This is a genomic window from Myxococcus sp. CA040A (genome assembly GCF_013336725.1).
Lineage (GTDB): Bacteria > Myxococcota > Myxococcia > Myxococcales > Myxococcaceae > Myxococcus > Myxococcus llanfairpwllgwyngyllgogerychwyrndrobwllllantysiliogogogochensis.
The window spans coordinates 1-53,409 of sequence record NZ_JABUMR010000022.1 but is presented as its reverse complement, the minus strand read 5'-3'; the positions used below and the strand labels follow the sequence as shown (position 1 = coordinate 53,409).

Genomic DNA, 53,409 nt, shown 5'->3' with positions numbered 1-53,409 from the left:
GCCCCATCCACCTCTCCAACTCCTGGCGCGACGTGAGGCGCCATGCGGCCGGGGTTTCGTGCGTGGAGTGCGTCCGCTCCAGGGGCCAGCCCTGGTCCAACAAGTCCTGCCCCGTGCGCTGGGCGGTGCGGACGGACACGCCCGTGCGCTCGGCCATCTCCTCGGTGGTGTGGGGGCGCTCCACCAGCGCCCTCAACCATTCCCCGCCGTGCGCGACACGGGGGAGTCCGCTGTCGTCGTCGCTCACAGCGAGTCACCGAGCGGCCACCGGAGGCCGGCCTCGAGGATGACGGCGCGGTGTCCCTCGCCGCGCAGTCGATAGAGCACCTCCTGGCGCCCCATCTCGGCCTCAATCACAGCCTGGATGGGACACTGTGCCTGGGTGAGCAGCTCGGACGCCTGCCCGTCCGGCTCGTCGAAGAGGCCCCACTGGGCCCCGTCCCACTCCAACCGCCCTTGGGGTTTCCCGTTGGCCTGGACTTCCGCCCAGCCCCACGCGTCGAGCAGCGCAAGGGCGGCCCGGTGCGCCTTGCTCCCGGGGCCGAATCGCTCGCTGGCGCTCATGCGCGCGCCACCGGCGTCTTGCGGAACCACTCGAACATGTAGAGCTTGCCGGCGGGCCATTTGTCCAAGTAATCGCCGAGCGAGCGGCACCCGTTCACGCCGCTGACGAGTTCGCGGAAGGCGCGGAACGCCCCGTCGTGGGGCTCGACGTACCACTTCCAATGGGAGTCTCGCGGGCTCTCCCAGTGGTATGCGAAGGCGGCTGCGTATGCATGTCCTTGGACGCGGGCCTCCCGGGCCTCGGCTTCGGTGCAGGGGACGTAGCCGGACTCCACCATCTGCTTCGACATCTGGTCCTTGGTCATTGCGGTTCTCCTCGCCCCTCGCGGGGGCGTTTGGGTGAATCGCCCGAAGGCATCGGCCACGGTGGGCCGCGAGTGCTGCTGGTGAGAGAGATGCCAACCCGCCGGGAATCCCTCGCACTGACGGCTCACATCTCAGGATTCCCGCGCTACCTCGACACGGAGGTGGTCAGCATGTGCCTGCCGCCGAGACGACCACCAATGCTCAGGGTGGTCGTCGAGCAATGCCGCGACGGCCACGGCCATCTGTTGGCGAGGTCCACCCCGTTGGTCCAGGAGGACAACCCACCACATCGCATCCATGGACTCGCCTTGCTCCAGAATCGTCTGCAGGTCCGCGATAGGCCCCAGGACGTCCTCGACTGAGAGGGAGCCACGCCGCGCCCCGGTCTCCGCCAGCGATGCGATGAAGGCCCGGAGGGCTACCACTCGGCAGCGGCGCGCCCAGGCGACCAGGTGACCGTCGTTCCCAGCCAGGTCAGGCGCACGCACGCCCGTCGCCGTGATGGTGAACCCCGCCGCAGTCACGACAAGGCGTCCATCGCGTTCCAACTCATCGGCGAGAACTGCCTCGCTCTCCCCAGGGTGCGCCATGGCTAGTTCCGCCACTCCACGCCCGCCGCCCCGTGGACGCACACACCCTCGCGCCAGTTCTGCTCGAGGCGGTCCGCGCGGAAGAGTTCGACCTTGCCCCCGCCAGCGCCGCGCTGGACGCCGTCCATCCGCTTCTCGGCCTCGGTTCGCGCTTCAGCTTCCGTCACCTGGCCCAATTCTTCGGACTGCGGACGGCTGGACTGCGACTCCCAGATTTTCAGCGTGTAGTGGTGCATGACTCCCCCGTGTCTGTGCTGCGTGGTGGCGGGAGCGTGAGCCCTCCCGCGAGTGACCTACTCGTCCGCGCGCGCTGCGAACTCCGCCTCCATCAACGCCACTCCCTCGGCGTAGCCCAACTCGCGGAGCGCCGCGATGCGCGCCTCGTCCTCGTGCAGCCGCTGGCCGTCGAAGTAGACATCGAGGCCGTGGAGGCTTGGCTCAATGGTCAGCCGCTCGCACGGCGGGATGAGGATGACGGGCACCGCCGTGAGCTGCGCCACCAGCGCCGCCGCGTGCCGGTGGCTCCCCGTCAGCGCAACGCCGTCTCCGTCGCCGTAGTCCACCACCAGGAGGGGGCGCCCAACCCACCCGTCGGCGCGCATGGACTCCACCAGCGCGGCCAGCTTTGCGGCGTCGCGCACCTCATGGAGAGGGGTGATGCGCCGGGGGCTGAGGTCGACGGCGTTGTCCGAGAAGTCCACGGCGCACCCGTCGGCTGGCGCGGCAGGAGCGCCGCGTTGATGGACGTACTATGTGTCTGGCCAAGTCGCTCGTCAATAGATGACGAGCGATATTCTGGTGAGGGGTGATTGTCACCCAGCCCGCTGCGGGCTGCCGTACCCCTCCGGGGGTATGGCGTCAGGGCTCCAGACCCAGCTTGCGGTTGCTCCGCGTGCGTGCTGTCGGGCGTGCGGCGAGTGACACGGGAGACAGCCTGCCGTTGGGCGCCAGGCGGTAGAGTCGGGGCGTCGGGTCCAGGCAGTCAAAGCCGTGGGCGAGACAGGCGAGGACGCCAGGGCGCGGGCTGCGGCCTGGGTCGCCTACGTCGGGCGTGAGTGGCAATCCACATCCTGGGCAGCGTGGCTGTGTCGTCATGCCCAGGAGACGCGGGGCGGGCTGGTTGTTACGTCGCCCTCACGCGCTCGCGGGCGGCACGCGGGGCGGGGTGGCCGCGTCCTCACTGGCCCGGACGAGGTAGCCGATGAGCATCAGCGAGGCCACGCGGTCGAGCACCGCCTCTTTGACGTCCTCGGGCAGCATGGGCGCCAGCTCCTTGAGGATGCTGCCCGTGTACTCCTCGAGGACTCGGGGCAGCGCGGCGCCCGCGAGGCGTTCCACGAGGGCGTCAGCGGCCTCCTCGGACATGGTTTGAAACTGGGCCAGGAACTCGTCGGCGTGGTGTACGCGCTCGGCGTCGGTCATGGCCCGGAGGCTACACGAGGGACGCTGGGTCGCCAGTCGTCAGCGCCCGTCGCGGCGGTACAGGTAGAGGCGCGCGCGGAATGCGAGGTTCGCGCTGGCGCGGAACATCTCCAGCGCCTCCTGGCTCGGCGCCTTCTTCAACTCTGCCCACCAGTAGCAACACGAATCCACGTGCTCCTGGTAGGCGTCGGTGGCGTGGTCGCGGCCGTTGTCGTGCTGGTGCCGCACGCCGTACTTCGTCGCCCCGTGGCTGTCGCGCGAGCGTCCGTCCTCCGCGAGGAGTGCCCAGGCGATTGATGCGTCGCCCGTCTTGTACGACGACTGCTCGTCCATCCACTGGGCGACGCCCTCCCAGGTGGGCTCGGCTGCGCCCGGCACAGGCGGCGACTGAGGAAGTGGCTCACGGCCTGAAGTCCTCCGGGCGGACGGGGCAGGGCGCGCCCGAGGTGGAGGGCGGAGCGAAGCTGCGGAGCGCGGCCACGCCCGCGAGCGCGAGGACGGCCCCGGCCAAGACGAGGAGGGTGGACCTCATGCGGCCCTCCTCTTGGCGTTGCGCGGCGCCAGCTCGCCCTTGAGCAGCCGCAGCGCCCACCCGTCACCCCGCGGCTCCAGGTCCCGGGCGATGCCATGCACGTGGACGTGGGGCGCCCGGCGCTGGGCCCGCCAGAGGGTGTTGGTGGGGTAGACGTCGACGGTGCCGGTGGGTGTGCCGTCGGGGAGCAACACCGTCACCTGCATAGGCTTCGCGCTCATGAGCGAGTGCCCTCCAGAGCCTGCGACAGCGTGGCGATGGCCTCGCCCACCCGGCCCGTGTGCCCGTTGCGCAGGTGGCCGAGAGCCAGGCGCATGGCATCCACGAGGCGGGGGTACTCGCGGAGCTCGGCCTCGGGAGTAGCCGACACTTCGCCCTCGGACTCCAGTGACACGGCACGGATGACCGACGCGAGGTTTCTGAGTCCCACGTTCGCGACGATGCGCGCCGCCCGCTCGCGCATGGACTCGGCGGCCCTGTCGCGCTCGACCACAACGCGCTCCATGTGGTTGATGCGCATCTTCCGGCGGATGTCTTCCTGCTCCCTCTTCGCCTCGGCCAGCGCGCGGGCGATGGGATTTGCGCGGTGCCCGCCGTGCGCGTTCGGCAGCCACTCGTTGACGGCCGGCGTCCAGGTCTCCCACGTTCCATCCGCAAGCACGCGCACCCCGTCTCCGGTCCACACCACCTCGGGCGCGGCGGGCTCGGGCTCGGGCTTGGGGCGCTCGGGGATGGCGTAGGCGCGCGAGTCCACGCGCATGCGGCGGGCGACGGCAGGGCAGCGCGAGCACTTCACCTCCAGCCGCCCATCGCCCGGCAGGTCCGCGCCGCGCCCGTCCCAGTCGTGCTCGTCCTCGCACCACTTGAGCGCCGGCACCTCCGGCACGGGCGTCGGCTGACGGGGAATCAGCCGGACGAAGGGAGAGCCGGGGAACGTCTCGACGAGCGTCCCGGTGGGGACCTCCGCGCCGTGAAGCGGGTTCGTCGAACTCTCCGGAGCGGCCGGAGGGTTGGACAGGCGGAGGAGCACCTCGCGGGCGCCCCGGACGAAGGAAGCGGGTGCTGGCGCGGTGCCCCCCGTCACTCCGTTGCAGTCCTCCGCGATGTCCTCCACCACGCGCTCGACGTCAGCGCGGGTGATGACTTCTGGCACGGGGCCAGCGAGGAGGCGCTCCTTAATCTCCTTCGCCGCCGCCCACCCGCCGGCTGCGATGTGCAGCTCTCCTTCCTGCTCCTGCGTGCGCGCTGCGATAGGGGAGAGCCTCGCCTTCGTCTCCTCCGCGTCGGCTTGAATGCTCGCCACGACGGCCGCGACGGTGTCAGCGGTGAGCACCACCTCAGACGGCTTCTCCTCGCCACCTCCCGGCCCGGACGGGGGCGTGTCGAGGGCGAGCACTTCGGTCAGGACCGCAGACAGCCCCGTCCAGAAGGTGTCGGTGCCGGCGCGAGTCACGTCGCAGAAGAGCTTGAGCAGGACGCCCTTGTCCTTCACCCGCTCCACCGCCGCGCGGTACTTCGCGGCGTCCAGTCGGTTCGCCTCGCGCGTTCCAGCATCGGGGTCCCGGCACACATCCCCGTGCGTGTCGCAGGCCCAGTGGTCGCCACAGGCACACGCGATGGAGCGCCCAGTAGAGCAGCACCGCCCGCCCTTCGCGGCGTCGTAGGCGGCGAGCAGGGCTCGAATGTGCCCGATGCTCACGTCTTCCACGTAGTTGTCGGTGAGGTGGGCTGGCGAGGAGCCCGCGAGAGATTGCGCTGCCTGCGCGCGCAGGAAAGGGACGAACGGCCCCACCGCTTCCACCAGCGCGGGCGGGGTGTGGGTGGAAGGGAGACGACGGATGCGCTCAGCGAGCGACAACTCAACTCTGGGCGGCATCTCGTCGTCTCCCGAGTCCCGAGGCACGCCGCGCTCGTCGAGCACCTCGTGCGCCGCTTCTGCCGCGTTCACCTCCTGATTGATGGCGAGGATTTGCGCCTTGATGGTGTCCGCCACCCCCTGCGCCGGGGCGGGCGCGGGCGGTGCCATCAGCGAGCGTTGAGCGAAAGCGCAGACGCGGTCCAGCGCCTCCTGTGCTCCGATTGTCCCAGTGACACGACTCTGGATGGCCTGGATATCCGCGCGCAGCGCCCTGTGGTCGTAGCCCAGCGCCGGGGCGGGCGGGGGCGGGGACTTGTCGCGCAAGGTGCGCTCAGCCCAGTCCACGAGCGGGTGCGGTCCCTCCGCGTCCTCACCGTAGCTGGCGAGGTAGTCGTCCGCCTTCGTGCGGATGGCCGCCTCCAGCTCCTTCACGCGCGCCTCGGCGGTGTTGGCCCGTGCCACCACTCGCTCAACCGCATCCTTCGGCGTGTCGTCTGCCTCTAACCCTACCGCACCACTCACGGCGCGCATCTGTCCGCTGAGCTTCGCGTTCTCCCGCTCCAGCGTGGCGACGCGGGTCTCCAGGAGCCCCGTCAACTGGCGGTTGGTCGTGAGGCTCTCCTCCAGCCCCGGCACCTTGGCGGCCTCGTCGAGCGCGGTCCGCAGGCGCGCGAGGACGGCCACCAGGTGGGGGCTCGGCTCCGGCGCGCCAGCAGGCAGAGGGAGGTGAGCGGTGCCCAGGTAGGGGCACGCCGCCACGTAGTCCGCCGAGGCCTGGGCATCGAGCTTGGCGGCGCGCTCAGCTCCGGTCCGGAGGCGAGTGAGTGCGTCCCGCGCCTCATTGCCAGGGCAGCGGTCTCCGTGTGCCCCACCTTCGTGCTCGCACAGGGTCTCCAGTGCATCCAGCACGGCGACGGTCCGCTTCGACACTTCGTTCGTCGTCTCACACGTCACGTTGCACCTCGAGTACAGCGAGAGAGGAGCGGGCGGTCCGTGCTGCACCGCCCGCGCGTGGTGCGGCTAGTAGCGGGGCCCGCCCGTGTCCGCGTCCCAGTCGTGGGAGCGGCGCCCGGCGTTGCCGAGCAATGCAGACAGCTCGTCGACCTCGGCGGCCATGCCGCGCCCCCGGTCGATGTCGTAGTCAGTGCCTTCCCCGCCCCGGGGCCGGCCACCGATGCCGATACAGACCTTGCGGTATCGGCGGTTCAGCAGCGCCTCATCGAGACGGCTATCGTTCAACTCCTCGGTGCCTCGTGGCGCGTACTCCTCCAGGAAGTCCTCCGACTTCGAGTCCTTCCTTCCCGTCGCGTACTTGGCCTTTGCGACGAACCAACCACCGCACTGGTGGAGGAGGTGAAGTCGGAGGCAGTCCACCTGGGGAACGGAGAGCGCCAGGACTCGCGGCTCGGACTTCATCAACTCGGCCACGTCCTTCCAGCACTGCTTCCAGACTTCTGCGTTGATGCCGTCTGGCACTGTCGCAGGGCACCTCTGTTCGAGCCTCAATTCGACGGCGCGGCGCTGGTCACCGTCTGAGGCCCAGATTCCTGGACGCGCCTCGGGAGGAAGGACGCGCCTGTCTCTGCCGCGCGGCAGTGACTTGGTGTTGGGAGTCTGTGCCCTGTCGCGGGCGGCGCCAGCGGGTGTGTATGTCGTGGGCGGTGGCCTGGCCGGAGCGTTGACTCCGCGCCGGTACGTCTCTCCGCCGGCACACGCGCTCAGCAGCACCACGAGCAGCAGGTAGCGCGTCACGGCGTGGCCGCCGCGACTTCGGGCTCGGACGCCGCGGGGGCGGACTCCACGGGCTCGGGCGCCCGAGGGGTGCAGGCCGCAGTGGTGGCGGGGCCCACTTCGCCCGGATGCGCGCAGAGGCTCGCGCACAACTGCTGGTCCTCCGGGAGCAGTCGGTCCTTGCAGTCGTTGCACGGTCGATTCGACTTTTCCAACTGCTCTTCGAGCGCACTACACCGGCGCTGGGCCAGCGTGGCGCAGCCGGTGGCGGTGGTCATCAACACCGTCAACAACAAGCACAGCAGCTTCATGGGGACCTCTGGGGTGCTACGGGGGAGTCCGCCGGGCCGGAGTCGAACCGCGCCCGTCCTGGTGCTCGCGCCTGGTGCCTTCGCGGGAAGACTCGCGGGTGCTGCGCGCGTCAGTAGTTGCTGCTGAAGCAGCAACCGGGGGCGGACATCTCCGCCGCCCACTCGGCCGCCGTCTTCGTGGACTTCACGCCGTCGTCGTTGACCGTCACGGCCTTGTCGTCGGGGATGGACCTCCAGTCACCAGCGTCCTCGATGGGCTGGCCCGTGTCGGCCACCCACAGGTCCTTCGCGTGGGCGAGGTCACGGGCCGCGTAGGTGTTTCCGTCGTCGTCCGTGAAGAGGTGCAGCGTCTCCGCCGGCACCACGTGCTCGCTCACATCGCCGATGTCGAACCACGTGGGCTTTACGGCGTGCTTCGTCGCCCAGCCCGTGAGGAGGACGTCCAACTCCGTGCGGGCCTCGTCCGAGATGTCGTAGCCGTCGCTCCCATCGGGAGCCTCATCGCTCGCGTGGTTGTCGAGCGCGTCCACCACGAGGGCGGCATTAAGGGCCGACGGCGCCTGGACTGCCACGCCAACCCAGAACGTCAGCCCCGGCCGCAACGCCAGCTCGACCGGAGCCCGCGCGATGGCGTCCTCCTTCGTGTCGAACGCGCTGGCGTCCATCCACTCCTCTTCATCCTTCGTGATGCACCACTGTCCTGCCTTCATGACGTCTCCTGTCTGGGGTACGGGTTGAGGGGTGGGTCAGGGGTCGCAGCGTCCGCCGGCACCGGGGACGCGCGGCGTGGCCTGCTCTCCGCCCAGCCGCTGGTAGGCCATGGCGGCCAAGTTGCCCACGTCGGCGAGGGCGGCGCCGACCTCAGCCGCGGATGCGCCGTCGACAACGAGAACGCGGGCCTTGGCCATCTTCCGGTCCAGCTCGGCGAACAGCTCGTAGCCACTCGCCTGCATCCACGTTTCACCGGGGCCGCGCTCGGCCACCTTCGCGTCGAGCCGCGCCTCCATGTGCTGCAGGAACGGCTTCAGGTGCTGCCACTTCGAGGGCTCGCTGACCGGCGCGAGGCTCACGCGCTCCAGCGCGTAGCAGCCGCTGATGCCGTCCAGCCAGATGACGGCGGAGTGTCCGCCGAGCAGCTCGGCCCCGCTGCGCGTCTTCGTCGTCAACTCCTGACCGTTGTCGCGCTTGACGACCACCGGCGTTCCGATGGGGTGCTTCCACGCGGCGACTGCCTTCTCCGCCTTCTCCTTCTGTGTCTGCAACGACATGGCTCCTCCTGTCTGGGGTTGGTGCTGCGGAAAGGCGAGCAGTCGGCAGGCACGGGGGGAAAACCTGCCGCTGCTCGTGGCGCGATGCTTGGCGCCGTGAAAGGCCCCGCCCGGAAAGGCACGGGGTGCCGCCTCACATGAGGCAGCTGGTGCGTGGGCGTTGGTGCTGGGGCCGCAGCCCCATCCCGGCGAAGTGCCGGCGCCCACTCACCGTGACTTCAAGCAGCGTCGGCGACCTGCGGCGTGTGCCGCTTCACCGGATGCGTGCGCCGCACGGCCACTCCGCCGGCCTTGCGCAGACCATCCAGCACCTCGGCCACGAGCTTCGTGAGGCGATGCCCAGGGTGCTCTCGCATCCAGGAGCGGAGCGCCTCGTTGAGGTCCGCCTTCGTGCAAGTCGCCTCGGTACGGACCGCGTGCCGGGCAACGTCAGCGCCGAATCGCTCCGTGAGGAGGATGGCCGCGCGCTGGGCGTCGAGCGTCTCACGGGTGACGGTGACGGGGCCGTAGACCTCGCCGCTGGGAAGCGGGACTGGCGTCGCCCGAGCGAAGTCCTCCAGGTTGGCGCGGACACGGCCAAGGACTTCCTCCGCTGCCTCAAGTCGCTCCAGCACGGAGGGGAACGTCTCCAGCGTGAGGGGCGCCAGCGTCAGAGGCTCACCGCCGCCGAGAGCACGGGCGAGGTTGGCCTTGGCAGGGCAGGATGCGAAGGCGGGACAGAACTGGCAGTGAGCCCCCTCGACGGTGCGCGGCGCATTCCCGGCGGCGACGCTCGCGGACTCTTCGTCGGCACGCACCAGGACGTCGCGGAACCGTGCCGCTGCGGCCTCCAGGTCCAACTCGTCCAGGTCCGCCTTGTCCCACCACACGTCCCCGTCATGGAGGCGGCAGATGGCGACGGTGGCCCGCGTCCGGTTGTAGGCCCGTGCGGCGGCGAGGGCGTAGGCAGCGAGTTGGACGTTGCTCGCGGCCGGCGCGACAGGGGCCCACCCCGTTTTGTAGTCGATGATGATGACGGAGTCCGCCGTGAGTCCGACGACGTCGGCCGTCCCTGGCACCTGCCACGCCTCGTGGGGCGGGTACGCGCGTCCCATGCCGCGCCCCAACTCGCGGGCGGTGTCTTCGCGAACGTCGTACAGGAACGCCACCTCGGCGGCGTATGCCTCGGGCTCGCACGCCGGGAGGCGAGACAGGTCGATGGACTCGCACGCGGGACGGAACTCCTCCGGCACCCGGGCCAGCGCCTCGGGCACCCCGAGAACGCTGACGTGGCACAGGTACTCGTGGACCGTGTGGCCGAGCGTGGACGCCTGAGTGACCTTGCGCGTGTGGGGCAGCACCAGGGAAGGGGGGCACGCGTCGGCCCTCTCCATGCCGGACATGGACAGCTTCATCAGCCCTGCTCCTTCAACTGCCGCCGACGGAGGTTGATGGCGTTGCCCAACTCGTTCCTGCGCGGGTGGTCCTTCGCGATGGCCGCCACCTGCTTCTGGTAGGCGTCCAACTCACGGGCATCCGCCAAGGGGATGCTGTCGGCCAGGACGTCGAGCGGGTCCACAGCGGACACGGGCGCAACCTCCGTGCTCGCCTCCACGGGGTCCGAGGGCTGGGCGCTGGCGGGCGAGGGGGCTGACGGGCCGTCGCCGGTGGAGTTGGGGGCGGTCGGCGCCGTGGCCTTCGTCTTGCCGGTCCGGGCCTCCAGCAACTCCGGCCAGCGCGCCTCGCCGTTCTTCACGCTGTTGTGGACGCTCCGGAGGCTCACCAGCTCGCTGGGCGTGAGCTGCTCGAACGGCTTCCCGACGTACAGCTTGAGCTCGTCGACGGGGACGCCCACCTGGCCGAAGGCGTCGATGATGCGCTTCCGCTCGGCGGCGGGGTCCTGCTGCGCACGCTTCTTCAGCGTCTCCAGGACCCGCTCCTCGGCCTCGTCCGCGATGTCCCCGGGCAGGACCCGGAGGACGTGGCCTCGAAGGGCCTTCGACTCCAGGGCGGACTGCTTGTTCAACACCTCGTCGTCGCCGGCTTGAATCAAGTACGTCTTCTTGCCGCGGCTGTTGGCGCGCTCGCTCAACACCACCTGGCCGTCGCGGACGTAGTTCCGCTCGACGGTCTTCTTGACGAGGATGTCCTTGGAGTACGTCAAATTCGCCTCCAAGTCGGTGAGGGAGACCCGGACAATCCGCTTCTCGTCGTCCTCGTAGATAATCATCGTCTCCGGGAGGCAGTTCGTCATGCAGCGGAGCGCCGCCTCCGCGAAGCGGATGGAGAGCCCGTCGATGGTGTTCTCGCCGCCGATGGGCTTGCTGTACCGGGCGACCTCCGCGAACCCGGGGCGGTCGCACTCCTTCATCAGCCGCTGACGGACGACGTCCCAGTCGCGCGGGTTGCGCAGAGCCATGACGTAGCGCGCCTGCACGGCGGCCTGGGCCTGGGCCGCGACGGCCGCGCTTGCCGTCTCGGCGCGAAGCTCCATCGACTGCGCTCCGAACTCCTGCCGCACGAGCGCACCTGCGCCTGCGGAAACTTCGCTCCCGTTTCGCATTAGACCTCCAAGATTGGTTGATGCTGATTGGACTATAGAGGTTGAGTCTGACGCTCAAACACATCCACGAGCGCTTCATCCACCACCTCGCGCAGCCGACGCTCCTCGTCGCGCGAGAGCGGCTCGACGTCACCGGGCGACAGCCCCGCGCGCACCATCCACTCCTCGCCCTGCAACCACACGGCACCGCTCGCCGTCACCGTGCGCTCGGCGTCCCGGGCCGTGCATGGCCGCCACGCCAGGGCGATGTCACACAGGCGAAGGCCCACCGTGACGGTGAGCTGCACAGGGACGGGGCACGTCATGGCGTGGGCGCCAGCGCCCGGCAGGCGTCGCTCAGCGCAGCCTGAAGGCGGGTGAAAATCCCCTCCGCTTCTCCGTACAGCCCACCGTCGGGCGGGCCCTGCCGGTCCCAGTCATGGAGAGCCATGGCCTCGGTGTTGAGGCGCTCCAGGGCAGAGCGCGCCCGAGCCAGCCGCTCCAGCAGCGCAGCGCCGGGGTGGGGCTGGGCGAGAAACGCATGGACGCCGCCAGTGCAGATGACGTCCCTGTCGTCGCACTCGTGCTCCAGGGTGGAGTCACCGCAGAGCGTGCAGGACGTCCGGCGGACGCCCCTGCCGCCACACATGGAGCACTGCTTGAGCATCTTCTCCAGAAGCACCGCGTTGTCGGCCGCGAGCGCGGCCACCTGCGTCTCCGCCTGGGCGAGCAGGGCGGCGAAGTCCGCGCGCTCGTCAGCCTGCGTGGGCTTGTCGGTGCTCATCGCGCGCCCTCCCTACATCCGCGCCGGCTGCCGTCGCAGTGCGAGAGGCGCCGCCCACAGGCACAGAAGGGCTCCATCCAGGTGACGTCACCCGACTCCAGCGAGGAGCGGTCCTGCGCGTCCGCCTCGATGGCGACGGCACGCGCAGCTGCACGGATGCGCTCGCGGCCTCGGCGCGCGAACTCGGCGGACACCGCGTCGCACTCCCGCGAGGGGTAGTCGCGCAGCGCCCTGGCGGCGCGCCGGACGAGGTCAACGTCGGACTCAGGGCAGACGGGTAACGTGGGCTGCACGGCAGCCTCCTTCACAGGTGAGAGTGGTTGGCCGGGATGTGCTCCCGGCGGTGGAGCTACTTCGGCGGGCTCGCGCGGATGCGCTGCACCTCGGCCTGCGCCGTCTCGTACGTGGTGCCCGCCGGGAACGCACAGCGGAGCGCGCCCTCCACGTAGATGGAGTACCGCGCCCTGGGGTCGCGCGGCCCGACGAGCGGCCCGGCCCCCGGCGCGGCGAAGATGCGGAGTTGCACAGAGGGGACGTACATGACGTGTCTCCAGGGAGAGGGGCCCACGTGTCGCGCGGGCGCTGAGTGCTACTGGCTGTCTTTCACCACCCCATCGAAGCTGGGGAGGTGCTCGACGGGGTCGACGCTCCAGCCGACAAGGTGCGCCGACGGCGCGTCCGGCCAGAGGGCCGCGCCCGCTGCGTCCCCATGCTCTTCGAGGAAGTCCTCGAACACGGCGCGGGCTGCTGCGTGTGACGGGGCGTCGATGGAGAAGAAACATGTCGTCGCGCCAGCACACGACTTGCGTCGGCAGTAACAGGCGACCGTGGCGTATCCGGCGAACAGAGCCATGGTGTTGTCTCCAGAGGAGAGGGGCCCGCCCCGAAGGACGGGCCCGGTGGCGCTACTTGGAGGCCAGGGACTGAACCTGCTCGAAGAAACCCTCCGGCCACTCCTCGGGCTCGCCGTGCTCCTCGACGGCGGCGAGGACCTCAATCAGCGCCTGCTTCACCGACGGCCCCGGCCTGCGCGGCTCGGGCGCGAACAACCGGTCCCTCATCTGCTCCGGCGTCAATCCCTCGTACTTCTTCGTCGACTTCGGCATTGCACACCCCCGTGTTGGTGCTGCTCTTCGTGCTGCCCTGCTCGACGCCCCAGGAGGCCGCCCTCCCGATTCCCGCCGCCCTCTCCCCACGCAATGGGGGCCCGCCGCCCAACAGTCGACCTACGACATGAATAGTACCTAGATTTTATATAAAATCAAGTCCATGATTATGGGGTATTCGATAGGGAGGACGGCGCGATGGTCCAGGGCAGACTTGCCGGCACACTGGCAACCACATATGGAAGGGGCCGCATGGGCGCAGTGGCGACCAAGGGAACGGGACTCATGGCGACATTCTCGAAGAGGGGTCCGCTCGACGTGCGGGTCCAGAAGCCAGCCATCCTCACGTTGGAGGACTGGCTCTACCTCGAGGAGGTGAAGAAGCAGCGACGCGCAGCGGGGGAGGTGTCGCCGTTCACAGGCCGCCGACCATCGCGGAACGACGCCCTCTGGCTGCTCGTCGCGCTGGGCCGCGAGAAGTACGACGAGAAGTACGGCAAGGTCGTCATCCCTGAGAGCGCGGCGCTCGATGATGACGAAGAGGACGAGGAGAAGCCCGCTCCGCGCGCCAAGAAGACAGCAGCCAAGAAGGGCGGCAAGTCATGACGGACCCCTATCACTTCGGCCCGCGCCTTCGCGGCGTGGCTGCCCGTGCCCTGGGGCTCCTCCACCTCACGTGGGACAAGTGTCATGGTTGGCCGGCGCTGTTGCTCCGCGCCCCGAAGGACCGGCCCCTGCCTGGCGCCGTGACACTCCTCGTGACCGGATACCCAGACTTCGTCGTTGCCGAGCACCGTGCAGGGCGCGCCGAGCTTGTCCCGCGCGTCCTGGACATGGTTGCGAGCGCCTACGAGGCCGCGCTGGACGAGGAGCAGGGACGGGCGCATCTCAGGTCCGGGAAGCGGGACACCCGTCCGATAGGCAACGTGACGATGGCCGAGGCGCTGCCGAGTCCTCCTGCACGCCGTTTCTCCTGGATACCGCCCGCCCTCGCCGCGGCGACTCTGGCGGCGCTGCTGTTGCCGTGGCCGCTGCGCCACACGCGCGCCACAGCCTCGGACCCCATCGGCTACACGTATCCGGCGGCGGGGATGGAGGACGCGTACATGACGGACATGGTCGAGTTCGACCTGCTCAGAATGGGGGAGAAGGACGTCCGCGTTCTGATGCCGAATGGGCCGATGCTGGGGCAGGACACGCCACCTTGCCGTGAGCCAGCGGAAGAGGTTCGGGGCGCCTGTTGGCTCCACCTGAAGAAGGACCCGCCGTGCCAGAAGAACAGCGTCGAGTACAAGGGCGGCTGCTACTTCGGGCTCAAGGGCGGTAAGCCCATGGACCTGCCGCCGAAGGACCGCACCATTCGAGGCCGGCGATGAGCGCGCAGTCAGCCAGGCGCCGCCGCCAACCGCGACAGCGCGCTGGCCCGATGACAGCTGCGCGGCGTGAGGTCAGCAGGTGCTGCCCCAGCGCGGAGCGTGTGGCGTGCGATTGCGCCCACGCGACGGAGTGCGATGAGCACGGCGAGCGTCACGCCGCGCACGCCGACGAACGGTAGGGTTGGCCCGGACTTGACAGAGCCCGCGCGCAGGGCTCATCCTGTCCGTGAAGTACCCTCGCTGGGTGTAACGGATAGCCGGCGAGCCACACGACAACTTGAGAGCGGGAGTCCGGCCACTTCGGTGGGCCGGTAACTGCTCCGGCACGCAGACGGTGCTCTATCCGTCACCGTCTGCGCGCCGTCTTTCTGGGTGTCGCGTGCTCGTCCACCTCAACCACTCACGTGCCGTGACGCTGGATGTATCAGCGTCTATCGTTGCATGTGGGGTCCGTGGTTTCGGACTGCCGCGCACCGCAATCGCAGACAGCCCGCAAGTCCTGCGGGACGCCGAATACTCGGACTCCCCGAGTGCGAAACCTGACGTCAAGCGATTTAAGACGGCTCGTTTGCTTGCGGGTCAAATGGCTGGTAGTAGTTTTGTAGGTGGTTGCCACGAGGCGTCCGCGTCTGTGTTTCAGGCGTGTGTGTCGGGGGTGAGCGGTGGGCAACCACGGTCAAGACAGGCGGCCCCCTGTCTTTCTGTTGGCACGATAGCTGCTGATATGTTCAGGGGTGGGGGAGCGCGCGATGGTCAACTGTGATGACAGCGGGTCCGGCAAGCCGTCGCTACGGCTGGTGACGAAGGATACCGAGGCGTACTGGACGACTGAGGACGTGGCCGAATTCCTTCGGGTCAGCACAAAGACCGTCGGTCGCCTCCGGGTAAAGAGGGGCCTTCCTTCGGTCGTTCTCATCGACCGCACCCGGCGCTACAGCCCGGCGGCCATCAAAGCATGGGTCGCTGCTCAGGAGTCCACGTGAGTCGCGTCTACTTCCGCCGCAAGAAGGGCGACAAGACGTCTCGCAAGGAGGCGCCCAAGCACGGCACCTGGCACCTGGATTATCGGGACGCTGGTGGCGTGCGCATTCAGCCACGCACGGACGCGCGCACGAAGGCCGAAGCCGAGGAGAAGCTTCGCGAGGCACTCCAGGACGTCGACGACATCCGGAATAGCCGGGCCCCTCGCTCGCGGAAGGCCATTCGGCTTGAGGATGCGATTCGCGAGTTCCTTGCAGCACGCGCGGGAACGGCGTCCTACGAGCACATCGAGCTGACGTGTCGTCTTCATATCGGCCCGGCGCTCGGTCGAAAGTTCCTGAGCGAAGTCACGGTCGCTGACGTCGAGCGATTCGGGAACGATTTGCAGCAAGGGGCAAGAGGGAGACGTCCTCTCGCGGCATCGACAGCGGCCGTCGTCATTACGCGGCTCAACACCATCTTCGAGTGGGCGCGCAAGTCGCGGCGCTTCTTCAACGAGTCTCCGGTCAGGGCGGCGGCGAAGCCGCGCCCAGTTGTTCGGCGCCCTCGGCGGCTGAGGTCGTCGGACCTGGAGCGCATGCTCTCGTTTGCTGGGCCGTGGGCCGACCTTTTCTGGTTCGCAGCGTGCACGGGACTGCGAGAGGGTGAGGTGGTGGCACTGAGATGGGGTCATGTCATTCTCGACGGCGCTCCCACTCTCCACGTGCAACACAGCAACTCGTCGGACACGACAAAGGGGAAGCGGGACCGGTTCGTCCCGTTGCCGGCAACCGTGGCCGACATGCTCCGCGAACGGAAGGCATCAGCAGTGAGCGACTTCGTTTGGCCCGGGAAAGACGGCGGGCGGCAGCGAGGCGCTGACGTTCTGTACAACCTCGTTCTTCGTGCCGCGCTGACGCGAGCAGGTCTATCGAAGGGCTGGCGCTATTGGTGCGAGCCCTGTGGGGACGAGACATTCTCGATTTGGCCGAGGAAAAGGCCGTGCCGGAACTGCGGGGTTGTCGTGCGCCCGCGCGTCGTCCCTGGCGATTTGTCGTTTCGGCACCTGCGGAGCACGTATGCAACGGCGCTCAAGAATCCAGCCCTTGCCCAGAGGGCCCTTGGCCACCGGCGGCTCTCCACGACGATGGCCCACTATTTCGATACCGATGAGGACGATGTTCGCGAGGCTGCCGAGCTGATGCCCTTCGCCCAGCAGAGACGGGACAAGGGCGTGACACGGCCACGACGCGTCGTCGGTTGATTTATGAAAGTGTCAGTAGTTCAAGGGGGTTACATGGCTGGCCCGAATGGCATGCGTAATACGGGTAGAACATCCAATACACCACGTCGGTCGTGGACGTGGGCAGTCCATTCACGGTGCGGGTGATGAGCTCCGCATAGACAGGCACGGGCGTCTGGTTCGGCCGCTGCCCATCCAGGAACTGCGGGTCCGTACACGAGTCACAGCCCAGGGCCTGGTTCGTCACCTGATGGCCGCCCTCCACATGGACATTGGCGAGGTGGAACTCCGTGGAGGAGGGGAAGTACGCCTCGCCGGGGTGCATCCACACGCGAGGGGCGAAGGCCGCCGCCGTCGCGGCGCTCACGGGCAGCCCCTGGAGCTCCGGGTGCGCCGTCGCGCTCTTGTTGAGGGCCCAGTAGCGACTGCCTCCCGTGTCGGAGTGGCTGGGCCGTGCCACGAAGGTGGCGACAGGCAGCCCCCGGTGGTCCCTGGCGTTGCTCTGCCAGAGGCCCACGTCGTTGTTCGCGCCAGAGCCGCTGTCGTTCCACACGGCGCCAGGGTCGGCGGCCACCACGTACTCGCTCTTGAGGCAGCGGATGAGGTCCGTGGAGGGCTTGCCGTAACCCAGCACCCCTACCGCGCCCAGGCAGGTGTAGCCGGCGGGCGCCACGGGCTCCCAGAACGAGCCATCGTGGGTTCCTCCGGAGCCCTTGTCGTCCCAGACCCAGACGTAGTCCACGGGTCGGGCGAGCAGGTCTCCCTCGCCCTGCACCACGAGCGCCGTCGCGGGAGCGGGACCGCCGCCGCCATTGGGCATCGCGACATCGCCGAGCGAGTAATAGCCCGGCGCCTGGGCGAGGTTGGGCCGCCAGATGGAGACGTCGTTGTTGGAGCCCGTGCCGCTGTCGTCGTAGATCCACTGGAAGGCCGAAACGGGCTTGAAGAGCAGTCGCTGGCTGAAGCGCAGCGGAGCCCTGTCGGAGGCGAGGGTGAGGTCCGCGCTCTGGCCCGGTGACGCGGTCGCCGCGACGAGCTTGTAGGTGCCCGGGGCCAGGGAGAGGGACACGCGCGCGCCCAGGTTGCCCGCGCTGTTGTCGTCCTCCGCGAGCACGTTGCCGCTGGCATCGAGCAGGTAGAGGTACGCATCCACGGACGAGGTGAGGGTGAAGGTCACCGTCGCAGTGGGGCCCACGTGGTCGACGAAGAACGTGCGGTTGCCGGGATGGGTGGGATTGCGTCCACCGGAGCCGAGCCATCGCCCATACACGGTGTTGCCCTGGAGTCCCGCGAGGGCGGCCTCCGTGTCGCGCGGCGACGTGTCTTCGACGGCCTCCAGCGAACCGCCACATCCCAGCGCGCCCACTCCCAACGATGACAGCACGAGCCAGCGGAGTGAACCCAGACGTCCAGCGAGCATACGGGCCTCTTCATGTCCCTGCGTGGACGCGCAGGATGCCCTCAAGTCTCTTCAAGACACCAGTCTGGCACCTGGAACGAATGCGTCAGGGTGGGGGGACTCGGAGCTGGAGCGTCAATCGCACGTTGTCCGAGCGCAGGCCCACGGGACCGTCGAGCGCGAGGGCCTCTGGGGGAAGGTCGCCCTCCCAGACCAGCGAGTCGTCCGCCCAGACGCGCAACGTCACTCCGGCCAGCTCGGCGCGCAGGGCGTGTTCCTCTCCCTTGGAGGGCGCGCTCACCGCGCTGCGTCGGAACGGGCGGACGGTGACATAGCCGCGATTGCCACAGTCACTGCTGTGGCGCTGGTCGGGGTTGCGCTTGTAGTTGACGACGATGTCCGCCTTCGGAGCGAAGCGCCACATCACGTACAGCACGTTGCAGCCGTCGCGTGCGCGCAGCTTGAGGCCTGCCTGCTGTCGCTGTTCTCCGGACTGCAGGGCCCGCTGCTCGCTGGAGGAGCCTCGGAGCGAGAAGCGCAGCTCCGCGCGTGACGTCGTGTTCGTGCCGGGAACGATGGCTCGCAGCCGTGCGCCTTCCACGTCGAGCCGTCCATCGGTCCGCTCGCGCAGCGCGCCCTGCGTGACCCGCAACTTCGACAAGGGCACCAGGGCGAAGGTCGTCACACGTTCCTTCTCCCGCGCGCCCGCGCCTTGGGGAGCGCCGGGACTCTGGGCGTCACCGGGCGGAGGCCGAGCCCACCCGAGGACAGAGAGCACTCCGAACCCCAGACAGGCCACGAGGACCCGGCTCGGGGCCCTGTCCGACATCAGGGACGCGTCGTCCCGAGGAAGGACGTGAGCGCCTCCACATGCGCCGTCAGGTACGCCTGCTCCGCGCGCAAGCGTGCCAGCTCCAGGAGGAGGTAGTCGCGGAAGCGGCGTATCTCCCGCGTCTGGAGTGCCTCCACTTCGCGAAGCTGTCCCTCCAGGTCCGACACGAGCGCGGAGACCTCCCTCAGCCGAGCCTCCTCCGTCCGATGCCGCGAGCGCAGCTCCACCAGCAACTCGGAGATCTTCTGATGCACGCCGTCCACGTCATTCGCCGTCGAACGTCGACGACCGTCGCGGGCCCGGGCATTCGCCTTGCCTTGCCACAGGTGGCCCAGGTCATACGTCAGCATGACCTGCCCGAAGAGGGGGACTTCCTGCTCCACGTCGAAGACCTCGTCATACCCTCCGCGCACGCTCAGCTCCCACGCCTTGGCGCGGCGCAGGCTTCCGGTGGCGACCTCCACCGCGTCATCCGCCGCGCGCAGCTCCTCCAGCAAGGGCTCCAGTCGCTGTCCGCGAGGAAACTCGGGGCGCGACGCCAGGCGCTCTCGCGCCAGCGCGGTGTCCGTGCTCAGGGAGCGCAGGTTGTCCAGGCGCACCTGCATCGCGTTGAGTTCTTCCAGCGTCGCCCGGCCGTCCCGGAGGTCCGCGCGCAAGGCGTTGACGAGCTCCTCGGCGCGGGGCAGGGCGTCCTGGAGGACGCGGGCCCGGGCTTCCAGCGCCGAGTCCTCACCCAGCCCCATGCCCTGTCTCACCGCCGCCTGGAGCGAGGAGAGCGCCTGGTGTCGGCGGCACTCCGCCGCCGCGCGTCGGTGAATCTTGTGGCCCCGGTACAGGCCCACGAAGTCGTAGCTCAGGCCCGCCGTCACCCGCAGCTTCGGCTTGCCAAGAGGGACGCCGCCCTCGGCCTCACCGGTGTTCACCACGCCAAAGCTGCCGAACACCTCGGGTGCCAGCTCCAGCGCGGCCTCCGCGTCGCCCAGTCCTTGAACCCAGTCGCAGTAGCCCGCGGCGCGCTGCTCCACGCGGGCGTCGGGAGTGGCCGACTCGGTGGGCTGCTCCGCGTGGGCCGCCGGGGTTCGCGCGGCGAGCAACACCAACACGCCACAAGTGAGAGTCTTCCGCATGGGGCTTCTCCACGTCTTCATGTGCGCATGCCCTCACAGCACCAGGGGCGCGCGGCCCAGGTGCAGCAGGTCCTCGCGCGCCGACGCGGAGTCCGTGAGCTTCACCTCCACCATCACCCCGCGCAGCATGTGCTGACGGATGGGGTGTTTGATGGAGACCTCACCCTCCAGCACCCGGCCCACGACGCCCACCTCGCGGCACCAGATGACCTTCGCGGCGCACGCGAAGAGGGGCGTGCCCACGGCCGCGTTGTTCAGGTTCTCGTACGGCACGAAGGCCACTGTCAGGTCCTTCTCGATGGCGCGCAGATAGGGCGAGGCTCGCAGCGACACGATGAGCGCCTCGTAGCGCTGGGACACGTCGTCGAGCGCCTTCAGGTCATGCTCCAGGCTTCGCAGCGTCGCCACGGCGCGGGCCTGCTCCAGCACCGAGTGCGTGTACTCGCGCTCCAGGAGCAGCACGTCCGGAGTGATTCCCACGGGCGTGCCGTCCTTGCCCATGCCGTTCTGCACCGCCGTCAGCCCCGCGAGCTCCCGGTGGAGCGAGTCCACCCGCGTCTCCATGTCCACCGTGGTCTGCGCGAGGGCCAGGTTGCTCTGCGCCAGCTGCGCCAGGTGGTGATTGATGGTGAGCTTGTCCTCCTGCTGGAGCAGCCGCGCGCCATACATCGCGTCCGTGCGTGCGCGGGACAGCCCCGCGTAGGCCCGGTTGGACTTGAGGATCTCCTCACGGGCCCGGCCGTACTCATGGCGCAGGGAGGCCAGTCGCTTCGCGGCGCGGTCCTTGGATGCACGCTCGCCGCGCAGGGCCACCAGGAAGCGCTGTTGGAAGGCGCGCTCCGCGGACACGGTGCGCTCCGCATCCTCGATGCGGTTCTCCACCGCGCGCCGCTCGGCGACGACGTGGTCTCTCGCCGACGTCTGCGCCGCGAGCTGCGTGTTCAGTGAGAGGATTTGCGGGTCCGTGGGGGACACCACCGTGGGCGTCACCCAGCCATGGCTCAGGAGGAAGAAGCCCTGGACCGCGAGGAAGGACACCAGCGCCGCCAGGATGATCCCCAGGAGCACCGAGCCCAGGAGCTTGTACGTGGACACGGCGATGGCATTGATGCGATTCGCGACACGTTGGTTCATGGCGAGCCCTCTCCGGCGGGGTTGGGCGGCAGTCCGCTCCGGTTTTCTTCGGTGGAGGGAGCCGGGGCGACGCTGGGGCTGCCCCGCGTCTCCCAACTCCCGGAGTCCAGTGTCAGCAGTGCCAACGGCGTGAAGAGCGCGTACGTCACCGGCATCAGCAGCGCCATGGGCAGGAAGCACGCCCCGTGCACGCGTCGGTCCTCGGGCAGATGCCGCGTCTCCAGTCGGTAGATGATTCCCAGCAACCCGATGACGAGGAAGTGGAACGAGAGGATGTCCAGGAACTCGCCGGTGAGGACGTTGTGGACGATGACGACGGGGTAGGCGAGCAGCAGCGCGAGCTGGGACACGTAATGGATGGTGATGACCGGGTGCAGGCGCCACGCGTGGGACAGGCCGCCGAGCAGGTCCACCAGGTTGGAGCGCCGCCACCGCAGCTGCTGGGAGAAGTAGCCGGCCAGCGTCGCGGGCGCGGCGGTGAAGCAGAACGCGTCCAGCGTGTAGACCGTCTCGTAGTCGTGTTTGACGATCTGCCGCGTGAGGAACCGGTCCTCGCCGTATTTGATGGGGATGCCGGCGATGGAGCGCGCCTCCAGGATGGGCTCCAGCTCCAGGAGCACATGCCGGCGATACGCGGTGAGGCAGCCGGACAGACACATCACCTGGCGGAAGCTGCGCTCCAGGTCCTTCAGCCACTGCTGGGCGAAGTGGAACTTGATCTCCACCATCCGCGTCAGCCAGTTCTGGTGCCGGTTCGTCACGTACGTCCGTCCGCCCACGGCCGCGATGCGGGAGCTGACGAAGCGGCGCACGAGGTTGCGCACCGCGGAGCGGTCCACGATGACGTCGGAGTCCACCGAGACGATGATCTCCGCGTCGACCGCGGCCTTCACGCCCCGGTTGATGCCCTTGCGCTTGCCCATGTTCTCCGGGTTGCGCATGACCAGGACATTGGCGTGTCCCTCCGCGGCCTTCAGGGCCCACGTGTAGCTGTCATCGTTGGAGCAGTCGTCCACCACCACGATTTGCAGCAGGTCGCTGGGGTAGTCCTGCTCCAGCAGGCTGCGGATGGCGTGGAAGATGCCTTTCCCCTCGTTGAAGAGGGGGATGACGATGGCGACGCGAGGCCGGTATGTGTCGTCCGCCCGGTCGATGCTGGACCCGCGCAGGCGCCGCAGGAACGGACCGAGGATGTAGCGGTTCATCAAGACGACGATGAACAGCAGCTGGATGGGAAAGAGCTCCATCAGGTCCCGTCCCCCATCACGCCGCCACCCCTTCCCCGTGGCGGCCCGCGCCGCCCCCAATTCTCCCGTGAGGGAGCGGGGGGAAAGTTGGTGGGGGTTGGGCCCACGCCAACTGCCCCCGGGGACGGTGGAAGGGGATTGCTCACCCAGGCGTCATCGCGCGCCGGAGGCCGTCCGGTACGCGTCAGCGCGCCGGCCCCGGAGGGCACCCCGAGCTTCTCGTGCTCGACGCCTGGGAGGCGTCAGTGCGCCGCGGGAGGCGACGGAGACGTCAGCGCGTCCGCGCGCTGGAGGTCCCGGGTCAGCTCCACCTTGCGGGCATCTCGCTGGGCCGCGGAGGTGAAGGCGATGCCCTCCATCGACTCGCGCGCGGCGATGGCCACCCGCGCCAGTCCGTCGCGGGAGATGAGGCCCAGCGCGAAGGCCTCCAGCGCGGCGCCCACATAGGTGTCGAAGAAGTGGATGCGCTTCTCGCGCCACGCGCGCCGGGTGGTCTCCGGCGTGTCCACCACGTCGTGGATGAACACGGCGTGGACGGCGTGCGGAGCGGCGGTGAGCATCTTGTCGCCGAACTCCACGTCGCCCTGTCCGCTGTCGCCCACGAAGACGAAGCCGTACTCCGGGAAGACGCGCACGTAGCGCTGGAAGTTGTCGAACTTCTTCGCGGCGATGCGGGAGTTGCCCAGCAGGTGGGTGAGGCTGCCGGAGAGCACGACATGGGGCGGGACGCCGTGCTTGCGCAGGGAGTCGAAGGTCAGGTTCTCCACCGCGCCCAGCGGGTCCATGGGCCGGGCCGTGACGAAGGTGAGGTCGCCCTCCCGGCCGGGGATGATGCCCGGGCCGCGGTCCAGCTCCGCGTAGAAGGCGAGCACGCCCGGGTACACCGTCTTGGACGGGTACCGGGTGTCCTTGAGGTTGGCGAAGAAGGTGTCGTCGATGTCGCTGAGGACCTTGTTTTCGCCACTGGGTGCCGCTTCGCCCTCGCGGAGGATGTGCGCGAGGATCTCCTCGCGCAGCGCCGGGTCGTCCACGTCGTCGAAGAGGAGCTTCTCCAGGTCCTGGTGGTTGTTGCCGGCGTCGAGCAGGTTCTTGAAGGCGGTCAGCTCTCGGCCGTGCACGCTCAGGAACATGTCGCGCAGGGCGCGCTCCGCGGTGGCGGGGGTGCCCCCTCGCTGGAGCGCTGTCACCAGGCTTGCGCGCACCGGCAGGGCCAATTGGGCGGCGCGCTCGCGACAGAGCATCGTCAACAGGGCGGTGTGGTGGTCCGGCCCGAAGATGCGGTCATCCATGTCCCCCAGCAGGGACTCGAGGTCGATGTTGGCCAGGAGGTAGTTCAGCTCGGCGGCGTTGGCGTCGCGCAGGAGGTCCAGGATGCGACGCTCCTCGCTGGTATCGGTGTGGCCGGCCATGAGCGTGCGCAGCGTTTCCAGCTTCTTCGTCGCGGCGTGCGGATCCATGTTGCTCCCCCCATTCCGGCGCGAGGCCGGACTTGGATTTCCGAGCCTACGCGGGGTGCGGCCCGGCGTGGTAGAGGTGAGGCATGTCGACTGTCGCCGTTCCGCTGGAGCTTCGTCCGGACGAAGTCCATGTGTGGATTGTCGAGCCCGAGCGCATCCAGGAACAGCGGCTCCTGGACGCCTACTGGGGGCTGCTGGATTCAGGGGAGCGCGAGAAGCAGAAGCGCTTCCGCTTCGAGCGTCACCAGCGGCAATACCTGGTGAGTCACGCGCTGGTGCGGCTGACGCTGTCGCGCTACGCGCCGGTGGCGCCCTCGGCGTGGAGCTTCTCGACCAACGCGTACGGGAGGCCGGAGGTGCGGGGTGAGTGGGGCGCGCGGCTGCGCTTCAACCTGTCGCACACGGACGGCATGGCGCTGGTGGCGGTGGGGCTCGACGCGGAGCTGGGCGCGGATGTGGAAGATGCCCAGCGGCCGGGCGAGACGGTGGAGATCGCCGACCACTTCTTCGCCCCCCCGGAGATCTCCGCCCTCCGGGCCCTGCCCGCCGCCGAGCAGCGCGGGCGCTTCTTCGAGTACTGGACGCTCAAGGAGTCCTACATCAAGGCCCGGGGCGCGGGGCTGTCCCTGCCGCTGGACCAGTTCGCCTTCCACCTGGAGGCCGGCAAGGAGCCGCGCATCTCCTTCGATGCGCGGATGGTGGACACGCCGGAGACCTGGCGCTTCATGCAACTGCGTCCCTCCGAACGCCATCAAGCGGCGGTGGCGATGCGGGGGCCAAGGGAGCGGCCCTTCCGCGTGCGGTGGCAGTTCACCGTGCCGCTGGAGTCGGACGCGCCGCCCCGCTTCGACGAGGCGGCGTGAGCCTCAGGCCGGAGCGGCCATCCAGCGCGTGAGGTCCTCGCCCAGCGCGGCGAGCATCGCGGGCTGCTGCTTGCGCAGGAAGAAGTGGCCGCCCTCGAAGTGGCGGATGCGGAAGTCGGCGTTGCGCGTCTCCTCGCGCCACGTCTCCAGGCGCGCGAGGGACACGTGCTTGTCCTCGGTGCCGCCCATGACGGAGATGGGCACGTCGAGCTTCACGGGCCCGGGGCCGTTCTCCCACCACGCGAGCGCGAAGTCCGCGCGCAGGGTGGGCACCAGCAGCTCCAGCAGCTCCCGGTGCTGGAAGATCTCCTCCGGCGTGCCGTCATAGCGCCGCAGCTCTTCGATGAACTGCTCCTGCGGCAGGTGGTGGATGGGCTTGCGGTCCGACTCGCGGGGCGCTCCGGACGCGGCCAGCACCAGGCCTCGGGGCAGCGGGCCGTTGCGCGCCTGCAGGCGCCGCGTCAGCTCCAGGGAGATGCGCGAGCCCATGCTGTAGCCGAAGAAGGCGAACGGCTTGTCCAGCAGCGGAGCGAGCACCGGCAGCAGCACGTCCATCAGCGCGGACATGTTGTCGAAGGGCTTCTCCATCAACCGCCGCTCACGGCCGGGCAGCTGTACCGCGCACAGCTCCACGCCCGGAGGCAGGCCTCCCTGCCAGCCGCTGTAGATGGACGCGCTGCCTCCGGCGAACGGCAGGCAGAACAGCCGCAGGCGAGGGTCTGTCAGCGGCTTCCGGGAGGGAAACCAACGTTCGGGAGAGTTCGGGTTCGGGGTGGGAGCACTGGGCATGGCGGTATGGTTCTGTCGCACAGCCGAGGAAAACGGGTCAAGGCCCCGGTACTTCGAGCGTGTTGAAGACTTCTACCCAGCGTACAGGACTGGCTGTCTCTGCTCGGAATTCGTGAATGAGTGGACTGGCGGGACTCCTCGGAAGACGTGCTAGCGTTTTTCGCGTGAGCTACGAGCTGTCGCACCTGGACGCCCTGGAGGCTGAGTCCGTCTTCATCATCCGGGAAGTGGTCGCCGAACTGGACAGCCCGGTGTTGCTGTTCTCCGGCGGCAAGGACTCCGCGGTGATGTTGCATCTGGCGGTGAAGGCCTTCGCGCCCGCGCCGCTCCCGTTCCCGTTGATGCACGTGGACACCGGGCATAACTTCCCGGAGGTGCTCGAGTACCGCGACGCGCGCGTGGCGGAGCTGGGCGCGCGCCTGCTCGTGGCGTCCGTGCAGGAGGCCATCGATGGGGGCCGGGTGGCGGAGGAGAAGGGGCCGCGCGCCTCGCGCAACCGCGCGCAGACGGTGCCGTTGTTGGAGGCCATCGAGAAGCACCGCTTCAACGCCGTCTTCGGTGGTGCGCGCCGCGACGAGGAGAAGGCGCGCGCGAAGGAGCGGGTGTTTTCGTTCCGCGACGAGTTCGGTCAGTGGGACCCGAAGAACCAGCGCCCGGAGCTGTGGAACCTCTACAACGGTCGCCACCGCCGGGGAGAGCACCTGCGCGTCTTCCCGCTGTCCAATTGGACGGAGCTGGACGTGTGGCAGTACATCGCGGGGGAGGGCGTGGCGCTGCCGTCCATCTACTTCAGCCACCGGCGCGAGGTGTTCCGCCGGGATGGCATGTTGATGGCGTGGTCTCCCTACCTGCCGCTGCTTCCGGGCGAGGAGGTCACCACGGCGCCGGTGCGCTTCCGCACGGTGGGGGACATGACCTGCACCGCGTGCGTGGAGTCCGGCGCCGTCACGGTGGCGGAGGTCATCACGGAAATTGTCGCCTCGCGAGTCACGGAGCGGGGCGCGAGCCGGGCGGATGACAAGTTCAGTGAGACGGCGATGGAAGACCGCAAGCGCGAGGGCTACTTCTAGTGGAACTGCTTCGATTCGCGACCGCGGGCTCCGTCGATGACGGGAAGAGCACCCTCATCGGCAGGCTGCTCCATGACACCCGCTCGATTCTGGAGGACCAGCTCGCCGCGGTGGAGCGCACCAGCCGCGCGCGAGGGGACGAGTACGTCAACCTGGCGCTCCTCCTGGATGGCCTGAAGGCCGAGCGCGAGCAGGGCATCACCATCGACGTGGCCTACCGGTACTTCGCCACGGCGCAGCGCAAGTTCATCATCGCGGACACGCCGGGGCACCTCCAGTACACGCGCAACATGGTGACGGGGGCCTCCACCGCGGACCTGGCGCTCATCCTCGTCGATGCGCGCAAGGGCGTGCTGGAGCAGACGCGGCGCCATGCGTTCCTGGCTTCGCTCCTGCGCGTGCCGCACCTGGTCCTCTGCGTGAACAAGATGGACCTGGTGGACTTCGACGTGGCGGTCTTCGAGCGCATCCGCGAGGAGTTCCGCCAGTTCTCCATGAAGCTGGACGTGGCGGACCTGTCGTTCATCCCCATCTCCGCGCTGGGCGGGGACAACGTGGTGACGCGCTCCGAGCGGATGCCCTGGTATCAGGGCCCCACGCTGCTGCACCACCTGGAGAACGTGCACATCGCGTCGGACCGCAACCTCATCCACGTGCGCTTCCCCGTGCAGAGCGTCATCCGCCCCATGTCCTCGAAGTTCCCCGACTACCGGGCGTACGCGGGGCAGGTGCTGGGCGGCGTGCTGCGGCCGGGCGATGAGGTGATGGCGCTCCCTTCCGGCTTCACCACGCGCATCCGCGAGCTGGACCTGGCGGGGAAGGCCGTGGCGCAGGCGTTCCCGCCCATGTCGGTGAATGTCTCGCTGGCGGACGAGCTGGATATCAGCCGGGGCGACATGCTGTGCCGGCCGGGCAATCCGCCCATGGTGGGGCAGGACCTGGATGCGATGGTGTGCTGGCTGGCGGAGGGCGTGTCGCTCCAGCCGGGAGCCAGGTTCGCGCTCAAGCACACCACGCGCTCGGCGCGGGCCCAGGTGAAGCAGCTGCACTACCGGCTGGACGTCAACACGTTGAGCCGGGACGAGGCGAGTCCCCGGCTGGCGCTCAACGAGATTGGCCGGGTGACCTTGCGCACCACGGTGCCGCTCTTCTTCGACGAGTATCGCCGCAACCGGCACACGGGCAGCTTCATCCTCATCGACGAAGGCACGAACGCGACGGTGGGTGCCGGGATGATCAACGGACCCGCGGTCTGAGGTGCGCATGAATCGGCAAGGCTCCGGATTCATTCTCTGGCTGACGGGCATGTCGGGCGCGGGCAAGAGCACGCTCTCGCGGGCGCTGCGCTCGCGGCTGGAGCCGTTGCGTCCGGTGGAGGTGATGGACGGTGACGAGGTGCGCACCTGGCTGACGCGCGGACTGGGCTTCTCGCGGGAGGACCGGGAGGAGAACGTCCGGCGCATCGGCCACGTGGCGCGCCTTCTGGCCCGGCACGGCGTCGGCGTCATCGTCGCCGCGATTTCGCCCTATCAGAGCTCGCGCGCGGAGGTGCGGCAGTTGGCCGCGGACGCGGGGCTGGCCTTCGTGGAGGTCTACATCGAGGCGCCGCTGGAGGCGCTCATCGCGCGCGACGTGAAGGGGCTCTACAAGAAGGCCCTCGCCGGTGAGCTGCCCCACTTCACCGGCGTGTCGGACCCGTACGAGGCTCCGGAGGCGCCCGAAGTGACGGTCCGCTCGAGCTCGGAGCCGTTGGAGGCGGGCCTTGAGCGCGTGCTGGCCGCGCTCCAGACCCGGGGACTCCTGGCGCCTCGCGCCGCCTAGAGCACGCGTTCCATGCGCACGTAGGGGCGCTCGGCCTGCATGCCCTTGGAGCGGCAGTGGTCGATGAACTTGTTCGACTCGATGAGCTGCGGGGTGGTCTCGTTGTAGACGAGGATCATCACGTGGCGCAGCCAGGGCTCCTGGCCCATGGCGTAGACGTAGACCTCCTTGGGCGTCAGGTGGTTGGTGATCTCCATGGCGCGGTTGCAGTCGGAGCCGTTGAGGCGCCGCGCCTGGTCCATCTTCCGGGGCAGCGGGTTGGACAGGAGCGGGCCGTACATCCAGCTCATCGGGCCGCCCTCGCACTCCATGCCGAGGAACAGGATGTCGATGGGGCCGATGATGTCGCGCAGGTGCTGGTACATGCGCGGCTCAATCGCGTTGGAGTCCGCCGCCATCAGGATGGACTTGCCACCCACGCGCACCAGGTGGGCCGTCTTGGCCTGGATGGCCAGGTCGCTGTGCTCGCCGAGGAAGGGCAGGCCGGTGATGGAGCCGCCGGGGATGGTGATCTCCTGGAGGTCGTCGATCTCCACCACGTTCTTGAAGCCCGTGTGGTGGAGCATCAGCCGCAGGGAAGGGTCCGCCAGCGAGTTGCCGTTGTTGCGCGGGACGATGATGGTGCCCACGCGGTGACGCAGCTGGAGGAGCGTCTCCATCATCAAGTGGTCCGCGTGGCCGTGGGTGAGGACCACGTAGTCCACGTGCTCGGGCAGGTCCGCGTGCGTGTAGCGCGGCAGGTCCGTGGGGAACTCGTAGCTGATGACGGGGTCGGTGAGGATGCTGACCTCCTTCGTCTCCAGCAGCACGCAGGCGTGGCCGAAGTAGCGCACCCGCACGCCCTCGCCGTCATAGCGAGGCGCCTTGCGAGGCACGGCGTCCGTGAAGAGGTCCGCGAACGCCGCGGCGGCCGAGGACGGCACGCCGAGCATCTCCGCTACCTGGCCCGGCGAGCCCGGCGTGTGGCGCATGCGGAACAGCGCGTCCAGGCCCTCGTGGCGGTAGGGCACCTTGAGGTGCACCGGCATGTCCTCCTCGAGGCGCGGCGTGCTGAAGATGTACGGGCGCCAGTCGCCGTCCACCTGCATCAGCGTCACGCTCTGCGAGGACTCTTGATAGAAGCGGCTCTTGTACAGGAGCGGCTCGATGAAACGCGCGCTGGCGCGGTTGCTCAGGTCGTACGTGAGCTCCACGTAGCCGCGCAGCAGGTCCGGGACCTTGGGGTAGAGCGCTTCCAGCGAGCCGCCGTTGTTCGGCGCCATCAGTTGCTCCAGCTCCGCCACCGCCTTGGTGTACGCGAGCATGTGCGCCTGGTCTCGCAGCGTCCGCTCGAGCAGCTCCTTCACCCGGGCCGCGCGCGCCGTGGGGTGGTTGATGAACGGGCCGCCCATCAACATCGGGTTCTTCAGCGCGGCCACGTGGACGTCGGGGTTGGCGACGAAGGACTGCATCAACTTCTGGTGCAGGTTCGTCACGAACAGCGGCGCGGTGGCGGGAGACAGCAGGTACCACCACGCGTACCACTGGTTGTACAGTGGCTCGATCGCCACGTTGGGCTTGAGGTACATCGGTCGGTCCAGCATCGGTTCTCCAGGCGAGGTTTGATTATCTGGGAGGGCATGGAGACAGGGAAGCCCCTGATGACGTTCGCCTGCCTGCTGGACCTGTAAGGGTGGGCCCTGAGTCCACACCGCGAGTCTCTCCCTCTAACGGCTTTTAGCCCTCGCGGATTTCGCCTGCGCTACCATTACGTCGGACCTTCAAGAGTGCGCACGTTTTGTGCGTCAGCGTCCGGAGGCTTCTCCACGTGACGGCATCCTCGACTTCCTCTTCGGAGTTGCCGCTGGCGTCCTGGGCCCGGCGGCTGGCGCCCTCGGCCATCCAGGACATGCTGCAGATCATCACCCGGCCGGGCGTGTTCTCCCTGGCGTTGGGGCTGCCGGCCGCGGAGTTGTTTCCCACGGAGGGGATGGCGGAGGCGGCGGCGCGGGTGCTGGCGGAGCAGGTGGGGGCGTTGCAGTACTCGCCGACGCTGGCGCCCCTGCGTGAGCAGGTGGTGGCGCTGATGGCGAAGCGCGGGGTGCGCTGCTCGACGAGTCAGGTGTTCCTGACGACGGGGGCGCAGCAGGGGCTGAACCTCCTGACGCGGCTCTTGCTGGAGCCGGGGCAGACGGTGCTCCTGGAGGACCGGGTGTACTCGGGCTTCCAGCAGGTGTTGGATCCGTTCCAGGCGCGGCGGCTTACGGTGCGCAGGGATGCGCGGACGGGGTTGGACCTGGACGGCCTGGCGTCGCTGCTCGCGTCAGGGGAGCGGCCAGCGTTCTTCTACACGATGAGTGACGGGCACAATCCGCTCGGGACGAGCCTCGCGATGGATGCGCGGGAGAGACTGGTGGGGCTGGCGCGGGAGTACCGCATGCCCATCATCGAGGACGATGCGTACGGCTTGCTCCACTACGAGGAGGGCGGGGCACTGCCTCCGCTGCGCTCGTTGGATGCGCAGTGGGTCTATTACGTCGGCTCGTTCTCGAAAATCCTGGCGCCGGCGCTGCGGGTGGGCTGGGTGGTGGTGCCGGAGTCGCTGGTCTTCCGGTTGGCGACGGTGAAGGAGTCGAGCGACATCGACACGGCGACCTTCACGCAGCGGATGGTGCTCTCGTTCCTCCAGTCGGGGAAGTTGGAGGCACACCTGACGCGGCTGCGAGGGGAGTACCGGCTGCGGCGGGACACGTTGCTGAGGGCGCTGGAGACGCACCTGCCAGCCGGGGCTTCGTGGACGAAGCCCACGAGCGGGATGTTCGTCTGGGTGGAGTTGCCGGAGGGGAGCGACACCACGGTGTTGCTGGCCCGGGCGCTGGAGACGCAGCAGGTGGCATTTCTTCCGGGGCAGGCTTTCGGCGTGAGCGGCGGGCGTTCGGCGTCACATGGGCTGCGATTGAACTTCTCGAATTGCGATCCAGCGCGCATCGAGGAGGCCGTGCGTCGGCTGGGCACGGTCCTTCGGGCGGCTTGAGTCTGGCTTTGGACGCGAAGGGAAGGGGCGGGTGCTTCGGAGGCCCCCTCCCTTCAGTCGCCTATGGCAGCGTGACCTGCCTCGGGTGGTGGACGTCGGCCGAGGTCCCGTCGCCAAGCTGACCCATGAGGTTGTCGCCCCAGGTCCAGACAGTGCCGTCATCGCGGACGGCCAGGGAGTGGCGGTTGCCCGCGGCGATGTGGATGAGGTTGGAGATGCCGGCCACCTGGAGCGCGGTGAGTTGGTCACCGGAGCTGGCGTCTCCGCGCTGGCCGTGGCTGTTGCTACCCGTGGCCAGGAGCGTTCCGTCCTCGCGCAGGGCCAGGGAATGCTCGCCGCCGCCGGCCAGGGCTCGGATGTGGGTCAGCCCGCTCATCCGATCCGCTATCCGTCCACCTGTGTCCCGTCCGGTGCCGAGCTGTCCCTGCTTGTTCCATCCCCAGGCCCAGGCGGTGCCATCCGTCAGCACGGCGAGCGAGTGGTCCATGCCCGCGGCCACATCGAAGACGTTGGTCAACGCATACACCGGGAAGGGCACGTGGCGGTGGGTGTTCGTTCCATCGCCGAGCTGGCCGACGACGTTGAGGCCCCAGGCCCAAAGGGTGCCGTCATCGCGCAGGGCGAGTGAGTGGTACCCACCCGCGGCGATTCGGGTGACGTGGGTGAGGCCGGGCACCTGAACAGGCACGCTTCGGTCGGTGGTTGTTCCGTCGCCAAGCTGGCCGAAGAGGTTGCTGCCCCAGACCCAGACGGTGCCGTCTTCGCGCAGGGCGAGCGAATGTTTCATGCCCACGGCGATTCGGGTGACGTGGGTGAGGTTGGGTACCTGGATGGCTTTGCGGCTGATGACCGTTGTCCCATCGCCGAGTGTGCCGGAAGTATTGGTGCCCCATGCCCAGAGGGTGCCGTCGCCACGCAGGGCCAGTGAGTGCGTGTCGCCCACGGCGATGGCGACGATGTCGGTGAGTCCGGACACCTGCACCGGGGAGGGGCGCCGGAGGAAGGTCCCATCGCCAATCTGGCCGTTGTCGTTGTCACCCCATGCCCAGACGGTGCCATCCGCGCGCAGGGCCAGTGAGTGGTGGTCGTCCGAGGCGACGTGAAGCACACCTGTCAGCCCGGGGACCTGGGTGGGTGCGTGGCGTCGAGGAGGCGCGCCCACGCCGAGGCGCCCGTCTCCGTTGTGGCCCCAGGCCCGCGGGGTGCCGTCAAGAAGGAGCGCGAGAGAGTGCTCCTTGCTGGCGGAGACGGAAACGACGCCGGTCAACTCCGGCACCTGGACGGGCGTGTGGCGGTCCACCGCCGTTCCATCTCCCAGTTGACCGTAATAGTTTTCCCCCCACGCCCAGACCGTCCCGTCGTCACGCGTGGCCAGGGAGTGGCTGGTTCCCACTTCGAGGGTCGTCACACCTCTCAACCCGGTGACTTCCACGGGCTCGTTCCGGGAGATCTCCGTCCCATCTCCCAGGGCGCCTTTGTAATTGAAGCCCCATGCCCAGACGCTGCCGTTGGTGAGGAGGGCCATGGACCGGCCCAGGCCGCCGGAGAGGGCAACGACCGGCCCCAACCCCGCGATTCGCACGGGCGTGGAGCGGTCCGTGGTCGTTCCATCGCCGAGCTGGCCCAAGGCGTTGAAGCCCCACGCCCAGGCGGTGCCGTCCGCGCGCACCGCCAGGGATTGAGAGGCTTTGCCGACGGCGACGCGGGTGACTCGATTCAGCCCCGATACCGGCACGGGCGACCTTCGGGTCGTGGTCGTTCCGTCGCCAAGCTGGCCGAATGAGTTGCTACCCCATGTCCGGAGGGTGCCGTCCTCGCGGAGCGCGATGGAGTGATAGCTCCCCGCGGCGATGCTGATGACCCGGGTCAGCCCGAGCAGCTGTGTGGGCGTGGAACGGTCCGTGGTCGTTCCATCGCCGAGCTGGCCGCGGACGTTGTAGCCCCAGGCCCAGACAGTGCCGTCCTCGCGCAGGGCCAGCGAGTGGGACTCTCCCGCGGCCACGGCGGTGATGTTCGTCAATCCGGCCACCTGGACAGGGGTGTCGCGGTCGAGGGCGGTCCCATCGCCAAGCTGGCCGAAAGCGTTGCTACCCCATGCCCAGACGGTGCCATCCGCGCGCAAGGTCAGCGAGTGGCGAGCGCCCCCGGAGACCATGGGGCCCGTGCAGGGGTGGGCTGACAGCAGGAACGTCTGGGTGGTGGAGAGGTCGTCATCATCCGTCACGGTGGCGGTGACGGAGATGCGAGTCCCCGCGGGCAGACAGGGGGGCGCGGTCCACTTCACCTCGCTGATGTTGACTGTGTCAGTCTGAGTCCCGAGCGAGCCCGTGCTGGCCGTCCACGTATAGGTGAGCTGGGGCGTCTTGTCGTCCCGCGTGATGACTCGGAGGGAGACCACCTCTCCAGGCCTGGTGTTGACGGCGGACTGGGTGGTTTCGATGAGCGTGGGCGGATCGAGAGGAGGGCCAGCATCGGGTGGGCCCGCGTCTGGGGCGCAGCTCGCGGGGGTTGTCGTACAATCGTCGGTGGGCTCCGGGTTGGAGGAGCAGCCGGCGCCGAGGGTCAGCAACGCCGAGGCCAGCAGGAGTGGGAGGGCGAAACGACTGGGTCGCTGCATGGGCATTTCAATCCTTGCGAAGATTCGAGGGACTGAAGGGCTGCGGACGGGGTTCGGCGCGCGGGCGCTGGCAATCGCAGCCTACTTCATGCCGGGTTCACATGAAGTGAACGAGGGGCCGACTCCGGGCCACCTGTGCACCCAGCGTGCCCCGCCTGCTCCCACGAAGAGGAGTCACTCGAGAATGCAGGGGTGTGCACGCCCATGTATGCCCAATGACGCACGTGTATAGGGGGCTGCACAGCTGGCCCTCCGCACCACACGCGGGTCCTTGGCGGGGTCGTGATGTCTGTGATGCCTTCTGTCGCGATCAGGTCGGGCTCGCGAGCCGGCGCGAACCGCTGAGGCGGTACGCCGGCTCGGTGTGTCGCAGCGAGCCGCCTACGGGTGAGGCTGGGACGTCGGAGCAGGGGCGGCGGGCTTGTTCTCCGCGCCTTCGATCTTCAACTGCTCGAGGGCGTCTTCCTTCACCTCGATCTTCGCCTGGGCCTTCAGTCCGTCGATGAAGCCCTCCATCGCCTTGGAGCGGCGCTCGCCCGTCAGGCGCGCCTCGATGCGCGGCTTCGCCTGCTCGAAGGTCTGGTTCATCCCGACCTGCCGGCTCTGGAACTTCACCAGGTGGAAGCCTTTGTCGGTCTCCACGACCTGGCCAATCTCAGACGACGACTTCAGACCGAACGCCGCATCCGCCAGCGCGGCGCCCCAGGCCTGGGTCAGCTCCTCCCGGCTGCGGAAGCCCAGGTCGCCCCCGGCGGCCTTGGTGGCGGAATCCTGGGACTGCTGTGTGGCCGCCATTTCGAAGGCGCTCTTGATGGGGCCGGCTTCCTTTGTCTTCAGGTCCGCGAGCAGCTTCACCACGGTGGTGCGCGCCTGCGTGCGCTTCGCGGCGTCAGCCGGCGGCGCCTCCAGGAAGATGTGGCTCACCCGGACGCGCTCGGGCTTCACGAACTCGGAGGTGTGCTCGTCGAAGTACTTGCGCAGCTCCGGCTCGGAAATCGTCCCGGCGGCGGCCTCCTGCTGCTTTCGCAGCAGCTTCTGCACCATCACCTTCTCCAGCGTCGCCTTGATCTCCGGGTCCTTTTCCAGCCCCTGCTTGCGAGCTTCCTGCACCAGCAGCTCGAAGCGGATGAGGTTGTCCAGGAACTCCTTCTTCTTCTCCAGTGTGGCGTAGCGGCTGCGCACGAACAGTGGCTGCTCGTCCAGCTTCGCCTTCACCTCCTGGGTCGACAGGGAGCGGCCATTGACGACCGCGACCGCGGGGCCCGTGTCCTTGGCGCTCTGTTCCGCTGGGGGAGCGCTGCCACCGCCACAGGCGGAGAGGGCGAGGACGGCGACGATGGCGGACAGGACTCGGGTTCGGACGGAGGGCGTGTGCATGGTCGGACTCGACCAGCGTATATCCAACAGGGCGGGAGGTGCGAACCCCGTTGTTCCGAGTGAGCATCCAAGCGCGCCCATGCCCTGATGGCCCCGTGTGCGAGCCAGGCGCTGCTCGCCGCGGTGTGATGACGGCCACCCCGATGGAACGTCCTGCCCGCAGTCACGGCTCCTTGGGTTGTTGTGGCGAACAGGCGCGAGCAAATGCCCGCTCGGGGGTCCACTGGCAGGGGCTCAGGAACCCACCCAGACTGACCACCAGACTCACGATGCCCAGGGCAATCCAGAGGAGGAGGACGCGTTGGGTCGCGAGGCGTGACAACGGCAGGGGGATGAACATCCGGGGTCCTCTCCTCTCGCGAACAGGGTGTGTCCGGTAGGAGAGCAGGGTGGAGGGAGCCACCCGGGCAGGTCCATCCCAGGAATGTGGGGTCTTCGAGGGGGAGGCCGGTCAGTGCGTGGGGCCGGGGAGAACCCAAGGAGACACGGAACGTGCGGGCGGCCCTGGGCGTCTTGTGGGGGCTCGGGCGAGACTCCTCGCCCATACCCTCCGTCTGGAGAATTGAATGGGACTCGCCGAACGCAAGGCCGCGAAGCAGTTCGAGGAGACGCACTACCCGAAGATAAAGAAGGACCTCGAGGCCGCCGCGCGCTTCGAGGTGCCCATCGAGGTCGACTGGGCCAGTCTCACGGCGGAGGGTTATGCGGACCTCTACGCGGAGGCGTGGCCCCAGGTTTACTTCAGGCCGCTCATCGGTGCGTTGGCGGCCCTGGGCCAGGACGACCTGGGCCGGGAGTTCCTGCGAGGCGCGCTCAAGCGCATCGTCATCCGCAATTCGTCGAGCAACTCCTCGTCGTCCAGCATCGCCACGTTTCAGGACGGGGTGCTCACGTTGGACCACGAGCCCGTCACGAATGTGGACCAGGTGGAGGACCGCAAGGAGTCCATCCGGAGGACAATAGAGGCCGCCCCGGAGCTGCCGAACCCGTACACGGGTGACTCCCTGCGTGCCTTTCTGGATGCGGATGCCAAGGGGCTGGACGCCGTGCTCCAGGTGTTGCTGCGCATCAGCGGGCGGCAGCGTTCGGGGATTCCCCTGCTGCTGCCCCGCGCGACGTTGTCCCTGCGCAGTGGCCGCGCCGTCACTGGCATCGTCCGAGAGATGCTGGAGGACCGTCGCGAGGGCCGCGCCATCCTGCTCCTCATCCCCCGCGAGAGCGGCTACCCCCAAGAGGACGCGGTCATCATCCCCGTGGGCACCATCGAGACCGTCACGGTCCACGATGTCGCGTCGTTCGGTGAGCTGAAGCGCGATGCCGTGCCTGTTCCTTCACTGCTCGAGCTTCGTCGTCAGCTCGGCGCGCTGGAATCACGCTTTCGAGCCGTCACGGAGTCACCGCTGACGCTGGCGCTGGCCCCGGGAGTCAATCCCGCGAGCGCCGAGGAGCTGCGAGCGCTCGGCTTCCTCGTGGCGCGTGTACATGAGGTGCTGGAGTCCCTCCAGAAGGACGATATCGGCCGCACCGCGCTGAGGGAGAAGGTGAAGCGCATCCAACTGCGTACGGACCTTCACGCCGCCGTCACCGTCTCGAGTGGGACGCTGGAACTGGTGGCGGGCCTGCGTCCCGTGAGCTGGCAGACGCGCGAAGAGCTGGAGCAGACGCTCCAGGCCGCGCTGTAGCGCCCACGTCACGAGCGATGCTTCCGCCTCCCCATCGCGGACCCCGCTGTAGGGGCCCGCGCATGGGTAAGGCCCTTGCCGCGGAGTGAGAGTCCCCTGCTGGCGGTGACGCGGAGTTTCCGTGCTGGTGTGACACGAGCCTGATGCTGAACTGGCTGAGCTTGATGCGTCGGGGCTGCCATCGAATGAGGTGTGCACGACTGAGTCGCGATATACTGCGGCCCACGGACTTGATGGTGAATTGCGCGAGCTTGCCAGGAGGAGGGGAATTCAGTGGGAGCTGTGGATGGGGGCTCTGGCGAGATTGTCTCCGTGGAGGGGCTCTCCGCGACTCGCGGTGACTTCATCATACTGGCGAACCTGCGAATACCGCGCATTGCGTTCTGTGAACTGAGTGAGGCGGAGTATGCGTATTTACTGGTTGTATGTTTGTGACTTCGGCCATGCCTGGCACATCGAGCGGGATGACGAAATTGTTCCGAACTTCGCGGAGCAGATCTGCTCCAAGGGGCATCCGGCGGTTACGGGGTCTCGTCATGTCGCGATGGACCTGGTGGAGATACGATTCAGGCCAGCGGGTCGAGTAGTTAATCCGAAGAGGCCCCCGGGAAAGCAGAACGCGTACGAGAAAGATTTCCATCTGGTGCTCACGGCAGTCGGGGGCACGGAGGAAGTTGTCTCACAGCAATTGTATAAGTGGCGCGAGGTGCTTGCACTTGCTGAGCGATTTCAGGGAAGGCCCGTGGAGGAGTGTTTCCGGCGAATGAGGGAGAGTGGGCTCTGACTTATGCCGGTGTTGTTTCAGCGTTGCTGGCGAGTGTCGACAGTTATGTGTGTGGGTGATGTCATGGGAGATGAGAATGGAAAGCGAATTTTTGGTGCGGCGATGGCATACGCCAAGTGGTCAGGACGTCTGGCGCCGGGTCTGCATGGGGCTTCACAGTGGAATGTGGTTGGATGATGTGCGGGAGCTGCCTCGTGTGGATGAGGTCCCTGCTAGAGCCGACCTCCGGGGAATAGACCTCAGCGGGATGAGTTTGGCCGGAGTCGAACTTCATGGATCTTGGTTGAACTATGCTGTCCTAGATGATTGTGACCTGACGGGGGCCTATCTGCTGGCAGTTAATCTGAGTGCTGCGTCGCTCAAACGAGTAAAGGCGTCAGGTGTCATGCTGCATGGGGCACGGGCGCCGTCCGCATGTTTCGATGATGCGACTCTGAGTATGTCGGATATGTCGTCAATGGACTTGGAGGGGGCATCCTTGAAGCGAGCGATGCTTGATGGCGTCGATCTGAGTCGTGCGGATCTTCGTGGGGCGGACTTGGAGGGGGCTGATCTGACTGGGGCCTACATGGAGTATGTACAGCTTGATGGTGCGAGACTTCAGGCGACGAAACGGTGATTGGTCGTGATTCTCGATGACGATGTTGTTTCTGTTCTAGTGGCCGGCGGGTGGTTTGTTGAGCGCAAAATGGATTGATGTGGATGATTTGGCCTGTGGTCAGGCGTTGTTTTCTGGTTCTGCATGGCCCTGGAGGTGAGTTTGTCACCCATTCCTTTGAGGTTCCTGAGGCGCAGATGGTTCTTGAGGAGGCTGCGACCGAGGTCGTCAAGGGCTTCAGCACACTCGAGGAGGCCCTTCAGTTTCTGAGGGATATCTCTCACTGCGACGTGCGCGACCTGGCTCCCCTGAAGGGGGCTCAGATATTTAAAGCGGGCAATCCATTATGACGCCAGACCTTCAGTTGAGTGTTCATTTCGTCGAGGGCTTCTTGCCGAAGGCTGGACTCAATACCCTACCCGTTGTTTTTTGCTTGTCGTCCAGCTCAGAGGTGACCCTGTCCGACCGTGTAGACGTCACTGAACTCTGTCTCTGGTTGCCTGATGGAGAGGCCGCTGGCTATGGCGGAGCTACCCGAGGGCATCTGGGGATTGTTCGTGGAGAGATGATAGTCTCTCCAACGCGTCCGTGGTTCGGTGTGTATGATCTGATGCAGTTCGACCGAGGCGATGTTCTGCCTTCGGGGCAATTTGTTCTAGGCGTCCAGGTCCGCGTATTTGTGTTGCAAGGGGACGATGATTACCGGCCGCATTCCCTGCGGATGGATCGCGAACTGAGCCTCTGAGGCGGTCGTGGGGCTCGGGAGCCGGCGCGAACCGCTGAAGCGGTACGCCGGCTCGGTGCGTCGCCGCGAGCCGGCTACGGGTGTGGCTGGGACGGCGGAGCAGGGGCGGCGGGCTTGTTCTCCGCGCCCTCTATCGTCAACTGCTCGAGGGCGTCTTCCTTCACTTCGATCTTCGCCTGGGCCTTCAGTCCGTCGATGATGCCCTCCATCGCCTTGGAGCGGCGCTCGCCCGTCAGGCGCGCCTCGATGCGCTGCGGTAGCCCAGGTCGCCCCGGCGGCCTTGGAGGCCAAATCCTGGGACTGTTGTGTGGCCGCCATCTCGAAGGCGCTCTTATTGTGGCGTCGCGCGGTGCTGGTTGCTTGGGGGCTCTGCTCGGCCTGCACGAAACCCACCCCGGAGGCTCCTCCGATCGGGGACACCCACGCCGGTGGAGGCCGGGTCGTCGGCCGCTACGCCGACGGTGTCGTCACGCCGGCGGACCTTGTCGAGGAATCCGTCCGCATGCCCTCTGCGTGAGGAGTTCGAGCGGCCCGCATGTCAGCGCGAGGTCGTTAGCTCCATGATCGACAAGCGCCTGCTTGCTCAGGAGCCCTGGGTCTGGGGTCTTCATCAGCCCTCGGAGATCCACCGGCATGTCCAGGCCTTGGAAGAGTGGCGGGTCATCCACGCGGGGGCTGTCCCTCGACTCGGGTCGCACCGACCCGTTGTCCGGCGCGGTGAGCGCGGGTGATGGCCGTCGAGGCAGGGCCCGCTGTGGGGGTGGTCCCGCTTCCACGGGACCCGTCTGAAGGGACTAGCCGGAGGGCTTCAGCATCGCAGCGCCACAGGGACGCCACGCTGGCGTGGTAGCCACTTCATCCACAGGTGCTGCGAGCGGAACCCCTTGGAAAATCAAGGGGTTCCGCTATGACCCCGACAGGAATCGAACCTGTGGCCTGCGGTTTAGGAAGCCGGACAACGCGCCCCAGGCCTTCAAGCGCAGAGGGCAGAATCGGGTAGGGGCGGCCAGAAAGCCAGCATCCCCGCCACAAAGGCGCCACAATGGCGCGGGACGCTCGGTAGGGCGTCGGTCGCCGAGCCTCTCGCTCTCGCGGACCACCGCCTTCCGCCTCTCCATCCCGCCCGCCCCCGGGTGCCTGAGCTGCTCCGCCGCCTCCCTGGGTGGGCCCATGGCCTGCTACGGGCACGCCCTCCAGGTTGCCGCCGGCCCCATCCGCGCCGCCCTTGAGTCCGAGTCCCGCGCCGCCGCCCGATTTGTGGTCGGGAGGGGGCGATGAGCGCCGCCCTCGACCTGCCGGCGTCCCGTCCTACGTGCCGTGCGGCCTCGGCCCCACGCCGTGTCGTTGCGAGCCCTCCGTCCGGGGCGTTCGGCATCGTCGCGTGGCCTCACCTGACGCGCCGGCAGCGCGAAGTGTTCGCCCGGCCGCGCACGATGGGGACGCTGCTGGACCTCGTACGCGAGCGCCCCCGGGGCGCATGCGTCGTGTGCTGGCGGGACATGGGCAACACCCTGGCCGGCGCTGACGAACTGTCGTGCGGGCGCAAGGACAACCCCGACGCCACCACCACCTACTGCTCTGGCTTCGCGAGCGCCTGCCGCGAGCAGGGCCGCCGGCAGGCCGAGGTCGCCAAGGCGTCCGCCATCGCTGAGCTGGAGGCGGGCCATGTCTGAGCGGCTCACCTTCGACGTTGGCACCTTCACTGAGCAGGGCCAGCGCCGGTACCAGGAGGACGCCGTCGGCCACGAGGCGGGGCCATCCGTGGCCGTATTCGTCGTGGCCGACGGCCTGGGCGGGCACCCCAACGGGGACCTGGCCAGCAAGGCTGCCGTGGAGACGGTGGTGGGCCTCGCGCTCCTTCCGACGGACCTGGAGGGGGAGACCGCGCCAGGGCTCCGTGCCTTGGCCTCCAACAGTGTGACGGCGGCGCACCGCAGCGCGCAGGACACCGGAGGCAGCACGACGCTGGCCATGGTGCTGGTGGCTGGCGCCTGCGCGGTGGTGGCGCACGTGGGCGACTCCCGCGTGTACCGGCTGCGTGGCGGGGCGGTGGCGCAGCTCACCGAGGACCACCGCGTCGCGCGTCACTATCTGTCCCGCTGGCTGGGCGGTCGCCGCGACGACCCGGACTTCTCCACGCCCACGGTGAGCAAGCTGGACACCCGGCCCGGTGACGTCTGGGTGCTCGCCACCGACGGCGTCAGCGACACGCTGTCGGAGGAGTGGATCCGGCAGATTCTGGAGCGCGAGCCCACCGCCCAGGCCGCAGCCGAGGCGTTGGTGCGCTTCGCCCTCAAGCTCGGCAGCGGAGACAACTGCACCGCCCTCGTCGTGCGCGTGGGGGGTGCTTCGTGAGCTGCTCCTCCCACTTCACCAGCATCAGCACGAGGAGCCCGCTCGGCCACGCCGTCACCCTCCGCGCCCCCGGCGCCGAGGTGGAGGCGCACGCGGCCACCCGCGGCGAGGCCATGGATGACGCTCGCGCCGCCCTCGAGCTGGAGCTGCGCCGCGCGCGGCCCACTCGGAGCTTCAGCCTGGGGCGTCGCGCTGTGAGCAGGAGGCGGCGATGAGGCAGCCCCAGCGACCTCTCACCGAGGCGGAGCAGCAGCTCGTGCTGACGGCGGAGCGGCTCGTTTGGTGGTCCGTCCACCGCTTCGTCCGGCGCAATCCGGCTGCGGCTGGCTTCGAGTCCGACCTCGCGAGCTACGCGTGGATGGGCGCGATGTACGCCGCGCAGCGGTGGCACGCGGAGGGAGGGGCGTCCTTCGTCACCTTCGCCAAGGTTCCCGTCCGGCACTACGTGAGTCGAGGCTGGCTCATCCTCGCTGGAGCCGTGCGCGAAGAGGATGGCAGGTACGTCCCCCGGCATGAGGTGGCACTCGACGTCGAGGAGCTGCTCAACGTCGTCGTGCCGCCTCCGCAGGAGCGCACGGTTGAGGCCCACCGGCTTGCCGCGACGCTGGGCGAGCGGCTCTGCGCGCACATGCGCCCAGGGATGAAGCAGCACGTCCGCGAGAAGGCCGCGCGGGCGTACTACCTGCTCCATCTCGGAGACGAGACGCTGGAGAGCATCGGCCAGCAGGTGGGTGGCACCCGCCAACGCGCGCACCAGCTCCTCAACCAGGCTGAAGAAGCCGCGCTGCGGTGGGCCGCGTCCATGAAGCCCGCGTGGGAACGGAGGGTGGCATGACGGACTGTTACCCCCGTCCGCCGCCGGAGCATGGCTCCTCTGGCGGTGCGCCGACGAGCCTCCAACTCGCGGTGCTGTCCTTCGTGGTCGCCTTCATCGGCGCGCACGGTGAGCCGCCCAGCGTCTTGGAATTGCGCGCGCGCTTCGGCTGGAAGTCCGTCAACGGCGGCGCTGATGTCCTGCGCCGTCTGGCGAAGCGCGGCCTCCTCACCCGGCGCCCCGGCCGCCACCGCAGCTTGCGCGTGACAGAGGCCGGCGAGTCGCTCGCCGAGCCGTACCTCCGAGCGCATCCGGAGGTGCGTCATGCGGCCGCAGCCCTCAATCCCATCCACCACCACGAGGAGTCCTTCCATGTCTGAAATTGAAACCGAATCCCTGCTGAAGAGCTTGGCCAAGCGTCTCCGCGAGCTGCGCAAGCAGTGTGGCCTCACCCAGGAGGAGTTCGCCGAGGCGGTGGACTTGAGCGTCTCGTACATCTCGATGATGGAGCGGGCGGAGCGTGTCCCGCACCTCGAAACGCTGGTGTCGGTGGCGAGGGCGCTGGGGACGACGGTGGGCGCGCTGCTGGCTCCCGCCAGCGAGCAGCCGTCCGGGAACGTCGCTGGTGGCCTTCTGTCTTTCATTGAGGCGCGCGGCCTCACCGCCCTGGAGGTGTCCCGCCTGGAGAGCGTGGCGCGACAGATGTTCCCCGCGAGAGATGGGGGTGGCCATGGGTGAGGTGCTGAATGGCGGGCGCCCTCTGCCGTGGGCGGACGTACCCGGATGCGACGACCCTGATTGCAAGGGGCCGATGATTCCCGTCCGCGCGATGGTGAACGGCTACTCGGGGCCGCGAGGCACGCGCATCGCGTGTGCTGGGTGTGGGAAGGGGCGCGTCGGAACGGCCGAGGAAGTCCAGAAGACCGAGCGAGCCGAACGCGCCAACAATCTCCTGGATGCTGGGAAGATCCACGATGACCGTGGGTGCTCCTGCTGCAACGGGCCTCTTCCGCGTGAGCGCTTCCGACTCTGCGCGGACTGCGTTGAAGCTGACAACGAGGCGCGACAGGTGTCGATGTTCCCGGAGGTGTCCGGGTGAGCTGCCCCTACCTCGACTCCGGTGCGCTGCTGAGCGCGTGCGGCCAGTTCCGCTACGCCCTCTGGCGCGAGTGGGACCAGGTGTCCGCGCCGCGCGTGGCCCTGTGGCTGATGACCAACCCGTCCAACGCGGACGGGCTGCTGGACGACAACACCCTGGCGCGCTGCGTGGGCTTCTCCCGGGCCTGGGACTGCACGGGCCTCGTCGTGGGCAACCTCCGCGCGTACCGGACGCCGTACCCGGCCGCACTCGCGAAGCGCGTGGCCGCCGGCGTCGAGACGGTGGGCCCGGCGAATGACACCGTTCTCGCCGCGCTCCTGGCCGCTCCGGAGCCGGCTGTCGTCATCGCGGCATGGGGGAGCCACGACAACAACCTCGAGCGCATCGCGGGCGTCGTGTCGCTGGCGCGCGCGGCCGGCCGGACGCTGCATTGCCTGGGGCTGACGGCTGACGGCAGCCCGAAGCATCCGCTCGCGCGCGGGAAGAGCTTCGTCCCGTACTCCCAGCAGCCCATCCCCTACGAGCCCGTCCGCAAGGAGTTCCGGACATGAAGGCATGCCACCGCCCCATGGTGCTCGGCGCCATCGCCCTGGGAGGCGCTGGCTTGGCCGGACGCGCCGCCCACAGCGAGCCGCACCTCACGCACGCCATCGCCTTCGCCGCGGTGGCCTTCGTCCTCCTCCTGGGCGCCGGACTCCTCGGTGTCGTCGCCTTCACGCGGAGCTCGCGATGACGTGCCCTGCATACCTACTCGGAAGGCGTTACCGCGAGTCCCGCGAACCACTCTCGTGCGAGTGGGCCGGAGAGCCGCACCTCATTGCCAGCAAATGTCAGGACGGCTACCCCCTGTACACGCAGGAAGCCCTCGCGTTCTTCGCTGACAGTCGCGTTTGTGACCATGCACAGGCGGTCATCCGCGGCACCGTCGAAGTGTCGGTACTCAACGAGCTGGGAAAACGCAGCGCGTGCTGGGTACGCGTCGTTGCCCTCCGCGAAGGTCTTGGCCTCGAAGATGACGCGGTGACCGTCATGGGGGCTGCGTGCCCAGAGATCGAGTGCTCCCGGAATCTCTTGAATGTCTGTCCAGGCAGCCATCGTCAGGGCGTGGTGCAGCTTCGAGAGCAGCGCGTGGTGCGCCTGTGTCGCTTTCTCGTGTCGCGCGAGGGTGTCCGCGGGATGCTCATACTCCTCGCTTGCAATGAACTCCGCGGGAACCCGGGTAGGGTCAAAGGGCCGCGGCATTCGGTTTGGTCTTGGCATCCGACGACGAGGTGCCGCGCCAGAGTCTTCCTTCTCAGGACTCTGTGCGTCCTGCTCGTTGAACTTGAGGCGGAAGTAGAGGACGCGGCGGTCCTTGCCCTCGCTGTCCGGGGCAATTCCCCAGTCGTGGCTGGTGCACTGAGCCATGCCAATGAAGCGATGTTGGCGGATGCCGACGTACTCGAAGACGTAGTTTGTGTGGCGATTCTCTGCGAGCTGCCGATTGGCACCTTGAAAGACCTGGTCCCCCTTCTTGCCTCGCCCTGTGTAGATGAGGTCGTCTCCATCCCACCGGTCCCCGTAGTTGATGGACTTCGCGCCATCGGGGTGGGTGATGAGGATCAACGCCTTCATTCGGGGGCGAGGTCCCATGCCCCCGACGGTGCCGAACCAGGCGGGCTGCACGTCGAAAGCTACGCCGAGCTCATCCCAGGTGTATGTGCGGCCCTTCTGAAGCTCGGGGAGCGCGGTACTCCTGGTCGTCGGTGCTGCTCTCCGCGCGCCTGCGTTCACCTCTACGAAGAACCCCAGGTCCTCAAGCTTCTTCTGCACGGTGGCTTCGCCACCGCTGAAGTCATTTGGGGTGAGATGTCCACGGTCCGGGTGCTCGAAGCGGTAAGCCGCGCCGACGATGGCCTTCGAGTCGAAGCGCTGCTCTTCGTGCACCAGGAAGTAGTTCCGCGCACGGCCGTACCCGTACTTCCTCAGGAAGTCCGTTCGGCCGAGCTCTCTGAACTCGGCAATGGCCTGAAGGACTGCATCCCGAGATGTGAGGTCTTGAAGGGGCACACAGGAACCGTACTCCACCCCTACCCACATGGCTGCTCACCCGGAGGGGCTCGAGCTCTACGTGCCGGGTGGGTCTGCGGTGCCCCGATGCCCTTTCAGAGCTCAGGCGTGGGGGCCGCGGCATGACCACCCCTGTCCTCGAAGAGCTGGGCCGCCTGCGCTCGCTCATCCTCGGCCACCGCTTCCGGTGCACCGGGGAGGCGCAGCTCCAGGCCGCGCTGGAGCAGGTGCTCACCCAGGCCTGCCTGTCCTTCCGCCGTGAAGTCGTGCTCGGCGATGCCGGCCGCATCGACTTCATGGTGGGGCACCTGGGCGTCGAGGTGAAGGTGGACGGCAGCATCTCCGCCGTCACCCGGCAGCTCCTGGACTACGCCGAGCGGGAGGAAGTCCACGGCCTCCTGCTCATCACCACCCGTTCTCACCACGACGGCCTGCCCGCGCTGATGCGCGGCAAGCCGGTGCGCGTCGCTGTGCTGCGAGGAGGCCTACTGTGACGAAGTGCTTCGGGACTGTCCGGCTGGAGAAGCGGAAGCTGGGGACGCGCGGTGGCGAGCGGCCTGCCTGGGTCATTCAGTGCGAGCCGCACGTGTCCCTCCGGTTGAAGCGCGTCTTCGACCGCATCAACAAGGGCGACGTGGGCGAAGTGCTGATGGCCGCCACCGCGGAGACGGCGCGGGAGCTGGAGTGGTTCATCGAGCGCTACCCCCTGGAGGTGGTGGGGAAGGAGGCCCAGGACTTCCTCCGCCATGGCGCGCGGGAGCACACCCGGCGCGAGGCGGCTGTCGCGGAGTTGCTCTCCGCGGACTACCAGGCGCCGGACTTCCAGATGAACGTGCCCCCGCGGGAGTACCAGCGGCGCGCGGCGGACATGTTCCTGCGGATGCGGCACCTGTTGCTGGCGGACGACGTGGGCCTGGGGAAGACGGCCAGCGCACTGACTGCCTTCACCGACACGCGCACGCTGCCGGCGGTGGTGGTGACGCTGACGCACCTTCCGCGCCAGTGGCAGCGGGAGCTGGCGCGCTTCCTGCCACGCCTGCGCGTCCACGTGGCGAAGCGCGCGACGCCGGAGGAAGTCACGCGGGGCAGGGGAGGGAAGAAGCTGCCCTGGCCCGACGTCCTCGTCCTCAACTACCACAAGCTCTCCGGCTGGGCGGAGACGCTCGTCAGCGCCGGGGTGCGCACCGTCGTCTTCGACGAGTGCCAGGAGCTGCGGCGCGGGCCCGAGTCGGAGAAGTACCGCGCCGCGCACTTTCTCGCCGAGCGCGCCAACTTCGTGGCCGGGCTGTCGGCCACCCCCATCTACAACTACGGCGGGGAGATGTTTCACGTCCTCGACGCCATCAAACCCGGTGTGCTGGGGACGCGCGAGGAGTTCAGCCGCGAGTGGTGCACGGGCGTGGAGGACAAGCTGTCCTTCAAGGACCCGCGCGCCTTCGGCACCTACCTGCGTGACGCGGGCCTCATGCTGCGCCGCACACGCGGGGACGTCGGCCGGGAGCTGCCCGCCCTCACCCGAATGGTGCACACGGTGGAGGCAGACACCAAGGCGCTGGACGCGGTGCAGGACAAGGCGGCGGAGCTGGCGCGCATCATCCTCGCCCAGGGTGGGGTGAAGCCCGAGGAGCGCATGCACGCCTCCGGAGAGCTCTCATGGCGTCTGCGCCAGGCCACCGGCATCAGCAAGGCGACTTTCGTCGCCGAGTTCGTCCGCATGCTGGTGGAGAATGGGGAGCGCGTCCTCCTCTACGGCTGGCACCACGAGGTGTACCGCATCTGGGAGGAGCGGCTGGCCGAGTACTCCCCGGCCATCTTCACCGGCCAGGAGTCGCCCGCGCAGAAGGAGGCGGAGGCCCAGCGCTTCAAGTCCGGGCAGACGCCCGTCCTCATCATGTCGCTGCGCGCGGGCGCGGGGCTGGACGGCCTCCAGGGCTGCTGCCGCACGGTGGTGTTCGGCGAGCTGGACTGGAGCCCCGGCGTGCACGAGCAGGCGTGCGGCCGGGTGCATCGGGACGGGCAGCCGGACCCCGTCATGGCCTACTTCCTCGTCTCCGAAAGCGGCTCGGACCCGGTGGTGGCGGATGTCCTGGGCATCAAGCGGGACCAGATGGAGGGCATCCGAGACCCGCAGGCCAGCCTCATGGAGAAGCTGGAGACGGATGAGAACCGGGTGCGGAAGCTCGCCGAGGCCTTCCTGAAGAACCGGAGGGCAGCGTGAGCCGGTGCCTGTACCCGACGCTGGCTGAGCGCTGCCCCCGCTGCGGTGCCATGCGCATGGGCGGAGACGTCACTGAAACGGGGAAGGTGTCCTTCCACGCGGCGACGGCCGGCGGTGCGTCCGCCCACGCGAGGTACCAGGCCCCGTGGCCGACCTGTCGCCACGACGTGAACTGGCGGGCGGGCTGCGTGGACCAGCCGGTTCCGCCCACGTGCTGCCTCCACCCGCCTTGCGCATGGGTGCCGCCGGCGCGCCTGAGCTTCCGCCTCCCGGTACTCGCCGGCTCCGCCTGCCTCCACCCGCGCACCGCTCCACCGTCGCCCCTTCTTCCAGCCATGCCCGTCCATCCCGAGGAGCCGTAGCCCATGGCCGCCTGCAATCACCCCACAACGCCCGAGGAAGAGGTGCCGCCCGGCATGGTGCGCCTGCTGGGGGGCCAGCTCGTCACCGCGGAGCAGGCCCAGCAGGTGATTCCGCCCGTGGGGAGCGGCACCGCGAGCCGTGCCCGCGGAGAAGACCCAGGGGTGCCCGCCAGCTTCTTCGCGGACGCATGCCCCTGCGCCCAGGCCCAGGTCGCGGAGCTGCGCGCGCAGTTGCTGGAGGAGCGCGAGGCGCGGCTGCGTGCGGAGAGCTACGCGGCCGGCGTGAACCACGGGTGGGAGAGGGCTGTGGCACTGCTGGCCCCGGTGGTCGGCGCGCGCCCTGCAACACCCCCCACTGCCGTGGCGCCTCCTGCCCCTTCCCCTCTGCCTGTCACGCACGTCGCGCCAGAGGTCACGCAGAACCAGCGTGACATTCAGCGTGACACTCCTGCCAGCAGCGTGACCGCCAGCGTGACAGGCGCCAGGGAGGGGGGAAGGGGGGAGGGTAAACCCTTGAAGGAATTGAAGCCTGCCACCATCCGGAAGCGCATTTCACGCGCGCGCCAGCAGCGTGACAGCCAGCGTGACAGCGTGACAGCCAGCGTGACGGGGGAGAATCCACCCCCTCCACCCCCACCCTCTGCCTCGAAGTCGAGGGGGGCTCGGCGGAGTGTCACGCAGGCCCAGCGTGACCTGCGGGACGTCCAGCCCGGCGGACCGAGGGAGCACCGCAAGCCGGACACCCTCCCGGTTGACGTGCGGGCGCTGCGCGACGCGTGGAACACGTTGGTAGCTGCCCACGGCTTCTGGCCCTGGGGCGAGCGCACCTCCGTGCAGATGCTGGAGGACGCGTTGGCGGCGCTGGAGCGGCGGACCCTCGCGGAGTGGCGCGAGGTGTTCTCCCGAGTCCCCCGCTCGCCGGTGTGCCGCGGGGAGTTGGACAGTCGCTTCCGGGCCACTGTCGTCTGGGTGCTGGTGGGCACAACCCGCGCGGGGGCAGAGGTGGCCGAGCAGCTGCTCAGCGGTGCGTGGAGCCTCGACGCCGTGGCGGAGGCGCCCGTGCCCGAGTCGGAGCCCGGGGCCGCCATGTGCCGGGAGGACGTGCCCGAGGGTACCGAGGCGGCGCGCGCGTGGATCCGTGTTCTGGGCGAGCTGAAGGCCCAGAAGAAGCTCGTCATCGCCGGGCAGCTCCAGTCGGCCCGCGCTGTCGCGGTGGAGGACGGGCACCTCGTCCTGGAGGTGAGGGACAGGTTCGCGCGGAACTGGGTGGTGGCCACCTGCCTGCCGCTTCTGGTGGAACTCCTCACTGCCCAGGGGCTGGAGGGCCTGCGCCTCGCCGTCGCAGGCGAGGAGGACGCGGAGGTACCGTCTACGCCGCCGGCTCTGGTGTCCGCGCCGGGAGACACACTCCCATTCGAGCTGCCGCCCCAGGAGGAGCCGCACACCGAATCACTGCCGGATGGGGTGGGCCGCGTCTTCGCGAACGCGAAGGACTGCGAGTACCGCTGGCGCGGGCGCGCGGACGACGACGCGTCTCGAGCGTTGCTCTCCCTGGCCGGCAGCGGAGGTGTCCCGGAGGTGCTGCGCCGGTTGGACAACGGTGTGCGGGCTCTCTTCAAGCAGCGCTGCGACAACCTTGGCGACCTGGTGCGGAAGTGGAACGACAACGCCACCCCCGAGGAGCGGGCCGGGAGTGCTCCGGCGAAGACGCGGTCCCCGGACCTCGCCGTCGGTGGCGGGTGGCGTCCGGTGGGTGGGGCCTGTGCCACGGGCTGCGGTGGCAACGGCTGGGCTGAGGTGTGGGGGCACGCACTGTGTCTCCGGTGCGAAGCCGCGCTGAACAACGCCATCCCGAACGGGAATGACTTCCACCGCGTCAGCGTCACCGCGTGGGTGGAGTCCCACCGCGGTCAGGCCCAGGGGGTGGCACCTTGAGCCCGCTGCTCTTCGCCATCGTCGATGCGTTGGTGGTGGTCGAAGTTGAGGCTGAGGTTCATGAGATGCGCGGACACCGGGCGTGGGCCAGGCACTACGTCCGGGAGTCTGTTGGCCCAATGAGTGCGCACATTCGCAACTACCGCGCACGGCTCGGGGCATGGCGCTCCCTCTGGCCGCTCGGAGGTGGGCGATGACGTGCCGCCTCATCCTCCTCGGCTGCGGCGCCTCCGGCCTGACACTGGCGCACCTGCCGGTGCTGCGCGAGTACGTGCGGCGCTTCGCGGGTGTGCCGGGGGCGACGCTCATGCACGGCGCTGGCGGGCCACGGAAGGAGGACGGCCCCGCCGCCATCGGCGCTGACAAGCTGTGGGAGACGGCCTGCTCCGTCGAGTGGCCGTGGTTCCGCGCCGACGACGTGGACCGCTTCCCGGCGGACTGGGAGCGACTCAAGCGGCGCGCGGGTCCCGTGCGCAACGAGCTGATGCGCGAGGCGCTGAGGGGCTACTCCCGGCGCGGCATCTCCGTGCGCTGGGTGGCGGCGCACGTCGACCTGGAGCTGGGCAAGGGCACCGCGCACATGGTGGCCCTGTGCCGCGCGGAGGGCTGGCGGGGCCGCGTCCTCCTTCTCTCCCCGGACGGACGCTTGGTGTCCCAGGCGCCTGCCCCGTTGCACCAGGAGTCGCCGCGATGACGCCGTGCGCTGAGCTCTTCACGCCGCCGGACCTCCTCGAAGCGAACGAGGACTGGAAGGCGAACTGCGGCCCGTCCGCGCTCGCGGCGGTGCTCGGGGTGCCGTTGCGCCAGGTGCGCGCGGCCTTCCCCAGCTTCCCCGCGAAGCCCTGGACGACGCCCACCAGCATGGCGGCCTCGTTCGCCGCCCAGGGCGTCCGCCACCGCGTCCAGCAGGGCATGCCGCCGGGCGACGTCCACGGGGTGGCCTTCGTCCAGCTCAGGGGCACGTGGGACTCCGCGCCGGAGCGAGCCCAGTGCCGCCACACGCACTGGGTGGGGATCCGCCGGACGGGTGGTGCGCTGGCCGTCTACGACTGCAACGCGGGAGCGGCGGGCGGGTGGTTGCCGGCGGACGCGTGGAAGGCCCAGGTGCTGGCGGGGCTGCTGGCCCGCCACGGGGGCGCTTCGGGGAAGTGGGCGGTGCGCGTGGTGCTGGAGGTGCTGAGATGAGGTTGTCTCGCTACTCAGGCTGCGCGGGGAGCTTCGCGGTGCGTCCGCTTCAGCTCGCCCGCCTCTGTGAAGATGGCGGAGAGCCCGCACGCCGGACATGTCAGCTGGAGCTTCCGTGGAGGCGTCGGCAGCGGCCCGGATCCGGGCAGGGGGGTTACGCGGACGGGCTGCACCACAAGAGAATCGGGCTCGATGTCTCCATACGGCTCCTGGCACGCGGGGCAATGGAGGCGTCGAACCAATGGCCGGATGACGTACCGGTCGTGTCGCCATGCGGCGATCATCGCCACCAACACGAAAGCGACGAACGCGACCACTCCAGCGCAAAGCACGAGAAGAGCGGCAAACTCCATGGCTACCCCCTGACGGCACGAGTGTACCAGCGCACGTGCGCGACCTGCTTCTGGGGGCCAGAATGACGTGCTCGCGCATCGTCTTCGAGGTGCCGGTGGGCACGAAGAACACCAGCAACGTCCGGGAGCACCATCAGGTGCGGGCGAAGCGGGCGAAGGGCCAGCGCCAGGCCATGGAGCTGCTTTGGCCAGGGTGGACGGGGCCGGCGCTGCTGGTGGTGCGGCTGACGCGGGTGTCGCCGCGGCTGCTGGACGAGGACGACAACCTGCCCATCGCGCTGAAGAGCGTCCGCGACGAGGTGGCCCGGCAGCTCCGCGTCGATGACTCCTCACCCCTGGTGCGGTGGAAATACGCACAAGCGCAAGGCGAGGCCTCCGTGCTGGTGGAGCTGTCCTGGGGCGAGGACGCGCTCGCGGCGGCGGTCCGCGCACAGGACGCAGTGGCGCCCCCGCCACCTCCCGTGGCACTGGCCCCGCAGGTGCGGCCGGTGCGCGCGCCCAGGAAGGCGAAGGTGCCGGCCCCGAAGGCGACGAAGGCCAGCCCCGCGAAGTCCTGGGCGGACCTGGTGACGCCGGCCTACCGGAAGGGAGGTGTGCCGTGACGTGCCTCGAGGAGTCCCAGAAGCGGACGTGCGCGGACGAACGCTGCGGCAAGGCGCTTCCCGCTGGGAAGGCAGGGGCGTACTGCGAGCGGAAGTGCCGGGTCCGGGTGGCCAAACGCGTGAGGGACCGTGCCGCGAATCCAGGCAGGCCCGCGCGACGGGTGCCGGCGTTCATCCGCCGGATGCGCGAGGAGGCACCGGCGGGGCGGTGCGTGTACTGCGAAGCCGCCTTGGCCCCCAGGCAGCGTTTCCTGTGCGTGCGCCGTGAGTGCCGGACGGCCTACAACAGCGACTGGCGCCGCGAGCGGAACGCCTGCGTGGCCGACGGCCAGGAGGAGGGTGGAGAAGAGCGCGAGGCGCGGGATGCCGCCGAGGCCGCGGTGGAGTTCCGGGCGGGAAGGGAGAGGCTCGCCGTGCAGTTCGACTCGGCCCGTGCGGCCCTCCGTGAGTTGCGCGAGCGCATTGAGGCGCTCACGTTCGACAACCTCAACTTCGAGGAGAGCCCGAAGCCCCACGAGGGGAGGAACACGTGACGCCGTGCCCCCCGGAGCACTGCACCGTGGGCGACTGCACCCGTACCGCCGCGCCAGGGCGGAGGCAGTGCCACGCACACCAGAAGAGGGCGACGCGGGGGCAGTCCCTGTCCACGCCCGTGGCGGAGACGTACGCCACCCCATGGGAGAGGCTCGTCGCGGCTGCCCTGGCCTACGCGGACGCGGGCGACGACGAGGTGGAATTCGCGAGGGCGAAGGACAGGCTCCGGAAGGCCGCCCAGTCCTATGCCCGGAGCCTGCTCCTCCAGCCTCCGCCGCCCCCGACCCCGCGGGCGCGAAAGGAACGCGGGGCGGGGCAGCTTGAGCTGTGGCCTGAGGCAAAGGGCTAGAACTGGCTTGCGAGGTATCCCCTCGCGCTGAAAGCATACACCCCTGCTCATTCATCTGACGGGGGGACCATGACCAGGTTGATGGTGCTGCTGGTGGCTGCACTGACGCTGCAGGGGTGTGACATTGGAGGCGACTCTTGTGCGAACGAAGAGCCCGGAACGCTCATGTGCGATGAGTACGCCGTGCTCAGGTGCAAGGCGGACAAAGAGGGGCGTCGGGAGTGGCACGTTGAAGACGAGTGCTTGGGCGAGAGCGAATGCAACCCAAACTCGATGACGTGCGAATACCCGTCTGAAGGCGGTGGCGGAGGTGGTGCCTGCTGCCGACGCTGTGGGCCCAGCAGCAAACCCTGTGGCGACTCCTGCATCCCCCGGGCGAACACCTGTCACAAGGGTCCGGGATGCGCGTGTTGACGCTGCCGGTTCC

General features: G+C 68.6%; 62 protein-coding genes (1 of these 62 only partly in view). 28 read left to right on the top strand and 34 right to left on the bottom strand.

What is annotated here, in order from left to right; genetic code table 11:
* The 22 genes from HUA75_RS45230 to HUA75_RS45130 all read right to left on the bottom strand — a co-directional run.
* Positions 1 to 247 carry the beginning of a hypothetical protein gene (locus tag HUA75_RS45230; protein ID WP_174490014.1) on the bottom strand. The gene continues 296 nt to the left of window position 1, outside the view, so 247 of the gene's 543 nt are visible here — the first part of the coding sequence; its start codon is at positions 245 to 247; the stop codon falls past the left edge of the window.
* On the bottom strand, positions 244 to 564 hold the full coding sequence (locus tag HUA75_RS45225) for a hypothetical protein (protein ID WP_174490013.1): 321 nt from the start codon (positions 562 to 564) through the stop codon (positions 244 to 246). The genes HUA75_RS45230 and HUA75_RS45225 overlap by 4 nt, the downstream gene beginning before the upstream one ends.
* A complete protein-coding gene (locus HUA75_RS45220; RefSeq protein ID WP_174490012.1) occupies positions 561 to 869 on the bottom strand; it encodes a hypothetical protein in 309 nt (102 codons plus the stop codon). Before HUA75_RS45220 ends, HUA75_RS45225 begins: the two co-directional genes overlap by 4 nt.
* Before the next feature lie 593 nt (positions 870 to 1,462).
* A complete protein-coding gene (locus HUA75_RS45215) occupies positions 1,463 to 1,696 on the bottom strand; it encodes a hypothetical protein (protein ID WP_174490011.1) in 234 nt (77 codons plus the stop codon).
* 57 nt (positions 1,697 to 1,753) lie between these two features.
* Entirely contained in the window at positions 1,754 to 2,161 is a 408-nt protein-coding gene (locus HUA75_RS45210) for a ParB N-terminal domain-containing protein (protein WP_174490010.1), read from the bottom strand.
* A 433-nt stretch (positions 2,162 to 2,594) separates the two neighbouring features.
* Entirely contained in the window at positions 2,595 to 2,882 is a 288-nt protein-coding gene (locus HUA75_RS45205; RefSeq protein WP_174490009.1) for a hypothetical protein, read from the bottom strand.
* A gap of 39 nt (positions 2,883 to 2,921) precedes the next feature.
* Positions 2,922 to 3,215 carry a hypothetical protein gene (locus HUA75_RS45200; protein ID WP_217446576.1) on the bottom strand — a complete coding sequence of 98 codons (294 nt, stop codon included), beginning with the start codon at positions 3,213 to 3,215 and terminating at the stop codon, positions 2,922 to 2,924.
* A 67-nt stretch (positions 3,216 to 3,282) separates the two neighbouring features.
* Positions 3,283 to 3,414, bottom strand: coding sequence for a hypothetical protein (locus tag HUA75_RS47650; protein WP_256433588.1), 132 nt, complete (start codon positions 3,412 to 3,414; stop codon positions 3,283 to 3,285).
* Positions 3,411 to 3,635: a hypothetical protein gene (locus HUA75_RS45195; RefSeq protein WP_174490007.1), complete on the bottom strand. Its 225-nt coding sequence runs from the start codon at positions 3,633 to 3,635 to the stop codon at positions 3,411 to 3,413. Before HUA75_RS45195 ends, HUA75_RS47650 begins: the two co-directional genes overlap by 4 nt.
* The gene (locus HUA75_RS45190; RefSeq protein ID WP_174490006.1) at positions 3,632 to 6,226 is read right to left on the bottom strand and encodes a hypothetical protein; all 2,595 of its coding nucleotides are present in this window, start codon (positions 6,224 to 6,226) and stop codon (positions 3,632 to 3,634) included. Before HUA75_RS45190 ends, HUA75_RS45195 begins: the two co-directional genes overlap by 4 nt.
* A 66-nt stretch (positions 6,227 to 6,292) precedes the next feature.
* Positions 6,293 to 6,748 carry a hypothetical protein gene (locus HUA75_RS45185; protein ID WP_174490005.1) on the bottom strand — a complete coding sequence of 152 codons (456 nt, stop codon included), beginning with the start codon at positions 6,746 to 6,748 and terminating at the stop codon, positions 6,293 to 6,295.
* Positions 6,749 to 7,020: 272 nt separating this feature from the next.
* Positions 7,021 to 7,314, bottom strand: coding sequence for a hypothetical protein (locus HUA75_RS45180; RefSeq protein WP_174490004.1), 294 nt, complete (start codon positions 7,312 to 7,314; stop codon positions 7,021 to 7,023).
* A 110-nt stretch (positions 7,315 to 7,424) separates the two neighbouring features.
* Positions 7,425 to 8,024, bottom strand: coding sequence for a transposase (locus tag HUA75_RS45175; RefSeq protein ID WP_174490003.1), 600 nt, complete (start codon positions 8,022 to 8,024; stop codon positions 7,425 to 7,427).
* 36 nt (positions 8,025 to 8,060) lie between these two features.
* Positions 8,061 to 8,582 (bottom strand): hypothetical protein, encoded by a 522-nt coding sequence (locus HUA75_RS46340; protein ID WP_217446575.1) that lies wholly within the window; start codon positions 8,580 to 8,582, stop codon positions 8,061 to 8,063.
* Between the two features lie 218 nt (positions 8,583 to 8,800).
* On the bottom strand, positions 8,801 to 9,976 hold the full coding sequence (locus HUA75_RS45165; protein ID WP_174490002.1) for a DUF2800 domain-containing protein: 1,176 nt from the start codon (positions 9,974 to 9,976) through the stop codon (positions 8,801 to 8,803).
* Positions 9,976 to 11,055, bottom strand: a complete 1,080-nt coding sequence (locus HUA75_RS45160; protein WP_174490001.1) for a hypothetical protein — start codon at positions 11,053 to 11,055, stop codon at positions 9,976 to 9,978. Before HUA75_RS45160 ends, HUA75_RS45165 begins: the two co-directional genes overlap by 1 nt.
* A gap of 101 nt (positions 11,056 to 11,156) precedes the next feature.
* Positions 11,157 to 11,429 (bottom strand): hypothetical protein, encoded by a 273-nt coding sequence (locus HUA75_RS45155; protein ID WP_174490000.1) that lies wholly within the window; start codon positions 11,427 to 11,429, stop codon positions 11,157 to 11,159.
* A complete protein-coding gene (locus tag HUA75_RS45150) occupies positions 11,426 to 11,887 on the bottom strand; it encodes a hypothetical protein (RefSeq protein WP_174489999.1) in 462 nt (153 codons plus the stop codon). The genes HUA75_RS45155 and HUA75_RS45150 overlap by 4 nt, the downstream gene beginning before the upstream one ends.
* On the bottom strand, positions 11,884 to 12,180 hold the full coding sequence (locus HUA75_RS45145; RefSeq protein WP_174489998.1) for a hypothetical protein: 297 nt from the start codon (positions 12,178 to 12,180) through the stop codon (positions 11,884 to 11,886). Before HUA75_RS45145 ends, HUA75_RS45150 begins: the two co-directional genes overlap by 4 nt.
* A 56-nt stretch (positions 12,181 to 12,236) precedes the next feature.
* On the bottom strand, positions 12,237 to 12,428 hold the full coding sequence (locus tag HUA75_RS45140; RefSeq protein ID WP_174489997.1) for a hypothetical protein: 192 nt from the start codon (positions 12,426 to 12,428) through the stop codon (positions 12,237 to 12,239).
* 48 nt (positions 12,429 to 12,476) lie between these two features.
* Positions 12,477 to 12,740 (bottom strand): hypothetical protein, encoded by a 264-nt coding sequence (locus HUA75_RS45135; RefSeq protein WP_174489996.1) that lies wholly within the window; start codon positions 12,738 to 12,740, stop codon positions 12,477 to 12,479.
* A 52-nt stretch (positions 12,741 to 12,792) separates the two neighbouring features.
* Entirely contained in the window at positions 12,793 to 12,993 is a 201-nt protein-coding gene (locus HUA75_RS45130) for a DUF3696 domain-containing protein (protein ID WP_174489995.1), read from the bottom strand.
* A 198-nt stretch (positions 12,994 to 13,191) separates the two neighbouring features.
* On the opposite strand from HUA75_RS45130, the gene HUA75_RS45125 reads away from it, so the two are divergent.
* From HUA75_RS45125 to HUA75_RS47645, 4 genes are all read left to right on the top strand, one after another.
* On the top strand, positions 13,192 to 13,599 hold the full coding sequence (locus HUA75_RS45125) for a hypothetical protein (RefSeq protein WP_174489994.1): 408 nt from the start codon (positions 13,192 to 13,194) through the stop codon (positions 13,597 to 13,599).
* The gene (locus HUA75_RS45120) at positions 13,596 to 14,369 is read left to right on the top strand and encodes a hypothetical protein (protein ID WP_174489993.1); all 774 of its coding nucleotides are present in this window, start codon (positions 13,596 to 13,598) and stop codon (positions 14,367 to 14,369) included. Before HUA75_RS45125 ends, HUA75_RS45120 begins: the two co-directional genes overlap by 4 nt.
* A gap of 749 nt (positions 14,370 to 15,118) precedes the next feature.
* On the top strand, positions 15,119 to 15,352 hold the full coding sequence (locus HUA75_RS48170) for a helix-turn-helix domain-containing protein (protein ID WP_174489992.1): 234 nt from the start codon (positions 15,119 to 15,121) through the stop codon (positions 15,350 to 15,352).
* Entirely contained in the window at positions 15,349 to 16,593 is a 1,245-nt protein-coding gene (locus HUA75_RS47645; RefSeq protein ID WP_174489991.1) for a site-specific integrase, read from the top strand. The genes HUA75_RS48170 and HUA75_RS47645 overlap by 4 nt, the downstream gene beginning before the upstream one ends.
* Before the next feature lies 1 nt (position 16,594).
* On the opposite strand, the gene HUA75_RS45105 is transcribed toward HUA75_RS47645, so the two are convergent.
* The 6 genes from HUA75_RS45105 to HUA75_RS45080 all read right to left on the bottom strand — a co-directional run bounded on the left by HUA75_RS45105 (position 16,595) and on the right by HUA75_RS45080 (position 23,768).
* Complete coding sequence (locus tag HUA75_RS45105) at positions 16,595 to 17,992, bottom strand: Vps62-related protein (protein WP_174489990.1); 1,398 nt, start codon at positions 17,990 to 17,992, stop codon at positions 16,595 to 16,597.
* An 85-nt stretch (positions 17,993 to 18,077) separates the two neighbouring features.
* Positions 18,078 to 18,656, bottom strand: a complete 579-nt coding sequence (locus tag HUA75_RS45100) for a hypothetical protein (protein ID WP_371746347.1) — start codon at positions 18,654 to 18,656, stop codon at positions 18,078 to 18,080.
* 143 nt (positions 18,657 to 18,799) lie between these two features.
* Entirely contained in the window at positions 18,800 to 19,930 is a 1,131-nt protein-coding gene (locus tag HUA75_RS45095; RefSeq protein WP_174489988.1) for a hypothetical protein, read from the bottom strand.
* Between the two features lie 33 nt (positions 19,931 to 19,963).
* A complete protein-coding gene (locus HUA75_RS45090) occupies positions 19,964 to 21,064 on the bottom strand; it encodes a hypothetical protein (protein ID WP_141644543.1) in 1,101 nt (366 codons plus the stop codon).
* Positions 21,061 to 22,311 (bottom strand): glycosyltransferase family 2 protein, encoded by a 1,251-nt coding sequence (locus HUA75_RS45085; protein ID WP_174489987.1) that lies wholly within the window; start codon positions 22,309 to 22,311, stop codon positions 21,061 to 21,063. Before HUA75_RS45085 ends, HUA75_RS45090 begins: the two co-directional genes overlap by 4 nt.
* 242 nt (positions 22,312 to 22,553) lie before the next feature.
* Positions 22,554 to 23,768: a phosphatase domain-containing protein gene (locus tag HUA75_RS45080; protein ID WP_141644541.1), complete on the bottom strand. Its 1,215-nt coding sequence runs from the start codon at positions 23,766 to 23,768 to the stop codon at positions 22,554 to 22,556.
* An 83-nt stretch (positions 23,769 to 23,851) separates the two neighbouring features.
* Between HUA75_RS45080 and HUA75_RS45075 the strand changes: the two genes are divergently transcribed.
* Complete coding sequence (locus tag HUA75_RS45075) at positions 23,852 to 24,631, top strand: 4'-phosphopantetheinyl transferase superfamily protein (protein ID WP_141644540.1); 780 nt, start codon at positions 23,852 to 23,854, stop codon at positions 24,629 to 24,631.
* Between the two features lie 3 nt (positions 24,632 to 24,634).
* Here HUA75_RS45075 and HUA75_RS45070 read toward each other — a convergent pair whose 3' ends face one another.
* The gene (locus HUA75_RS45070) at positions 24,635 to 25,420 is read right to left on the bottom strand and encodes a thioesterase II family protein (protein WP_174489986.1); all 786 of its coding nucleotides are present in this window, start codon (positions 25,418 to 25,420) and stop codon (positions 24,635 to 24,637) included.
* Between the two features lie 164 nt (positions 25,421 to 25,584).
* On the opposite strand from HUA75_RS45070, the gene cysD reads away from it, so the two are divergent.
* The 3 genes from cysD to cysC are packed head-to-tail and all read left to right on the top strand — an operon-like array spanning position 25,585 to position 28,311.
* On the top strand, positions 25,585 to 26,490 hold the full coding sequence (gene cysD, locus HUA75_RS45065; protein WP_371746346.1) for a sulfate adenylyltransferase subunit CysD: 906 nt from the start codon (positions 25,585 to 25,587) through the stop codon (positions 26,488 to 26,490).
* Positions 26,490 to 27,746 (top strand): GTP-binding protein, encoded by a 1,257-nt coding sequence (locus HUA75_RS45060; RefSeq protein WP_174489984.1) that lies wholly within the window; start codon positions 26,490 to 26,492, stop codon positions 27,744 to 27,746. Before cysD ends, HUA75_RS45060 begins: the two co-directional genes overlap by 1 nt.
* A gap of 7 nt (positions 27,747 to 27,753) precedes the next feature.
* Positions 27,754 to 28,311, top strand: coding sequence for an adenylyl-sulfate kinase (cysC, locus tag HUA75_RS45055; protein ID WP_141644536.1), 558 nt, complete (start codon positions 27,754 to 27,756; stop codon positions 28,309 to 28,311).
* Here the strand turns inward: cysC and HUA75_RS45050 are convergent.
* Positions 28,308 to 29,894, bottom strand: a complete 1,587-nt coding sequence (locus HUA75_RS45050; RefSeq protein ID WP_141644535.1) for an MBL fold metallo-hydrolase — start codon at positions 29,892 to 29,894, stop codon at positions 28,308 to 28,310. The genes cysC and HUA75_RS45050 overlap by 4 nt on opposite strands.
* A 224-nt stretch (positions 29,895 to 30,118) precedes the next feature.
* Here HUA75_RS45050 and HUA75_RS45045 point away from each other — a divergent pair, with 224 nt between their 5' ends.
* Positions 30,119 to 31,324 carry a PLP-dependent aminotransferase family protein gene (locus HUA75_RS45045; RefSeq protein WP_174489983.1) on the top strand — a complete coding sequence of 402 codons (1,206 nt, stop codon included), beginning with the start codon at positions 30,119 to 30,121 and terminating at the stop codon, positions 31,322 to 31,324.
* Positions 31,325 to 31,385: 61 nt separating this feature from the next.
* Here HUA75_RS45045 and HUA75_RS45040 read toward each other — a convergent pair whose 3' ends face one another.
* The gene (locus HUA75_RS45040) at positions 31,386 to 33,941 is read right to left on the bottom strand and encodes an RCC1 repeat-containing protein (RefSeq protein ID WP_174489982.1); all 2,556 of its coding nucleotides are present in this window, start codon (positions 33,939 to 33,941) and stop codon (positions 31,386 to 31,388) included.
* Between the two features lie 381 nt (positions 33,942 to 34,322).
* On the bottom strand, positions 34,323 to 35,318 hold the full coding sequence (locus HUA75_RS45035; RefSeq protein WP_174455311.1) for a peptidyl-prolyl cis-trans isomerase: 996 nt from the start codon (positions 35,316 to 35,318) through the stop codon (positions 34,323 to 34,325).
* A gap of 566 nt (positions 35,319 to 35,884) precedes the next feature.
* On the opposite strand from HUA75_RS45035, the gene HUA75_RS45030 reads away from it, so the two are divergent.
* The 3 genes from HUA75_RS45030 to HUA75_RS45020 all read left to right on the top strand — a co-directional run bounded on the left by HUA75_RS45030 (position 35,885) and on the right by HUA75_RS45020 (position 38,732).
* On the top strand, positions 35,885 to 37,000 hold the full coding sequence (locus HUA75_RS45030; RefSeq protein WP_174455313.1) for a hypothetical protein: 1,116 nt from the start codon (positions 35,885 to 35,887) through the stop codon (positions 36,998 to 37,000).
* A gap of 842 nt (positions 37,001 to 37,842) precedes the next feature.
* The gene (locus HUA75_RS48165; RefSeq protein WP_371746345.1) at positions 37,843 to 38,403 is read left to right on the top strand and encodes a pentapeptide repeat-containing protein; all 561 of its coding nucleotides are present in this window, start codon (positions 37,843 to 37,845) and stop codon (positions 38,401 to 38,403) included.
* A gap of 83 nt (positions 38,404 to 38,486) precedes the next feature.
* Positions 38,487 to 38,732, top strand: a complete 246-nt coding sequence (locus tag HUA75_RS45020) for a hypothetical protein (protein ID WP_174489980.1) — start codon at positions 38,487 to 38,489, stop codon at positions 38,730 to 38,732.
* Between the two features lie 469 nt (positions 38,733 to 39,201).
* Here the strand turns inward: HUA75_RS45020 and HUA75_RS47640 are convergent, their stop codons facing one another.
* The gene (locus tag HUA75_RS47640) at positions 39,202 to 39,336 is read right to left on the bottom strand and encodes a hypothetical protein (protein ID WP_256433586.1); all 135 of its coding nucleotides are present in this window, start codon (positions 39,334 to 39,336) and stop codon (positions 39,202 to 39,204) included.
* 1,065 nt (positions 39,337 to 40,401) lie between these two features.
* Between HUA75_RS47640 and HUA75_RS45015 the strand changes: the two genes are divergently transcribed.
* The 9 genes from HUA75_RS45015 to HUA75_RS44975 all read left to right on the top strand — a co-directional run bounded on the left by HUA75_RS45015 (position 40,402) and on the right by HUA75_RS44975 (position 44,128).
* Positions 40,402 to 40,800 carry a hypothetical protein gene (locus tag HUA75_RS45015; protein ID WP_174489979.1) on the top strand — a complete coding sequence of 133 codons (399 nt, stop codon included), beginning with the start codon at positions 40,402 to 40,404 and terminating at the stop codon, positions 40,798 to 40,800.
* On the top strand, positions 40,793 to 41,482 hold the full coding sequence (locus tag HUA75_RS45010; RefSeq protein ID WP_174489978.1) for a PP2C family serine/threonine-protein phosphatase: 690 nt from the start codon (positions 40,793 to 40,795) through the stop codon (positions 41,480 to 41,482). The genes HUA75_RS45015 and HUA75_RS45010 overlap by 8 nt, the downstream gene beginning before the upstream one ends.
* The gene (locus HUA75_RS45005; RefSeq protein ID WP_174489977.1) at positions 41,479 to 41,697 is read left to right on the top strand and encodes a hypothetical protein; all 219 of its coding nucleotides are present in this window, start codon (positions 41,479 to 41,481) and stop codon (positions 41,695 to 41,697) included. The genes HUA75_RS45010 and HUA75_RS45005 overlap by 4 nt, the downstream gene beginning before the upstream one ends.
* Positions 41,694 to 42,317: a sigma-70 family RNA polymerase sigma factor gene (locus HUA75_RS45000; protein ID WP_174489976.1), complete on the top strand. Its 624-nt coding sequence runs from the start codon at positions 41,694 to 41,696 to the stop codon at positions 42,315 to 42,317. Before HUA75_RS45005 ends, HUA75_RS45000 begins: the two co-directional genes overlap by 4 nt.
* Positions 42,314 to 42,676 carry a LexA family transcriptional regulator gene (locus tag HUA75_RS44995; protein WP_174489975.1) on the top strand — a complete coding sequence of 121 codons (363 nt, stop codon included), beginning with the start codon at positions 42,314 to 42,316 and terminating at the stop codon, positions 42,674 to 42,676. The genes HUA75_RS45000 and HUA75_RS44995 overlap by 4 nt, the downstream gene beginning before the upstream one ends.
* On the top strand, positions 42,669 to 43,034 hold the full coding sequence (locus tag HUA75_RS44990; protein ID WP_174489974.1) for a helix-turn-helix domain-containing protein: 366 nt from the start codon (positions 42,669 to 42,671) through the stop codon (positions 43,032 to 43,034). Before HUA75_RS44995 ends, HUA75_RS44990 begins: the two co-directional genes overlap by 8 nt.
* Positions 43,035 to 43,107: 73 nt before the next feature.
* Complete coding sequence (locus tag HUA75_RS44985; protein ID WP_174489973.1) at positions 43,108 to 43,395, top strand: hypothetical protein; 288 nt, start codon at positions 43,108 to 43,110, stop codon at positions 43,393 to 43,395.
* Positions 43,392 to 43,946, top strand: a complete 555-nt coding sequence (locus tag HUA75_RS44980; protein WP_174489972.1) for a DUF1643 domain-containing protein — start codon at positions 43,392 to 43,394, stop codon at positions 43,944 to 43,946. The genes HUA75_RS44985 and HUA75_RS44980 overlap by 4 nt, the downstream gene beginning before the upstream one ends.
* Entirely contained in the window at positions 43,943 to 44,128 is a 186-nt protein-coding gene (locus HUA75_RS44975) for a hypothetical protein (RefSeq protein WP_174489971.1), read from the top strand. The genes HUA75_RS44980 and HUA75_RS44975 overlap by 4 nt, the downstream gene beginning before the upstream one ends.
* Before the next feature lie 14 nt (positions 44,129 to 44,142).
* Here the strand turns inward: HUA75_RS44975 and HUA75_RS44970 are convergent, their stop codons facing one another.
* Positions 44,143 to 45,444: a hypothetical protein gene (locus tag HUA75_RS44970; RefSeq protein WP_174489970.1), complete on the bottom strand. Its 1,302-nt coding sequence runs from the start codon at positions 45,442 to 45,444 to the stop codon at positions 44,143 to 44,145.
* Positions 45,445 to 45,566: 122 nt separating this feature from the next.
* Between HUA75_RS44970 and HUA75_RS44965 the strand changes: the two genes are divergently transcribed.
* The 7 genes from HUA75_RS44965 (at position 45,567) to HUA75_RS44935 (ending at position 52,632) form a co-directional block, all read left to right on the top strand.
* Positions 45,567 to 45,938, top strand: coding sequence for a hypothetical protein (locus HUA75_RS44965; protein ID WP_174489969.1), 372 nt, complete (start codon positions 45,567 to 45,569; stop codon positions 45,936 to 45,938).
* A complete protein-coding gene (locus HUA75_RS44960; protein ID WP_217446573.1) occupies positions 45,935 to 47,662 on the top strand; it encodes a DEAD/DEAH box helicase in 1,728 nt (575 codons plus the stop codon). The genes HUA75_RS44965 and HUA75_RS44960 overlap by 4 nt, the downstream gene beginning before the upstream one ends.
* Before the next feature lie 365 nt (positions 47,663 to 48,027).
* Positions 48,028 to 49,959, top strand: coding sequence for a hypothetical protein (locus HUA75_RS44955; RefSeq protein ID WP_174489968.1), 1,932 nt, complete (start codon positions 48,028 to 48,030; stop codon positions 49,957 to 49,959).
* Between the two features lie 193 nt (positions 49,960 to 50,152).
* A complete protein-coding gene (locus HUA75_RS44950) occupies positions 50,153 to 50,653 on the top strand; it encodes a hypothetical protein (protein WP_174489967.1) in 501 nt (166 codons plus the stop codon).
* Complete coding sequence (locus tag HUA75_RS44945) at positions 50,650 to 51,144, top strand: hypothetical protein (protein WP_174489966.1); 495 nt, start codon at positions 50,650 to 50,652, stop codon at positions 51,142 to 51,144. Before HUA75_RS44950 ends, HUA75_RS44945 begins: the two co-directional genes overlap by 4 nt.
* Before the next feature lie 415 nt (positions 51,145 to 51,559).
* Positions 51,560 to 52,099: a hypothetical protein gene (locus HUA75_RS44940; protein ID WP_174489965.1), complete on the top strand. Its 540-nt coding sequence runs from the start codon at positions 51,560 to 51,562 to the stop codon at positions 52,097 to 52,099.
* The gene (locus HUA75_RS44935; RefSeq protein ID WP_174489964.1) at positions 52,096 to 52,632 is read left to right on the top strand and encodes a hypothetical protein; all 537 of its coding nucleotides are present in this window, start codon (positions 52,096 to 52,098) and stop codon (positions 52,630 to 52,632) included. The genes HUA75_RS44940 and HUA75_RS44935 overlap by 4 nt, the downstream gene beginning before the upstream one ends.
* Positions 52,633 to 53,409 lie beyond the last annotated feature (777 nt).

Bases quoted from the DNA above. Each gene is read 5' to 3' on its own strand.
- HUA75_RS45225 (WP_174490013.1), bottom strand. From the start codon at position 564: ATGAGCGCCAGCGAGCGATTCGGCCCCGGGAGCAAGGCGCACCGGGCC.
- HUA75_RS45220 (WP_174490012.1), bottom strand. From the start codon at position 869: ATGACCAAGGACCAGATGTCGAAGCAGATGGTGGAGTCCGGCTACGTC.
- HUA75_RS45215 (WP_174490011.1), bottom strand. From the start codon at position 1,696: ATGCACCACTACACGCTGAAAATCTGGGAGTCGCAGTCCAGCCGTCCG.
- HUA75_RS45205 (WP_174490009.1), bottom strand. From the start codon at position 2,882: ATGACCGACGCCGAGCGCGTACACCACGCCGACGAGTTCCTGGCCCAG.
- HUA75_RS45200 (WP_217446576.1), bottom strand. From the start codon at position 3,215: ATGGACGAGCAGTCGTCGTACAAGACGGGCGACGCATCAATCGCCTGG.
- HUA75_RS47650 (WP_256433588.1), bottom strand. From the start codon at position 3,414: ATGAGGTCCACCCTCCTCGTCTTGGCCGGGGCCGTCCTCGCGCTCGCG.
- HUA75_RS45195 (WP_174490007.1), bottom strand. From the start codon at position 3,635: ATGAGCGCGAAGCCTATGCAGGTGACGGTGTTGCTCCCCGACGGCACA.
- HUA75_RS45180 (WP_174490004.1), bottom strand. From the start codon at position 7,314: ATGAAGCTGCTGTGCTTGTTGTTGACGGTGTTGATGACCACCGCCACC.
- HUA75_RS45175 (WP_174490003.1), bottom strand. From the start codon at position 8,024: ATGAAGGCAGGACAGTGGTGCATCACGAAGGATGAAGAGGAGTGGATG.
- HUA75_RS46340 (WP_217446575.1), bottom strand. From the start codon at position 8,582: ATGTCGTTGCAGACACAGAAGGAGAAGGCGGAGAAGGCAGTCGCCGCG.
- HUA75_RS45165 (WP_174490002.1), bottom strand. From the start codon at position 9,976: ATGAAGCTGTCCATGTCCGGCATGGAGAGGGCCGACGCGTGCCCCCCT.
- HUA75_RS45160 (WP_174490001.1), bottom strand. From the start codon at position 11,055: ATGGAGCTTCGCGCCGAGACGGCAAGCGCGGCCGTCGCGGCCCAGGCC.
- HUA75_RS45155 (WP_174490000.1), bottom strand. From the start codon at position 11,429: ATGACGTGCCCCGTCCCTGTGCAGCTCACCGTCACGGTGGGCCTTCGC.
- HUA75_RS45150 (WP_174489999.1), bottom strand. From the start codon at position 11,887: ATGAGCACCGACAAGCCCACGCAGGCTGACGAGCGCGCGGACTTCGCC.
- HUA75_RS45140 (WP_174489997.1), bottom strand. From the start codon at position 12,428: ATGTACGTCCCCTCTGTGCAACTCCGCATCTTCGCCGCGCCGGGGGCC.
- HUA75_RS45135 (WP_174489996.1), bottom strand. From the start codon at position 12,740: ATGGCTCTGTTCGCCGGATACGCCACGGTCGCCTGTTACTGCCGACGC.
- HUA75_RS45130 (WP_174489995.1), bottom strand. From the start codon at position 12,993: ATGCCGAAGTCGACGAAGAAGTACGAGGGATTGACGCCGGAGCAGATG.
- HUA75_RS45125 (WP_174489994.1), top strand. From the start codon at position 13,192: ATGGTCCAGGGCAGACTTGCCGGCACACTGGCAACCACATATGGAAGG.
- HUA75_RS45120 (WP_174489993.1), top strand. From the start codon at position 13,596: ATGACGGACCCCTATCACTTCGGCCCGCGCCTTCGCGGCGTGGCTGCC.
- HUA75_RS48170 (WP_174489992.1), top strand. From the start codon at position 15,119: ATGGTCAACTGTGATGACAGCGGGTCCGGCAAGCCGTCGCTACGGCTG.
- HUA75_RS45105 (WP_174489990.1), bottom strand. From the start codon at position 17,992: ATGCTCGCTGGACGTCTGGGTTCACTCCGCTGGCTCGTGCTGTCATCG.
- HUA75_RS45095 (WP_174489988.1), bottom strand. From the start codon at position 19,930: ATGCGGAAGACTCTCACTTGTGGCGTGTTGGTGTTGCTCGCCGCGCGA.
- HUA75_RS45090 (WP_141644543.1), bottom strand. From the start codon at position 21,064: ATGAACCAACGTGTCGCGAATCGCATCAATGCCATCGCCGTGTCCACG.
- HUA75_RS45085 (WP_174489987.1), bottom strand. From the start codon at position 22,311: ATGGAGCTCTTTCCCATCCAGCTGCTGTTCATCGTCGTCTTGATGAAC.
- HUA75_RS45080 (WP_141644541.1), bottom strand. From the start codon at position 23,768: ATGGATCCGCACGCCGCGACGAAGAAGCTGGAAACGCTGCGCACGCTC.
- HUA75_RS45075 (WP_141644540.1), top strand. From the start codon at position 23,852: ATGTCGACTGTCGCCGTTCCGCTGGAGCTTCGTCCGGACGAAGTCCAT.
- HUA75_RS45070 (WP_174489986.1), bottom strand. From the start codon at position 25,420: ATGCCCAGTGCTCCCACCCCGAACCCGAACTCTCCCGAACGTTGGTTT.
- cysC (WP_141644536.1), top strand. From the start codon at position 27,754: ATGAATCGGCAAGGCTCCGGATTCATTCTCTGGCTGACGGGCATGTCG.
- HUA75_RS45050 (WP_141644535.1), bottom strand. From the start codon at position 29,894: ATGCTGGACCGACCGATGTACCTCAAGCCCAACGTGGCGATCGAGCCA.
- HUA75_RS45040 (WP_174489982.1), bottom strand. From the start codon at position 33,941: ATGCAGCGACCCAGTCGTTTCGCCCTCCCACTCCTGCTGGCCTCGGCG.
- HUA75_RS45035 (WP_174455311.1), bottom strand. From the start codon at position 35,318: ATGCACACGCCCTCCGTCCGAACCCGAGTCCTGTCCGCCATCGTCGCC.
- HUA75_RS45030 (WP_174455313.1), top strand. From the start codon at position 35,885: ATGGGACTCGCCGAACGCAAGGCCGCGAAGCAGTTCGAGGAGACGCAC.
- HUA75_RS48165 (WP_371746345.1), top strand. From the start codon at position 37,843: ATGTCATGGGAGATGAGAATGGAAAGCGAATTTTTGGTGCGGCGATGG.
- HUA75_RS45020 (WP_174489980.1), top strand. From the start codon at position 38,487: ATGATTTGGCCTGTGGTCAGGCGTTGTTTTCTGGTTCTGCATGGCCCT.
- HUA75_RS47640 (WP_256433586.1), bottom strand. From the start codon at position 39,336: ATGGAGGGCATCATCGACGGACTGAAGGCCCAGGCGAAGATCGAAGTG.
- HUA75_RS45015 (WP_174489979.1), top strand. From the start codon at position 40,402: ATGAGCGCCGCCCTCGACCTGCCGGCGTCCCGTCCTACGTGCCGTGCG.
- HUA75_RS45010 (WP_174489978.1), top strand. From the start codon at position 40,793: ATGTCTGAGCGGCTCACCTTCGACGTTGGCACCTTCACTGAGCAGGGC.
- HUA75_RS45000 (WP_174489976.1), top strand. From the start codon at position 41,694: ATGAGGCAGCCCCAGCGACCTCTCACCGAGGCGGAGCAGCAGCTCGTG.
- HUA75_RS44995 (WP_174489975.1), top strand. From the start codon at position 42,314: ATGACGGACTGTTACCCCCGTCCGCCGCCGGAGCATGGCTCCTCTGGC.
- HUA75_RS44990 (WP_174489974.1), top strand. From the start codon at position 42,669: ATGTCTGAAATTGAAACCGAATCCCTGCTGAAGAGCTTGGCCAAGCGT.
- HUA75_RS44985 (WP_174489973.1), top strand. From the start codon at position 43,108: ATGATTCCCGTCCGCGCGATGGTGAACGGCTACTCGGGGCCGCGAGGC.
- HUA75_RS44975 (WP_174489971.1), top strand. From the start codon at position 43,943: ATGAAGGCATGCCACCGCCCCATGGTGCTCGGCGCCATCGCCCTGGGA.
- HUA75_RS44965 (WP_174489969.1), top strand. From the start codon at position 45,567: ATGACCACCCCTGTCCTCGAAGAGCTGGGCCGCCTGCGCTCGCTCATC.
- HUA75_RS44955 (WP_174489968.1), top strand. From the start codon at position 48,028: ATGGCCGCCTGCAATCACCCCACAACGCCCGAGGAAGAGGTGCCGCCC.
- HUA75_RS44950 (WP_174489967.1), top strand. From the start codon at position 50,153: ATGACGTGCCGCCTCATCCTCCTCGGCTGCGGCGCCTCCGGCCTGACA.
- HUA75_RS44945 (WP_174489966.1), top strand. From the start codon at position 50,650: ATGACGCCGTGCGCTGAGCTCTTCACGCCGCCGGACCTCCTCGAAGCG.
- HUA75_RS44940 (WP_174489965.1), top strand. From the start codon at position 51,560: ATGACGTGCTCGCGCATCGTCTTCGAGGTGCCGGTGGGCACGAAGAAC.